Origin of the sequence: Rugamonas brunnea (assembly GCF_014042345.1) — a bacterium.
Taxonomy (GTDB): Bacteria; Pseudomonadota; Gammaproteobacteria; order Burkholderiales; family Burkholderiaceae_D; genus Rugamonas; species Rugamonas brunnea.
The window spans coordinates 113106-158762 of record NZ_JACEZT010000013.1 but is presented as its reverse complement, the minus strand read 5'-3'; the positions used below and the strand labels follow the sequence as shown (position 1 = coordinate 158762).

The 45657-nt window shown below is 67.0% G+C and carries 44 protein-coding genes and 1 tRNA gene (1 of these 45 cut by a window edge); 29 read left to right on the top strand and 16 right to left on the bottom strand.

All coding sequences use genetic code 11. The features are described from left to right. From H3H37_RS19015 to H3H37_RS18990, 6 genes are all read left to right on the top strand, one after another. Positions 1-770 (top strand): flagellin (locus H3H37_RS19015; protein ID WP_255459154.1); only part of this gene is annotated, 770 nt, incomplete at its 5' end. 216 nt (positions 771-986) lie between these two features. Beyond that, positions 987-4262, top strand: coding sequence for a bifunctional diguanylate cyclase/phosphodiesterase (locus tag H3H37_RS19010; protein ID WP_182165434.1), 3276 nt, complete (start codon positions 987-989; stop codon positions 4260-4262). Positions 4263-4497: 235 nt separating this feature from the next. Next, complete coding sequence (locus H3H37_RS19005) at positions 4498-4998, top strand: hemerythrin domain-containing protein (RefSeq protein WP_182165432.1); 501 nt, start codon at positions 4498-4500, stop codon at positions 4996-4998. Positions 4999-5076: 78 nt separating this feature from the next. Continuing rightward, positions 5077-5150: transfer RNA gene (locus H3H37_RS19000), tRNA-Gly, on the top strand. A gap of 85 nt (positions 5151-5235) precedes the next feature. Next, on the top strand, positions 5236-6261 hold the full coding sequence (locus H3H37_RS18995) for an ABC transporter substrate-binding protein (protein ID WP_182165430.1): 1026 nt from the start codon (positions 5236-5238) through the stop codon (positions 6259-6261). Between the two features lie 15 nt (positions 6262-6276). After that, the gene (locus H3H37_RS18990; RefSeq protein WP_182165428.1) at positions 6277-8511 is read left to right on the top strand and encodes a heavy metal translocating P-type ATPase; all 2235 of its coding nucleotides are present in this window, start codon (positions 6277-6279) and stop codon (positions 8509-8511) included. Between the two features lie 41 nt (positions 8512-8552). Here H3H37_RS18990 and H3H37_RS18985 read toward each other — a convergent pair whose 3' ends face one another. Continuing rightward, positions 8553-9437, bottom strand: coding sequence for an anti-sigma factor family protein (locus tag H3H37_RS18985; RefSeq protein WP_182165426.1), 885 nt, complete (start codon positions 9435-9437; stop codon positions 8553-8555). Position 9438: 1 nt separating this feature from the next. Next, a complete protein-coding gene (locus H3H37_RS18980) occupies positions 9439-9996 on the bottom strand; it encodes a sigma-70 family RNA polymerase sigma factor (protein ID WP_182165424.1) in 558 nt (185 codons plus the stop codon). A gap of 183 nt (positions 9997-10179) precedes the next feature. On the opposite strand from H3H37_RS18980, the gene H3H37_RS18975 reads away from it, so the two are divergent. The 3 genes from H3H37_RS18975 (at position 10180) to trmB (ending at position 12338) form a co-directional block, all read left to right on the top strand. After that, the gene (locus tag H3H37_RS18975) at positions 10180-11061 is read left to right on the top strand and encodes a metallophosphoesterase family protein (RefSeq protein ID WP_375540018.1); all 882 of its coding nucleotides are present in this window, start codon (positions 10180-10182) and stop codon (positions 11059-11061) included. A 3-nt stretch (positions 11062-11064) separates the two neighbouring features. Further along, entirely contained in the window at positions 11065-11430 is a 366-nt protein-coding gene (locus H3H37_RS18970) for a cupredoxin domain-containing protein (RefSeq protein ID WP_182165420.1), read from the top strand. A 227-nt stretch (positions 11431-11657) separates the two neighbouring features. Further along, positions 11658-12338 carry a tRNA (guanosine(46)-N7)-methyltransferase TrmB gene (trmB, locus tag H3H37_RS18965; protein WP_182165460.1) on the top strand — a complete coding sequence of 227 codons (681 nt, stop codon included), beginning with the start codon at positions 11658-11660 and terminating at the stop codon, positions 12336-12338. A 73-nt stretch (positions 12339-12411) separates the two neighbouring features. Here the strand turns inward: trmB and H3H37_RS18960 are convergent, their stop codons facing one another. Beyond that, positions 12412-12924 carry a hypothetical protein gene (locus H3H37_RS18960; RefSeq protein WP_182165418.1) on the bottom strand — a complete coding sequence of 171 codons (513 nt, stop codon included), beginning with the start codon at positions 12922-12924 and terminating at the stop codon, positions 12412-12414. A gap of 153 nt (positions 12925-13077) precedes the next feature. Between H3H37_RS18960 and H3H37_RS18955 the strand changes: the two genes are divergently transcribed. After that, on the top strand, positions 13078-13488 hold the full coding sequence (locus H3H37_RS18955; protein ID WP_182165416.1) for a GFA family protein: 411 nt from the start codon (positions 13078-13080) through the stop codon (positions 13486-13488). On the opposite strand, the gene recQ is transcribed toward H3H37_RS18955, so the two are convergent. The 7 genes from recQ to H3H37_RS18920 form a co-directional block, all read right to left on the bottom strand. Further along, positions 13485-15302, bottom strand: a complete 1818-nt coding sequence (recQ, locus tag H3H37_RS18950; RefSeq protein ID WP_182165415.1) for a DNA helicase RecQ — start codon at positions 15300-15302, stop codon at positions 13485-13487. The genes H3H37_RS18955 and recQ overlap by 4 nt on opposite strands. A 20-nt stretch (positions 15303-15322) precedes the next feature. Next, entirely contained in the window at positions 15323-16162 is an 840-nt protein-coding gene (locus tag H3H37_RS18945) for an undecaprenyl-diphosphate phosphatase (RefSeq protein WP_182165413.1), read from the bottom strand. A gap of 216 nt (positions 16163-16378) precedes the next feature. Beyond that, entirely contained in the window at positions 16379-16612 is a 234-nt protein-coding gene (locus H3H37_RS18940; RefSeq protein WP_182165411.1) for a hypothetical protein, read from the bottom strand. Positions 16613-16723: 111 nt separating this feature from the next. Continuing rightward, positions 16724-17002: a YkgJ family cysteine cluster protein gene (locus H3H37_RS18935; protein ID WP_182165409.1), complete on the bottom strand. Its 279-nt coding sequence runs from the start codon at positions 17000-17002 to the stop codon at positions 16724-16726. 45 nt (positions 17003-17047) lie between these two features. After that, on the bottom strand, positions 17048-17929 hold the full coding sequence (locus H3H37_RS18930; RefSeq protein WP_182165407.1) for an alpha/beta fold hydrolase: 882 nt from the start codon (positions 17927-17929) through the stop codon (positions 17048-17050). Continuing rightward, positions 17929-18942 carry a M14 family zinc carboxypeptidase gene (locus H3H37_RS18925; RefSeq protein ID WP_182165405.1) on the bottom strand — a complete coding sequence of 338 codons (1014 nt, stop codon included), beginning with the start codon at positions 18940-18942 and terminating at the stop codon, positions 17929-17931. Before H3H37_RS18925 ends, H3H37_RS18930 begins: the two co-directional genes overlap by 1 nt. 130 nt (positions 18943-19072) lie before the next feature. Then, complete coding sequence (locus H3H37_RS18920; protein ID WP_182165403.1) at positions 19073-19768, bottom strand: TetR/AcrR family transcriptional regulator; 696 nt, start codon at positions 19766-19768, stop codon at positions 19073-19075. A 182-nt stretch (positions 19769-19950) separates the two neighbouring features. Between H3H37_RS18920 and H3H37_RS18915 the strand changes: the two genes are divergently transcribed. The 7 genes from H3H37_RS18915 (at position 19951) to H3H37_RS18885 (ending at position 29150) form a co-directional block, all read left to right on the top strand. Next, positions 19951-21093 carry a VOC family protein gene (locus H3H37_RS18915; RefSeq protein WP_182165401.1) on the top strand — a complete coding sequence of 381 codons (1143 nt, stop codon included), beginning with the start codon at positions 19951-19953 and terminating at the stop codon, positions 21091-21093. 36 nt (positions 21094-21129) lie between these two features. Continuing rightward, a complete protein-coding gene (locus tag H3H37_RS18910) occupies positions 21130-22086 on the top strand; it encodes a fumarylacetoacetate hydrolase family protein (RefSeq protein ID WP_182165399.1) in 957 nt (318 codons plus the stop codon). After that, entirely contained in the window at positions 22083-23162 is a 1080-nt protein-coding gene (locus H3H37_RS18905) for a quinone oxidoreductase family protein (protein ID WP_229218910.1), read from the top strand. Before H3H37_RS18910 ends, H3H37_RS18905 begins: the two co-directional genes overlap by 4 nt. Before the next feature lie 69 nt (positions 23163-23231). Continuing rightward, complete coding sequence (locus tag H3H37_RS18900; RefSeq protein ID WP_182165397.1) at positions 23232-25154, top strand: acyl-CoA synthetase; 1923 nt, start codon at positions 23232-23234, stop codon at positions 25152-25154. A gap of 38 nt (positions 25155-25192) precedes the next feature. After that, positions 25193-26830: a bifunctional 3-(3-hydroxy-phenyl)propionate/3-hydroxycinnamic acid hydroxylase gene (locus tag H3H37_RS18895; protein WP_182165395.1), complete on the top strand. Its 1638-nt coding sequence runs from the start codon at positions 25193-25195 to the stop codon at positions 26828-26830. 68 nt (positions 26831-26898) lie between these two features. After that, entirely contained in the window at positions 26899-28011 is a 1113-nt protein-coding gene (locus tag H3H37_RS18890; protein WP_182165393.1) for a transporter, read from the top strand. A gap of 155 nt (positions 28012-28166) precedes the next feature. Beyond that, on the top strand, positions 28167-29150 hold the full coding sequence (locus H3H37_RS18885) for a fumarylacetoacetate hydrolase family protein (RefSeq protein WP_182165391.1): 984 nt from the start codon (positions 28167-28169) through the stop codon (positions 29148-29150). On the opposite strand, the gene H3H37_RS18880 is transcribed toward H3H37_RS18885, so the two are convergent. Together H3H37_RS18880 and H3H37_RS18875 are read right to left on the bottom strand one after the other, a co-directional pair. After that, complete coding sequence (locus H3H37_RS18880) at positions 29147-29443, bottom strand: Txe/YoeB family addiction module toxin (protein WP_182165456.1); 297 nt, start codon at positions 29441-29443, stop codon at positions 29147-29149. The two genes, H3H37_RS18885 and H3H37_RS18880, sit on opposite strands and share 4 nt — an antisense overlap. Continuing rightward, entirely contained in the window at positions 29421-29693 is a 273-nt protein-coding gene (locus tag H3H37_RS18875; protein WP_182165389.1) for a type II toxin-antitoxin system Phd/YefM family antitoxin, read from the bottom strand. The genes H3H37_RS18880 and H3H37_RS18875 overlap by 23 nt, the downstream gene beginning before the upstream one ends. A gap of 191 nt (positions 29694-29884) precedes the next feature. Here H3H37_RS18875 and H3H37_RS18870 point away from each other — a divergent pair, with 191 nt between their 5' ends. From H3H37_RS18870 to H3H37_RS18855, 4 genes are all read left to right on the top strand, one after another. Beyond that, entirely contained in the window at positions 29885-30535 is a 651-nt protein-coding gene (locus tag H3H37_RS18870; RefSeq protein ID WP_182165387.1) for a TetR/AcrR family transcriptional regulator, read from the top strand. A 164-nt stretch (positions 30536-30699) separates the two neighbouring features. Continuing rightward, a complete protein-coding gene (locus tag H3H37_RS18865; protein WP_182165385.1) occupies positions 30700-31353 on the top strand; it encodes a protein-L-isoaspartate O-methyltransferase family protein in 654 nt (217 codons plus the stop codon). A gap of 10 nt (positions 31354-31363) precedes the next feature. Further along, a complete protein-coding gene (locus H3H37_RS18860) occupies positions 31364-31687 on the top strand; it encodes a rhodanese-like domain-containing protein (protein ID WP_182165383.1) in 324 nt (107 codons plus the stop codon). A 104-nt stretch (positions 31688-31791) separates the two neighbouring features. Next, positions 31792-33096 carry a TolC family outer membrane protein gene (locus H3H37_RS18855; RefSeq protein WP_182165381.1) on the top strand — a complete coding sequence of 435 codons (1305 nt, stop codon included), beginning with the start codon at positions 31792-31794 and terminating at the stop codon, positions 33094-33096. 27 nt (positions 33097-33123) lie between these two features. Here the strand turns inward: H3H37_RS18855 and gloA are convergent, their stop codons facing one another. From gloA to H3H37_RS18835, 4 genes are all read right to left on the bottom strand, one after another. Continuing rightward, positions 33124-33531: a lactoylglutathione lyase gene (gene gloA, locus H3H37_RS18850; RefSeq protein WP_182165379.1), complete on the bottom strand. Its 408-nt coding sequence runs from the start codon at positions 33529-33531 to the stop codon at positions 33124-33126. 102 nt (positions 33532-33633) lie between these two features. Continuing rightward, positions 33634-34059 carry an OsmC family peroxiredoxin gene (locus H3H37_RS18845; RefSeq protein ID WP_182165377.1) on the bottom strand — a complete coding sequence of 142 codons (426 nt, stop codon included), beginning with the start codon at positions 34057-34059 and terminating at the stop codon, positions 33634-33636. A gap of 89 nt (positions 34060-34148) precedes the next feature. Next, positions 34149-35552, bottom strand: coding sequence for a PQQ-dependent sugar dehydrogenase (locus H3H37_RS18840; RefSeq protein WP_182165375.1), 1404 nt, complete (start codon positions 35550-35552; stop codon positions 34149-34151). A 27-nt stretch (positions 35553-35579) separates the two neighbouring features. Further along, on the bottom strand, positions 35580-35819 hold the full coding sequence (locus H3H37_RS18835) for a hypothetical protein (protein ID WP_182165373.1): 240 nt from the start codon (positions 35817-35819) through the stop codon (positions 35580-35582). 181 nt (positions 35820-36000) lie between these two features. Between H3H37_RS18835 and H3H37_RS18830 the strand changes: the two genes are divergently transcribed. The 8 genes from H3H37_RS18830 to can all read left to right on the top strand — a co-directional run. Beyond that, on the top strand, positions 36001-36906 hold the full coding sequence (locus H3H37_RS18830; RefSeq protein ID WP_220456501.1) for a DUF3667 domain-containing protein: 906 nt from the start codon (positions 36001-36003) through the stop codon (positions 36904-36906). A gap of 197 nt (positions 36907-37103) precedes the next feature. Continuing rightward, entirely contained in the window at positions 37104-38006 is a 903-nt protein-coding gene (locus H3H37_RS18825) for an NAD kinase (protein WP_182165371.1), read from the top strand. 44 nt (positions 38007-38050) lie between these two features. Continuing rightward, entirely contained in the window at positions 38051-39736 is a 1686-nt protein-coding gene (gene recN, locus H3H37_RS18820; RefSeq protein ID WP_182165368.1) for a DNA repair protein RecN, read from the top strand. 87 nt (positions 39737-39823) lie between these two features. Then, positions 39824-40930 carry a ferrochelatase gene (gene hemH / locus H3H37_RS18815; protein WP_182165365.1) on the top strand — a complete coding sequence of 369 codons (1107 nt, stop codon included), beginning with the start codon at positions 39824-39826 and terminating at the stop codon, positions 40928-40930. A 441-nt stretch (positions 40931-41371) separates the two neighbouring features. Next, entirely contained in the window at positions 41372-41908 is a 537-nt protein-coding gene (grpE, locus tag H3H37_RS18810) for a nucleotide exchange factor GrpE (protein ID WP_182165362.1), read from the top strand. A 106-nt stretch (positions 41909-42014) separates the two neighbouring features. Then, the gene (dnaK, locus tag H3H37_RS18805; RefSeq protein ID WP_182165359.1) at positions 42015-43958 is read left to right on the top strand and encodes a molecular chaperone DnaK; all 1944 of its coding nucleotides are present in this window, start codon (positions 42015-42017) and stop codon (positions 43956-43958) included. 129 nt (positions 43959-44087) lie between these two features. After that, positions 44088-45212, top strand: coding sequence for a molecular chaperone DnaJ (dnaJ, locus tag H3H37_RS18800; RefSeq protein WP_182165357.1), 1125 nt, complete (start codon positions 44088-44090; stop codon positions 45210-45212). A gap of 109 nt (positions 45213-45321) precedes the next feature. Then, positions 45322-45657, top strand: partial view of a carbonate dehydratase gene (can, locus tag H3H37_RS18795; protein ID WP_182165354.1) — the 5' end (the start) only. It continues 342 nt past the right edge of the window; the window shows 336 of its 678 coding nt (coding positions 1-336); its start codon is at positions 45322-45324; its stop codon lies off the right edge, out of view.

The following is a 45657-nucleotide window of genomic DNA, read 5'->3' as shown; positions in this document are numbered from 1 at the left end:
TGCCCGGCGTGACGGCCAGCGCCGTTACCACCGTCAGCGGCGACGTGGCCGCCAGCGGCGCGATCCCGGCCGGCGGCCTGACCATCAATGGCGTGGCGCTGGGCCCCATCACCGGGCTCACCGGCGCCGCGCTGGCCGCCAGCGCGGCGGCCGCCATCTCGGGCGCAGCGGGCGCCACCGGCGTGTCAGCCAGTGCCAGCGGTTCCACCCTGACGCTGACGGCGGCGGATGGGCGCGACATCAGCATCGGCGTGTCCGGCGGCCCGTATGCCGGGGTGCTGGGGCTGGCGGCCACCACCCAGCGCGGCACCCTGACCGTGCTCGACACGCCCGGCGGCGGCGCGCACAAGCTGCTGGTGGGCGGCGCCAATCCGGGCGCCGTGGGCTTGACGGCGGGCGGCCACGATTCCACCCCCACCGGCAACACGGTCACCATGCTGGAGTCGTCGGGCGCCGGCGGCGACCCGCCGCTCGACCTGAGCAGCTACGCCGGCGCCAGCGCCGCGCTCGATTTTATCGATGGCAAGATCGACAGCGGCAACGCCGTGCGCGCGCAACTGGGCGCACTCCAGAACCGGCTGCAGATGGCCTACGACGGCGACCTGGGCACCAGCTCCAACCTGGCGGCCGCCCGCTCCCGCATCCTCGACACCGACTACGCCAGCGAAACGGCGCAACTGACCCGCAGCCGCATCCTGCAGCAGGCCGCCGCCTCCATGGTGGCCCAGGCCAACGCCACGCCCCAGCAGGCCTTGTTGCTGCTGCGCTGACGGGCGCCGGGCGCTGCCTGTGCCAGCAAACATCGCCCGTTGTTCAACTACTGGAAGCGCGGCGGCGCCACGATGGGCGTGAACGCAACTTTTGGTGAATAAAACCCATGCTCGGGTTGCGGTCTTTGGTATATTGAGCATGGGTCCGGCACGGCCGGCCGCCGCTGCCGTGGGCGCCGCCGCGCGCGCGGCGGCATCGAATTCCATCCTCGTACCATGCGATCACTCGACCTTTTCAACGCGCTGCGTCCGCACCCCATGTACGGCAAGGCCATGACCCGCATGGCCCGGCTGCTGCTGGTGCTGGCGCTGGTGCAGTGGCTGGCCTGGCTGGCGCCCGCCCGGCCGGGAACGCAACCGTTCCCCAACTACCTGCCGCTGCACATGCTGATGGAGACCGCTTCCATCATCGTCAGCATCATGGTATTCATCGTCGGCTGGAACGCGCGCGGCGCGGCCCGCTCGGGCAACGTGGTGGGACTGGCCTGTTGCTTCCTGGCCGTGGGCGCGTTCGATTTCCTGCACATGGTGTCTTACGTGGGCATGCCGGACCTGGTCTCGGCCAACGACGCCCAGAAGCACCTCAATTTCTGGCTGGCCGCGCGTGTGCTGGCTGCCGGCGGCCTGCTGGCCGCGGCCGTGCGCCGCTGGCGCCCGTTCGCGGCCGACGCCACCCGCTATTGGCTGCTGGGCGCGACCGTGGCGGGCGTGCTGGCGCTGGCCTGGGTGGTGCTGTGGCACCAGGACTGGCTGCCCGACACTTTCATCCCCGGCCATGGCCTGACGGCGCTGAAGAAGAACACGGAATACCTGGTTATCGCCATTAATCTGGCCACGGCCGTTTTGTTGCTGGCGCGCATCAGGCGTCCGCAGCCGTTCAAGGCCGTGCTGCTGTTCGGCGCCGTGATGACCATGGCCATGGGGGAATTCTTCTTCACGCTGTACACCACCATGACGGGCAGTTACAACGTGCTGGGCCACCTGTACAAGACCATCTCCTACCTGTTCATCTACCGGGCCGTGGTGGTGGAGGCGATCGACATGCCGTACAACGCGCTGGCCCAGTTGCAGGAGCGGCTGACCTTCTCGCTGCAGGCCTCCAACACCGGCCTGTGGGACTGGGACCTGGCCAGCGACGAGATCTACCTGTCACCGGAGTGGAAGGCGCAGCTCGGGTATGGTCCCGACGCGCTCAGCAACAGCCTGGCCACCTGGGACGCGCTGCTGCATCCCCAGGACCGCGAGGCGGCCTGGCAGACCGTGCGCGACTACCTGGCCTCGGGCCGCCTGCAGTACGAGAATGCGTTCCGCATGCGCCATGCGGACGGCGGCTACCGCTGGATCCTGGCGCGCGGCGAGCGCCACAAGGATGGCGACGGCAACGCCCACCTGCTGGGCTCGCACGTGGACATCACGGCCCAGAAGCAGACTGAGCAGGCGCTGCGCGCCGAGAGCGAGAAGAACCTGGCGCTGCTGCGCAACGCCAGCGACGGCATCCACATCCTCGATGCGCACGGCGACGTGATCGAGGCCAGCGTCGCCTTCTGCGCCATGCTCGGTTACACGCGCGAGGAGCTGATCGGCATGAACGTGGCCCGCTGGGACGCCCGTTTCGGCCAGGCCGAGCTGGACGCGCTGCTGGCGCGCCAGCTCGACGGCGGCGTGCACAACCAGTTCGAGACGCGCCACCGGCGCAAGGATGGCAGCCTGGTCGACGTGGAGATCAGCAACTGTCCATTGGAACTGGCCGGCCAGCCCGTGCTGTTCAATTCCGCGCGCGACATCACGGAACGCAAGCGCGTCGAAGCGCAGCTGCGCATCACGGCCAGCGTGTTCGAGAACAGCCAGGAAGGCATCCTGATCACGGACGACGAGAACGACATCGTCGACGTGAACGCGGCTTTCACCCGCATCACCGGCTATGCCCGCGACGAGGTGGTGGGCCGCAATCCGCGCATGCTGTCCTCGGGGCGCCACGACGGTGGCTTCTACCAGCAGTTGTGGGCGCAGTTGCAGCGCGACGGCTACTGGCGCGGCGAACTGTGGGACCGGCGCAAGTCGGGCGAGGTGTATCCGGAACTGGTGTCGATCTCGGCCGTGCGCGACGAGCGCGGCCAGGTGCAGCGCTACGTGGCCGTGTTCTCCGACATCAGCCAGATCAAGGCCCACGAGGATGAGTTGAACCGGGCGGCCCACTACGACGGCCTGACGGGCGTGCCCAACCGGGTGCTGCTGGCCGACCGCATGAAGCAGGCCATCGCCCGCACGGCGCGCGAGGGCAACATCATGGCCGTGTGCTACCTGGACCTGGATGGCTTCAAGCACATCAACGACAGCCTGGGCCACGACGTCGGCGACCAGGTGCTGATCGAGGCGGCGCGCCGCATCGGCGCGTCGGTCCGGGCCGACGACACCGTGGCGCGGCTCGGCGGCGACGAGTTCGTGGTGCTGCTGCTCGGGCTGCACCAGGCCGGCGAATGGGAGCTGACGCTGCGCCGGCTGCTGGAGGCGATTGCCCAGCCATTCACGATCGGCGACAAGACCGTGACCCTGAGCGCCAGCGCCGGCGTGGCCGTCTATCCGCTCGACCAGGAAGACCCGGACACGCTGCTGCGCCACGCCGACCAGGCCATGTACCTGGCCAAGCAGAGCGGCAAGAACCGCTACCACCTGTATGACACGGCGCTGGACCGCCAGGCCCGCGACCAGCTTGAATTCCTGGCCAGCATACGGCACGGGCTGGAACAGGGGCAGTTCGAGCTGTACTACCAGCCCAAGGTCAACCTGCGCACACGGGCCGTGGTGGGGGCCGAGGCGCTGATCCGCTGGCACCATCCGCAGCGCGGCCTGCTGGCGCCGGGCGCCTTCCTGGCCCAGGTGGCCAACACGGAGCTCGACATCCAGATTGGCGAATGGGTGGCCGCCACCGCGCTGGCCCAGTTGCGGACCTGGCACGAGCAGGGCCTGAAGCTGAGCGTGAGCATCAACATCTCGGGCTACCACCTGGAGTCGCCCGATTTCGTGGACCGCCTGCGCAAGCTGATGGCGCCGTATCCGATGTTGCCGTTCGGCGCCTTGCAGATCGAAGTGCTGGAGACGGTGGCGCTGAACGACATCGCCATCGTGCGCGACATCCTGGCCGCCTGCGGCCGGCTGGGGGTGACGTTCGCCCTCGACGATTTCGGCACCGGCTATTCCTCGCTGTCCTACCTGAGCAGCCTGCCGTTTGATGAGCTCAAGATCGACCAGTCCTTCGTGCGCGACATGCTCGACGACAAGGGCGACCTGGCCATCGTGCAGGGCGTGGTGGCGCTGGCCGCCGCGTTCGAACGCCAGATCGTGGCCGAGGGCATCGAGACCCCGGCCCATTACCAGGCCCTGCTGGACATGGGCTGCGCCCTGGGCCAGGGCTATGGCATCGCCAAGCCCATGCCGGCCGGCGCGCTGCCGGACTGGCGCGGCCAGTGGCTGGAGCGCGAAGTGGCGGCCTGAATCCGGAGCGTGACGTGGCCGGCTGAACCGCGTGGCGGCGTGCTGCGCCCGGGCTGGCTTGGCGCAAGGTGGCACGCCGTCGTCCTACAACCGGCCACGCCGCTATCCCACAAGCGTCGTGCCAGCCCTGTCTATCATGGTTCTCGACGGCGCGCGCGCAGATGTGTGCGAAGGCCGCCGGGATCGCCAGGCGCGCGCGCCGGCGAACGCAACCACCTTTGTTGAGGAGTGCATCATGACATCGACACACAGCGAAACCGCCGCGTCCAGGCGCGGCCGCACCCAGGAACCGGACGACGCGATCGCCGTCCTGAAGGCTGACCATGCCAACGTGAAGGACCTGTTCGAACAATACGAACAACTGGGCGAACGGGCCCACGCCACCAAGAAGAAGCTGGCCACGCGCATCTGCCTGGCGCTGACCCAGCATGCCACGGCCGAGGAGGAATTGTTCTACCCGGCCGTGCGCGACGCCATCGCTGAATGCGCCGACCAGGTTGACGAGGCGCTGGTGGAACACGGCTCGGCCAAGGAACTGATCGCGCAGATCCTGGCCATGGAGGAGGGCGATCAACTGTACGACGCCACGGTGAAAGTGCTGTCCGAGCTGATCGCCCATCACGTGGGCGAGGAGGAGGGCGAGATCTTCCCCCGGGTGCAGGACAGCGAACTCGATCTGGTGGCGCTGGGGACGGCCATCCAGCAGCGCAAGGCGCAGGTGACGCTGCCGGCTTGACGGCAGGGCGCGGGCATGACCTGGCGCGGTGTGAAAAGTTGTCAACCGTATGCAAAGCCGCGTAAAATGCGAGGCAACGCGGGTGTAGTTCAATGGTAGAACGGCAGCTTCCCAAGCTTCATACGAGGGTTCGATTCCCTTCACCCGCTCCAATCGATGTGACAACAAACGAGTTGTTCCGGTTTTCATGCACGCACTCGCCACCGCGTCGGCCCCGCGCCCGATGCCATTTCCCCCATGATGACCGGGCCGGTGCCGGCCCTGCGCACCCCGTGCGTCGTGCGGCGCTGCCTGTGGGCCATGCTGCTGCTGGTGGCCATGACCTTGCCGGCCCGCGCCGCCGACACCATCCTCGTGGTGGAGAGCTACAACGCTGAAATGCAGTGGGACGCCAATTACAAGGAAGCGTTGCAGGAAGCGCTGGGCAAGAAGTACCACCTCGAATATTTTCAGATGGACACCAAGCGCCTGCCGCGCGAGCAGCACGCGGCCATGGCCGACAAGGCGTGGGCGCTATACCAGTCGCTGCACCCGGTGCTGGTGATCCTGGGCGACGACGCGGCCCTCAAGCTGCTGGCGCAGCGCCTGGGCACGACCGCCACGCCCGTGGTCTACCTCGGCATCAATAACAATCCGCGCGAATACTTCGACGCCAAGGTCATCAGGAACATCACGGGCGTGCTGGAACGGCCCATCCTGAAGCGCAATATCGCGCTGGTCTCCGAGCTGGTGCCGCATGTGAAGCGGGCGCTGGTGCTGTTCGATACCGACATCACATCCCAGGTGGTGCGCCAGGAGACGTTCGAAGGCAAGTCGCAGCAACTGATCGGCGGCACGCTGGTGGAGCTGAAACTGGTCGGCCAGTGGGAACAGTGGCAGGCCGAAGTGCTGAAGGCGAAGGACAACTACGACGTGATTTTCCTCGGCCTGTACCAGGCGCTGCACGATGGCGGGGGCAAGAGCGTGAACACAACGGACCAGGTGGCGCGCTGGACGGCCGCCCACGCGCCCGTGCCCATCTTCGGCTTCTGGGACTGGGCCGTTGGCCCGGAGAAGACCATCGGCGGCCTGGTGCTGTATGGCCGCGACCAGGGCAAGGCGGCGGCCGAGATCGCGCTCAAGATCCTGGCCGGCACGCCGCCCGAGCGCATCTATCCGGTCACGGCCGACCGCGGCAAATTCCTCTACAGCCGCAAGCAACTGCAGCGCTTCCATCTCAGGCTGCCGGCCAGCATCGCGGCCGACGCCAGCTACACCGACTGACATGGTGAGGCCGTCATGAGCACCTGCGACTGCAACAGTGGCTGCGGCGCGCCCGCCACACCACCGGCGCCGGCGGCCGGCGCCGGTCCTGAACAAGCCGTTTTCCTGATCCAGAACATGGACTGCCCCACCGAGGAAAAGCTGATCCGCGACCGCCTGCGGCCCATGGCCGGCGTGGATTCGCTCCAGTTCGACCTGATGCGGCGCGAACTGACGGTGGGCCATCACTTGCCCTCCATCGCCCCGCTGGTGGCGGCGCTGACGGCGCTGGACATGGCGCCGGCCGTCGTCTCCAGTACCCAGGATGCGGGCGCCTCGCCGCAAGCGCAGCCGCAGGGACAGGGGCGCGCGGCCGGTACGCTGCCGTTCGGATTGCCGCGCTGGTTGCCGCTGGCCGTGTCCGGCCTGGCCGCGCTGGCGGCCGAGGGCGTGGCGTGGAGCACGGGCCGGGAGCATGGCTGGCCGGTGCTGGCGCTGGCCGTCACGGCCATCGCATGCGGTGGCCTTGGCACGCTGAAGAAGGGGTGGATCGCGCTGCGCAACCTGTCGCTGAACATGAATTTCCTGATGTCGCTGGCCATCCTCGGCGCGCTGGCCGTTGGCCAGTGGCCGGAAGCGGCCATGGTGATCTTCTTGTTTGCGCTGGCCGAACGGATCGAGGCGCGCTCGTTGGACCGCGCGCGCCATGCCATCCGCGGCATGATGGCGCTCACGCCCGACACGGCCACCGTGCAGGCGCCGTCGGGCGCGTGGCAGCGGGTGGCGGCGGCCCAGGTGCAGCCGGGCGCGCTGGTGCGCGTGATGCCGGGCGAACGCATCGCGCTCGATGGGACGGTGGCGGCGGGCGAGAGCGCCGTCAACCAGGCGCCCATCACGGGCGAGAGCATGCCGGTGGCCAAACTGCCGGGTGACCCGGTGTTCGCCGGCACCATCAATGAACAGGGCAGCTTCGATTACACGGTGACGGCGCCGCAAAGCCAGTCCACCTTGTCGCGCATCCTCAGCAGCGTCCAGCAGGCGCAGGGCGAACGGGCGCCGACCCAGCGCTTCGTGGACCGCTTCGCCGCCGTCTACATTCCCGTGGTGGTGGCGCTGGCCGTGCTGGTGGCCGTGGTGCCGCCGCTGGCGATGGGCGCGGACGGCCATGCCTGGTTCTACAAGGCGCTGGTGCTACTGGTGATCGCCTGCCCCTGCGCGCTGGTCATCTCCACCCCGGTGACGGTGGTCAGCGGGCTGGCGGCGGCGGCGCGCCAGGGCATCCTCGTCAAGGGCGGGGTGTACCTGGAACTGGGGCGCAAGCTGAAGGCGGTGGCGCTCGACAAGACCGGCACGCTCACCGTGGGCACGCCGCAAGTGACGGACGTGCTGGTGCCGGACGGCGGCGAGCGCGTGGATTTGCTGCGCCGCGCGGCCAGCCTGGCCGCCTTGTCCACCCATCCCGTGTCGCGCGCGCTGGCCCGGTACTGGCATGGCGAACAGCAGGGCGTGGCGCTGGCGCCGGTGGCGCGCTTCGAGGCGCTGCAAGGACGCGGCACGCGCGGCGAGGTGGAAGGCGAGACGCTTTACCTGGGTAATGCGCGGCTGATGCGCGAGCTGGGTGTGCAGGATGAGGCGTTGGCCGCCGCGCTGGCCGCGCTGGAGCGCGACGGCAAAAGCGTGGTGGTGCTGTGCTCCGCGACGGCGGCGTTGCTGGTGGTGGCCGTGGCCGACGCGGTGCGCGCCACCAGCGCCGACGCGGTGGCGCAACTGCACGCACTGGGCGTGCGGGTGGTGATGCTGTCGGGCGATAACGTGGACACGGCGCGCGCCGTCGGCGCCCGGCTCGGCATCGACGACGTGCGCGCCGGCCTGCTGCCCGACGATAAACTGCGCATCGTCGCGGCGCTGGCAGACGAACATGGCGCGGTCGGCATGGTGGGCGATGGCGTGAACGACGCGCCGGCGCTGGCCAAGGCCGCCATCGGCTTTGCCATGGGCGCGGCCGGCACCGATACGGCGATGGAAACGGCCAACGTGGCGCTGATGGACGACGACTTGCGCAAGGTGGCGTACTTCATGCGCCTGAGCGCGCGCACCCACGCGATCCTGGTACAGAACATCGTGCTGGCGCTGGCCATCAAGGCCGTGTTCCTGGTGCTGGCCGTGGCCGGCTATTCGACTTTATGGATGGCCGTGTTCGCGGACATGGGTGTGAGCCTGATGGTCGTGCTCAACGGCCTGCGGCTGCTGCGCGGGCCGGCGCCAGCGTAAAGGCTGAAAAGGCTGGGAAGGCCGGGCTGGCGCCGCGCGCGCTAATCGGCGGGCGCATTGGCCGGTGCGGTGCTGGCGCTGAACAGTTGGGCGAACTGCGCCAGGTCCGGCGCGCCCATGTCGGAGATGGCGGCGTACTGCATGCCGTTGCGCGTCCAATGCAGCAACTGGTAGCCCTGGCGCGCGCTCGCTTGCGGCGCGGTGGCGCGGGCCGTGGCCACCGGCCAGACGTAGAGGTTGAGCACATGCTTGCGGTGCCGGTAGGCCAGCGCCGCCACCGGACGCTGGCCGATGTAGTCGAGCCGTCCGCCGATCAGGGCGTATCCCTGCGGTGCGAGGTCCGTCACGGGCGGCGCGAAATCGAGCTTGCCCGCGAACCAGGGCTTGACCGTGTGCTGGTCGGTCGAGGCCACGTCCGTCAGGTGGTCCGGCATCAGCGAGCGGAAATGGCTGGCCACCAGTTCCTGATCCAACTGCTCGGTGGGCGACGGCTGCGCCAGGTAAAGCGCCAGCGTGACGGCGAAAGCGGCCGTGCTGGCGACGGCCGCGCCCAGGTTGATCCAGGCCCACGGCCAGCGCGGGAACCTGGCGGTACGGCGCGCTGGAGGCTGCGCTTGCGGCTGCTGCTCCTGCTCCTGCACTTGCACCTGTTCCCGCAGCCGCTGCTCCTGTCGCCGTTGCTGCTCCTGTTCCTGTCGCCGCTCTTGCTGCTGTAAGGCGGCGCTGATGCGTTGGCGCAGGTGGGGCGGCGCCGCGTGGCGCGTCGCTTCCTGCGCGACGGCGCTGCGCAGCGCTTTCAATTGCGCCAGCGCCGCGCGGCAGGCGGCGCAGCCGGCCAGGTGCGATTCCAGCTGCAGGGCGCCGGCCGGGTCCAGTTCACCGTCCAGCCAGGCGGCCATCCAGTGCTGCGATTGCGTGCATTCCATCCTAGTCTCCAGCCGGGTCGCGTTGCAGGTACGACAGCAGCAGCTTGCGCGCGCGCGCCAGGCGCGACATCACCGTGCCGATGGGGATATCGGCCACCTCCGCGATCTGCTTGTATGACAGCTCGTCCATTTCCTTCAGCACCAGCACCTCGCGGAACGCGGGCGGCAGGCGGCGCAGTGCCTGGTCGACGCTGCGCTCCACGTCACGGCTGGCCGCAATGCCGGCCGGGTCGTTTGGCGCATCCTGCACCAGCAGGTCGTCGCCGTCCGCGCCGTGCAGCGCCTCGTCGAAGCTCACGTCGCCCTGTTGCGGCTTGCGGTCGCGCAGCGCCGTGTAGAAGGTGTTGCGCACGATGGTCAGCAGCCACGCGCGCGCGTCGCCGCCCCGGTAGCTGTCGGCGAAACGGTAGGCGCGCAGATAGGCGCTCTGCACCAGATCGTCCGCATCGTGCGGGTCGCGCGTGAGCCAGCGCGCCAAGTTGTAGGCCGCATCCAGGTGCGGCATGGCCAGTTGTTCAAACCGTGCCGCTTTGTCGTCGTCGCCCAAATGCTTGTCCATCGTAGTCGTCCCGTGGATGAAGACTCGGAGTGGTGCGCTTTTATTCCCGCGAAAAAAATAAAGCGTCGGACGGGAATAGGAACGGGGCGCGGCCGGTTTGATCTGGTGTGGCGCGCCGGTTTGAAGTGCCGATTATGACACGGAAGCGGCCGCTGTTTTTCAACCAAGCAGATGGAGGACAGCATGATCGATCGCAGGAGTTTCTTAAGGCTGGGCGCCGTGGGCGGCGGTGCCGTCTTCATGTCCGGCCTGTATGGCAAGGCGTGGGCGCAGCAGGGCGGTGACGATTTTTATTTCGTCCAGTTGTCCGACGCGCACTGGGGTTATCGCGGGCCGGCCAACCCGGAGGCGCAGAACACTTTGCGCCAGGCTGTGGCGGCCGTCAACGCGCTGCCGCAGAAGCCGGAATTCATCGTCTTCACGGGCGACCTCACGCACAGCACGGACGATCCGGCCGAGCGCCGCAAGCGCATGGCGGAATTCAAGCAGATCGTGGCCGGGCTGGAGGTGCAGCAGATCCATTTCCTGCCGGGCGAGCACGACGCCTCGCTCGACCAGGGCGCCGCGTTCCAGGAAATGTTCGGTCCTACGCACTACAGCTTCGACCACAAGGGCGTGCATTTCATCGCGCTCGACAACGTATCCGACCCCGGCGCCCGCATCGGCGAGGCGCAACTGGCATGGCTCAAGGCCGACCTGGCGGCCCAGCGGCCGGACGCGCCCATCGTCGTGCTGACCCACCGGCCGCTGTTCGACCTCGAACCGAAGTGGGACTGGGCCACGCGCGACGGGGCGCAGGCCGTGGCCTTGCTGATGCCGTACGCAAACGTGACCGTGTTCTACGGCCATATCCACCAGGAGCACCACCGGATGACGGGGCACATCGCCCACCACGCGGCCAAGTCGCTGATCTTCCCCTTGCCCGTACCCGGTTCGCAGGCCATGCGCACGCCGCTGCCGTGGGACCCGGCCACGCCGGGCAAGGGGCTGGGCTTCCGCGAGGTGGATGCCGAACCGCGCCAGGCCGCCTATCAGATCACCGAACTGCCCGTGACGAAAGGATAGATCATGCAATCCTCAAAACGACGTTTCCTGATCGGCGTGCCGCTGGCCGCATCGGCGCTGCTGCTGGGCGTGGCCCAGGGCAAGGCGCAACAGGAAAGAGTGATCAAGGTCGAAGCGCGCAAATTCCGCTTCGCGCCCAATGTGATCGAGGTGCGGCAGGGCGAGGCCGTGGTGCTGGAACTGCGGGCGCTGGACTTCGCCCATGGCTTCAACATCCCCGAACTGCAGACCCGGATCGACCTCGTGCCCGGCAAGGCCGTGAAGCTGCGATTGCAGCCGGCGCAGGCTGGCCGCTTCGGCTTCTTGTGCGATAACTTCTGCGGCGCCGGCCATGAGGAGATGGCCGGCACGCTGGTGGTCACGGCCTGACGGTGCCGGCGGCGCGCGGCTCGCCCGGTGCGTTCGCCCGGCGTGGCGGCGAAGTTGGCTGCGGGGTTGACTGCGGGGTTGACTGATATAATGGCGGGTTAATGCAGCCCGGCTGCCGGCCTTCGCGCGCCTGTGCCGTCCTGTGCCCGCGCGCCGGGCATTCCTTTTTACCGTAGAATCCGCACCCCATGTCCACTGATACGCCCAACAATGGCCCAGCACGGCCTATGCTGTACGACCCGACCGAACACCGCATCCGCAGCTTCGTCACCCGCGCCGGCCGCCTGTCGACCGCCCAGGCGCGCGCGCTGGAGGAACTGGGACCGAAATTCCTGATCGAGTACAGCAAGGCGCCGCTCGACTACGAGCAAGCGTTTGGTCGCAAGGCGCCCGTGGTGCTGGAGATCGGCTTCGGCATGGGCGGCACCACGGCCCACATCGCGCAGGCGATGCCGGACAAGGACTTCATCGGTGTGGAAGTGCACACGCCCGGCGTGGGCAGCCTGCTCAAGCTGATCGGCGAGCAGGGCCTGACCAACCTGAAGGCGATCCAGCACGACGCGGTGGAAGTGCTGAACCAGATGATCCCGGACGGCTCGCTGCACGGCGTGCACATCTTCTTCCCCGACCCATGGCACAAGGCGCGCCACAACAAGCGCCGTCTGATCCAGGGCCCGTTCGTGAAGCTGCTGACGCAAAAGCTGGCCCCCGGCGGCTATCTGCACTGCGCCACCGACTGGGAAGACTACGCGGTCCAGATGCTGGAAGTGCTGGGTGCGGAGGAAGGTTTGCAGAACACGGCCGACGGCTATGCGCCGCAACCGGCCTACCGTCCGCTGACCAAGTTTGAAAACCGTGGCCTGAAGCTGGGCCACGGCGTATGGGATCTGGTTTTCACCAAGAAGTAATCCAAAACCGGGGGCAGGTCATGTAGTCACGTAACTTGTGTGATTGCATGACCTGACCCCGGTTTTTCTCTATTCAGTCCAGCGGTTCGATATCGAGCACCAGCACGTAGGCCAGGTGGCGTCCCTGCCACAGGCCGCCGCCGCGCACTTGCGCGTCGCAGGTGGTGGGCTGGCTTTCAATTTCCTTGAATTTCAGGCGCTGGCGAAAGTGCAGCGCTTCCTTTGGCGCCAGGTAGCCGGCCATGCGGCCCTCCACAAACACCGCCACCGCCGTGTTCTCGTAGGCATTCTGATCATCGGGCACCAGCGTGGCCACGCAGGCCACGGCTGCGGCGTGTTCTCCATGCGCGCCCGCCAGTTCCTTCAGCGTGGCCTGGTAGCGCGATTCGTTCACCACTTCGACCAGGAAGCGTCCCTTGTCCGACCAGTGCAGTGCCGGCGCGGTCGCCGGCAATTGCGGCACATATGGCCCTGGTCCGGCCGCACGCGTCGGCAGGGAGGCCGGCTTGGCCGGATTGGTCTTGATGATGGCGTAGACCAGCAGCGCGGTGACGACGACGATCAGCAGGGGGAGGGCGTATTCCATGGCGGGCTTGTGGATGCAAAGGACGTCATCTTAGCGGAACGGCCGGATTTCCACCCGGTTTTCCATCCAGCCCGTAGCATCACGCACATCAACATATTTTGATAATATTAAAATTTTGATACCGAGATGGCCATCCATGAGGAGCGAGCACTGATGATCAAGCAAGTCGGCGACACCCCCATCCTGCCCGTGCACCGGGCCAGCTGCCATTGCGGCGCCGTGGTGCTGGAACTGGACCTGCCCGACGGGATCGTCGATCCGCGCCGCTGCGATTGCTCGATGTGCCGGCGCCGGGGCGCCATCGCCGGCTCCGTGCCGCTGGCCGGGCTGCGCGTGGTGCAGGGCGCGGACGCGCTCACGCTGTACCAGTTCAACACCCGCACGGCCAAGCACTATTTCTGCTCGCGCTGCGGCATCTACACCCACCACCAGCGCCGCTCCAACCCGCACCTGTACGGCTACAACGTGGCGTGCCTGGAAGGCGTCGATCCGTTCGCGCTCGGCCCCGTGCCGACCCTCGATGGCGTCAACCATCCGGCCGACAGGATCGCTGGCAAGGGTTAATCCATCTCCGCGATCATGGCGACGAGCTCGTCGCCATACGAAGCGAGCTTTTTCTCGCCCACGCCCGACACGCCGCGCAGCTCGGCCAGCGAGGTGGGGCGGGCCTTGGCGATCTCGCGCAGCGTGGCGTCCACGAAGATCACCCAGGCCGGCACGTTGTGGGCGCGCGCCGTCTCCACGCGCCACCAGCGCAGCTTGTCGAAGATGGCCTGTTCGCGCGGCGACAAATCGCTCTCCACATAACCCTTGGAGGCCGTGGTGGGGCGCTTCTGCTTGACTGGCTTCTGGTACTGGCGCAGCTGCACCTTCTGCCCGCCCTTGAGCACGGGCCGCGCGGCGTCCGTCAGCTTGAGTGAGCTGTATTGTTCGTGGTCCACCGTCACCAGGCCCAGCGCGATCACCTGGCGCAGGATGGCGCGCCATTCCTGCTCGCTGCGGTCGGCGCCGATGCCGAACACGGACAGCGAATCGTGGTGCCAGGTCTTGATGCGTTCCGTCTCCACGCCGCGCAGCACTTCGATTACGTGGCCGGCCGCGAAGCGCTGGTCGACCCGGTACACGGCTGACAGCAGCTTTTGCACCGGCACCGTGCCGTCGAACGACACGGGCGGAATCAGACAGGTGTCGCAGTTGCCGCACGGGGCCGAGCGTTCGCCGAAATAGTCGAGCAGGCGCACGCGCCGGCAGCTCAGCGTTTCGCACAGGCCCAGCATGGAATCGAGCTTCATGCCCAAGACGCGCTTGAAGGTTTCGTCGGCCTCGGATTCGTCGATCATGCGCCGCTGCAGCACCACGTCCTGCAGGCCGTAGGCCATCCAGGCGCTGGCGGGCAGGCCGTCGCGGCCGGCGCGGCCCGTCTCCTGATAGTAGCCTTCGATGCTCTTGGGCAGGTCGAGGTGGCAGACGAAACGCACGTCCGGCTTGTCGATGCCCATGCCGAAGGCGATGGTGGCCACCATCACGATGTTTTCCTCGCGCAGGAAGCGGGCCTGGTTGGCGGCGCGCTTGGTGTGCTCCATGCCGGCGTGGTAGGCCAGCGCGCGCACCCCGTTCTCGTTGAGGAATTCGGCCGTCTCCTCCACCTTCTTGCGCGACAGGCAGTAGACGATGCCGCTGTCGCCGCCATGCTCGCCGGTGATGAAGTCCAGCAGCTGCTTGCGGCCGTTGCCCTTCTCGACGATCTGGTAGCGGATGTTGGGGCGGTCGAACGAGGACACGAACTGCATCGCGTCCTCCAGCTGCAGCCGGTGCACGATCTCGGCGCGGGTCTGCTGGTCGGCCGTGGCCGTGAGGGCGATGCGCGGCACGTCGGGGAACTGCTCGTGCAGCACCGACAGCTTGATGTACTCGGGCCGGAAGTCATGGCCCCATTGCGACACGCAGTGCGCCTCGTCGATCGCGAACAGGGCGATCTTCGAATCCTGGAACAGGTTCAGGCAGCGCTCGGTCATCAACCGTTCCGGCGCCACGTACACCAGGTCGATCTGGCCGGTGCGCACCAGCCGCTCGATGCGGCTCGCTTCCTCGTAGCTCTGGGTGGAGTTGAGGAAGGCGGCGCGCACGCCCACCTCGGCCAGCGCGTCCACCTGGTCCTGCATCAGCGCGATCAGTGGCGAGATCACCACGCCCACGCCATCGCGCACCAGCGCCGGGATCTGGTAGCACAGCGACTTGCCGCCGCCGGTGGGCATCAGCACCAGCGCGTCGCCGCCGGCGCTCACATGCTCGACGATGTCGGCCTGCTGGCCACGGAAGGCCGGGTAGCCGAAAACGGTTTGCAGCAGGTGCAGGGCGCGGGTACTGGTGTCGCTCATGATACGAATTCCGGTTTAGCTCAGTCCACCCACTGCACCAGGCCGTAATGGGCGGTGGCCAGCACCACCAGGCCGAACACGATGCGATACCAGGCGAAGAAGGTGAAGGTGTGGGTACTGATGTAGCGCAGCAGCCAGCGCACGCACAGGAAAGCCGACACGAAGGCGGCCAGCGAGCCGATGCCGAACAGCGGCAGGTCGGCCGCCGACAGCAGCGCGCGTTCCTTGAACAGCGAATAGACGGTAGCGCCCAGCAGCGTGGGGATGGCGAGGAAGAACGAGAACTCCGTGGCCACCTGGCGCGACAGGCCGAACATCATGCTGCCCATGATGGTGGCGCCGGAGCGGCTGGTGCCGGGGATCAGGGCGAACGCCTGGGCCAGGCCGATCTTGATGGCGTCCACCGGCGTCATGTCGTCCACCGACGTGATGCGGGCCATGCCGGGATTTTTCGCCTCGCTGCGTTCGACCAGCAGGATCACCAGGCCGCCGACGATGAAGGCCAGCGCCACCGGCACGGGCTTGAACAGCACGGCCTTGATGGCCTTGTTGAACGCCACGCCCAGCACGGCGGCCGGCAGGAAGGCGATGATGACGTTGATGGCGAAGCGCTGCTGTTTGCGGTCGCTGAACAGGCCGCTGAGCACGGCCGCGATGCGGGCCCGGTATTCCCAGCACACGGCGAAGATGGCGCCGGCCTGGATCACGATCTCGAACACTTTCATCTTTTCTTCCATGCCGGCGAAATTGAGCAGGCTGTCGGCCAGGATCAGGTGGCCGGTGGAGGAAATGGGCAGGAACTCGGTGAAACCTTCCACCAGGCCCATGATGAGGGCTTTAAGCGCGAGAATGATATCCATGAATAATCGTTAGAGTTCGAATTAGTTTGACGGAGGAAATAGTGTCCGGCGCGGGCGCCAGCGCTGCGCGGGCTCGAAGCTTACCATGCCGGGGCGCCGCCATTCTGAATCGGGCGCAAATCGGCGGAAAAAAGGCGCGCCGTGGGGCGGCGCGAGGGGGAGGGGACGGTGTTTGGTGCGAATTCTGCGCAATTTCAGCGCAATTTCCGCGTAAATTCAGCGCACCGTGCGCATGCCGGGATTGTGGGCGCGGGCGCCAGGCGTGATCACTTCCAGTTGACCCGCCTTGAATACTTGCTGGTGTTCGCCATGGTCGTCGAGCCAGCGGCACAGCACGTCGTCATCGTCGCTCAGGCCCGTGAGGCCCGTTGTCGTCTTAATCACCAGCATGCGGCGATGCCAGCCGATGGGCCGTACCGTATCGCCCGCCTTTGCCCGTTCGCGTTCCATGATGACCTCCATTGCCTGCTGGTCACCATGATACGCTTGCGCGGCGCCCGTGTGCAGCGCGCACGCGCAACGGTTTGATGTCGCGATGCAACTGTGGTGATGCGGCCTAGGTCAGGCCGGCGCCGTGGCCCGCTCCAGCGTGGCCAACCACACCATGGCCTGTTCGCGGGTGCTGCCGCACATCTCCAGCGACGGTTGCAGGCCCGCGCAAAAGGCCGGCCGCTCGGGACGGCCGAAGATCAGGCAGCCGTTATCCTCGCTTAACTGGATGCAACGCACACCGGCAGGCTTGCCGTTGGGCATGCCAGGGATGGGGCTGGTGATCGAGGGCGCCGTGCAGCAGGCACCGCAACCGGGGCGGCAGTCGGGAACGGGGGCGGGCTGGTTCATAGGGGAATCCGTGCATGGGTCCTGCGGCGGGCGTGGACTGGGCCGTTATTTTACCCGGCTTTGCGTTTGGCCAGCTTGGTGGACCGGGCCCGGCGCCGACTGCGCCGACTGCGCGGAGTGTGCGGCGTGCGCGGCGTGTGCTGATTGCGCCGGCTGCGCTGATTGCGCCGACTGTGCCGATTGCATGCCTAGCCACTGTCCCACGGCGTGCGCGACCCACGGCCCGTCGTCAAGCGGCAAGTCGTGGCCCGCGTCCGGATGCACCTGGTGTGGGGCCGCCCACGCCCGCGCCAGCCGCTGCGAGCAGGATGGCGACACCAGCCGGTCGCCCGCGCTCGACAGGATCAGCACCGGCACGTCCGGCCGGCGGGATGGCGCACGGAAGCGCGCCGCCGCCCACAACTGGCGCAGCGCGTTGACGCGGCTGACCGGGTGATCGTGCTGGTAAGCGAGCCAGCGTTGCAGCAAGCCATCGTCCACGTGGGCGTCGCGGCTGGTCAGGCGCAGGATCAGGCTTTCCTGGCGCGCCACGCCGCCGCGCAGCAGCAAGCCGGCGATGGCTGGGTAGTTATGCCAGCGCAGGCGTTGGTGGAAGCGGCTGTAGGGCCGCATGCTGGTGTTGACCAGCACGCACGCCGCGACTTCGTCCGGATAGCGGTCGGCCCATGCCACGGCCGCCATGCCGCCCAGCGACAGCGCCAGCAGTCGGTACGGCGGCGCCACGCCGTCGGCCCGCAATTGCGCCCGGCAGGCCTCGACCATCGCGTCCACAGAGGTGGGGCTGGCCTCGGCATGGCGGCTGCCGTTGCCGGGCAGGTCGGGCGTGATGATGGCCGCGCCCGGCAGCGCCCGCGCCAGCTGGGCGGGGAAGTCGCCCCAGTGACGCTGTTCGCGCATCAGGCCGCGCAGCAGGACCCAGCTGGCCATCAGTCGTACCAGCGCGCCAGCGCGCGCCGCTGCTGGGCCTTGCGGGCCAGTCCCTGCGGCTGCCAGTGGCCGTGGCTGGCGGCGGCCCGCATCAGGAAATCGAACCACACGAGGTGGCGCCGCAGCACCCGTTGCAGCCGGTGCGTGGCAGTGGGGTTGAAGATGCCGAGCCGGTTGAACAACTGGCGCGGATTCTTCTTGACCCAGGCCCACGAGCCCATTTCCAGCGTCAGCGGCAGGAAGGTGCGCTCGCCGGCGCCTTCCACGTTCAGGTACAGGTAGTCCCACAGGTCGCCATGGGTCAGGTACTGGCGGCTTTGCGGTTCGAACACGTAGTTGTGGTTGGGATAGCTCTGGCTGAACAGTTCTTCCAGCGCGCCGATCTCGGCCAGGTGGGGAATCGGCGTGGCCGTGTGGGCATGGGGAAACCAGATGCGGTCGCGCAGGCCGAAGCCGGAGTGGCAGTCGAGCGCCATGCTGAACGGGCGCGACAGCAGCTCCCGCTCCACCAGCTTGCACACGGCGCTGCTTTCCGGCTCCATGGGCGCGTCCGGTGCGCCGCGATACCACGGCAGGCGCGCGCTGTAGCGCTGGCCGCCCAGCAGGAAGGGGACTTTTTCCAGCGCGTTCACGGGTGCGTTGCGCATCAGGTCCACGCCCTGCGGATTGCAGCGCGTGGCGCGCCACATGCCGCCTGGATTGACGAGCGGCATGAATACGAGGCGCATGTGGTCCAGCTGATGGTGCAGCGTGCGGTCCCAGCGCAGCCGCGCCAGCAGGCTTTCCAGGAACGACAGCACGACCTGGGTGCCGATCCGTTCCAGCCCGTGGATGCCGCCGAAAAAGCCCAGCGCCGGCACGTCGGGCGCCGGATTGCCGATGGCCAGCGTGTAGACGGGGAACTGGCGGCCGTCGATGTCCACCGCGCACGGCGTGGCCACCTCGAAGTGCGTCCCGCCTTCGTCGATCAGGCGCTTGAGGGCGATCAGTTCCGGCAGGTTCTTGGCGATCATGGCGGGCGGCGAGGGCTGGCGTACCGGCTAGTGTAGCCCAATTGACGCGCGCCACGCAGCCGATTGGTGCCCCATTTTCCGTGCGCAGCCTTGCCTTGCCGGCGGCAGCCCGGCGCGCCGGTTGCCGTCGTCAGTCGGGCGCTGCGGCCGGGTAGTGGCGCGCGGCGCCGATGATGGAGCTGTCCTCGATGGCGATGGCCGGCAAGGGCAGGGCGGCCACGCGGCGCGCTTCCTCCTGCGGCAGCCCGAGGCCCAGCAGCATGGCCAGGGCCATGTCGTCGGGATAGCTGGCCGGTTGCGTCCCGCGCGACAGGGAGCGGGCTGCGCTGAACAGCACGCCGACCACGAAGTCCAGGGCCACGCGCGCCGGCATGGCCATGAAGCGGCGTTGCGCCAGGCCTTGCTCCAGGTCGCGCGCCAGGAAGGCGATGCCGATCAGCTGGCTTTCCGCGTCCGGCATCGGCAGGCGCGCCAGGAAAGCGCCCAGCAGGGGATAGGCGTGCACCGTCTGCATCAGCAGCCGCGCGCCGCAGGCGATGCGGGCGGCGGGGTCTTCATGCGGTTGCACGACGGGATCGATGATCCGCAGCAGCTCATTGCCGATCTCGCCGGCCACGGCCACCAGCAACTCCTCATTGGTGCGGAAATAGTTGTAGAACGACCCGCGCGACATGCCGGCCAGGGCCAGCACATCGTCGATGACGGCCGCTTGCGGACCCTTGCGGGAAAACACCAGCAATGCGCATTCGAGCAGCTTGGCGCGGGTGCGTTCCCGTCGCTCCGCTGCAACACGCGTCCGCCAGTCCACCTGGACTTCCTCTCCCATCGTCCTTTTCTCCCTCTAAGCCTGCCGTTGCTGCTGCCGCCGGCCGTGCCGGCCAGCGGAATTATACTCAAAAAATAGATTGACATAATCGTCAGGCTAACGATAATGTCAGTTAAATGAGAAAAAAATGACGCCGGTCAAAGCGCAGCCAATTCATCCACCTTGCTTACCCAGGAGACACCATGCCTGCCCCATCCCCCGCCGTCCTGCGCGCGCCGACGGCCTATCCGGAAAGCGCCCGGCCGCCTGGCGTGCAACAGCTGATCCGCCCGGCCGCGCTGCTCAAGGCGCAGGCGCTGGCGTTCCTGATGTTCGAGAAGCCCCGCCTGGACGCCGTGGAAACCTTCCTCACCGATTTCGGCATGCGCACCGTGGCCCGTGGCGCCGAGCGCCTGCTGATGCGTGGCGCCGGCGGCGCGCCGTGCATCTACATGGCGCAGGCGGGCAGCCGTTCCCGTTACCTGGGCGCCGCCTTCGCCGTCGCCGGCGAGGCCGAACTGGCGCTGGCCGAGCGCCACGCCGGCGCGCGCCGCCTGCCGCCCGGCGCCGTACCCGGCGGCGGCAGCGGGGTCGAGCTGGTCGACCCGGCCGGCAACCTGCTGTGGCTGGTCACGGGACAGCAGCTCCTGCCGCCGCTGCCCCTGCGCGCGCCCCTGCATACGCTCACCAACGGCCCCGGCCTGTCGCCGCGTGTGAACGCGACCGTGCGCCCGCCGCTGGAGCCGGCCGCCATCGCCAAGCTGGGCCACGTGGTGTTGCAGACCACCGCCTTCAGCGAGATGGCGGCCTGGTATATGCGCCACCTGGGACTGATCCCCACCGACGTCCAGTACCTGGAGGATGGCTCGCCCAATCTGTGCTTCTTCCGGCTCGACCTGGGCGACACGCCGGCCGACCACCACAGCTTCGTGCTGGCCGGCGGCATCGAGGAGAAATACGAGCACAGCGCCTACGAGGTGGTCGACCTCGACGCGCTCGGCCAGGGCCACAACGTGCTGCGCGCCAACGGCCACCGCCACATGTGGGGCATCGGCCGCCACGTGCTGGGCAGCCAGCTGTTCGATTACTGGTACGACCCGGACGGCATGGAGTTCGAGCACTACGCGGATGGCGACGTGTTCACGGCCGCCTATGAAACCCATTACGTGCCGCTCGACATGGCCGGCATCTGGGCCTGGGGCGACGACGTGCCCAAGTCCATGGGCGCGCCGCGCAATCTGGCCACCGTGTTCAAGGTGCTGGGGCTGCTGCGCAGCGGCCGGCTGAGCATGCAGCGGCTCAAGCTGCTCGGCCGCGCTATGTCGCGGCCGCGTCCTTGGCTGTGAGCCCACAGCCCGATTTCAATCAACCAGGGGAATTTCATGGCAGTTCAAGTCATCCGCTACACGCATGGCGGCAAACCAGGATGGGGCGTGGTGCACGCCGGCCGTATCGCGCCGCTGTCGCGCGACTATGCCAGCACGGCCGATTTCGTGCGCGAGGGCATGGCGGAGGCGCATGCCCTCGGCCCCGACGCGGCGCAGTTGCCGCTGGCGCAGGTCACGCTGCTGTCGCCGGTCACGGACGACCGCCAGTTCATCTGCCAGGGCATCAACTACGCCAGCCACGTGCGCGAGTCCGGCATGGACCCGGACAAGATCGGCTTCAACACCATCTTCACCAAGGCGCCGTCCTGCCTGACCTCGGCCTACGCCGACGTGGTGCGCCCGGCCCATGTGCAACTGCTCGACTATGAAGTCGAACTGGGCCTGGTGATGCGGCGCCCGCTGACGAAGGCGACGGTGGTCGGCCCCGACCAGCTGCACGAGTGGCTGGCCGGCGTGACCATCGTCAACGACCTGTCGGCGCGCGACGTGCAGCTGCCGCAGGCCCAGTTCTACAAGGGCAAGAGCTACCGTGGCTTCGGTCCGACCGGCCCCTGTTTGCTGTTGCTGAGCGCGCAGGAGTGGCGCCTGTGGCCGCAACTGCGCATGCGCCTGCAGGTGAACGGCCAGCTGCGCCAGGACGCCTATTGCGGCGAGATGCTGTTCAAGCCGCACCAGACGCTGACCGAGCTGTCGGCGCTGCACGACCTGCAGCCCGGCGACCTGATCGCCACCGGCACGCCGGCCGGCTGCGCGGCGCGCGCGCCGAACCGGCTGGCCATGTGGGTGGCGCGCCACCTGCTGTCGGAGCAGGGCAAGTGGCGCATGTTCATCCGCAACGGCCTGCGCAACGCGGCCTACCTGCGTCCGGGCGACACGGTCACGGCCTCGATCCGCACCGATGACGGCGCCCTCGACCTGGGCGAGCAGCGCAACCGGATCGTGGCGCCATGAACGCCCCGATGAGCGGCCCCACGAGTGGCCCGATCAGCGGCAGCATGAGCGGCGCCATGAGCGGCGAGATGACCGCCGCCGCTATCGGCCAGTTCGGCCCGCCCTCGGTGTTGCGGCTGCAACGGCTGCCATGCCCGGCGCCGAAGGCGGGCGAGATCCTGGTGCGGGTGCAGGCCGCCGCCGTCCATCCGATCGACGCGCGCCGGCGTGGCGGCTACGCCCGCCGCCTGTTCGCGCTGATGGGCGCGGCGCGCATGCCGCTGGTGCTGGGCAACGGCTTCGCCGGCACCGTGGTCGCCGTGGGCCGTGGCGTCACCAGCCTGCGCGTGGGCGACGCCGTGTTTGGCGCCAAGCCGCCGTCCAGCAGCGGCACCCACGCCAGCCACGTGGTGGTGCGCGCCGAGCACGCGCTGCGTCAGCCGGCCGGCATGGACGCCATGGCGCTGGCCGCCTTGCCCTACAACTTCCTGACGGCGGCGCGCGCGATCACCGACGCCGGCATCACGGCGCAGTCGCTGCAAGGGCGCGCGGTGCTGGTGTACGGCGCTTCCGGTGGACTGGGCTTGCTGGCCATATGGCTGCTGCACAGCATGGGCGCCCAGGTGACGGCGGTGGCGGGCGGCGCTGGCCTGGATGACTGCCGCGCGGCCGGCGCCACGACCGTGGTCGACCGCCACCGCCAGCCCCTGCATGCGCTGCCGCGCCACTTCGCGGCCACGCTCAATTTCGCCAACTGGGACGACGAGGCCGCGTTGCTGCACCTGTTGGCGCCCGATGCGCTGGGCCATGCCACCACGGTCCATCCCATGCTCGGCAACATCGACCGGCATGGCTTGCTGGGCGGCGCCCTGGCCACGCTGCGCCAGCGCCGGCGCATGCGCGCGCAGGTGCCGAAGGGCGCGCGCTACGCCTGGACCGTGTTCCGTCCCGAGCCGGCGCTGTTCGCCCTGCTGGCGCAGTGTGCGCACCGGCTGCCGGCGCCGGCCTGCACCGGCTACCCATTGAGCGCGGCCGCGCAGGCCCACCGCCACGTCGAGCAACGCCTGCCCGGGCGCGCCGTGCTGCTGCCGGCCTGAACCGTACCGCACCACGCTACACCGCATTGCATCGCACCGCACCGCCATCACAACATCAAGGAGACCATCATGCCCGATACCACCCGGACCGCACCGCGCCATGGCGGCGGCGTCCACAACCTGGACGACATCCTGGCGTTCGAACAGACGCCATGGCAGCAGCAACTGCCGGCCCATAACACCTACGACCTGCTGTGCCAGGCCTGCGAGCGCCAGCCCGGCAAGACGGCGCTGCGCTTCGTCCTGACGGGCGACGTGGACGCGGCCGAATTCACGGTTGATTACCGCACCCTCAAGCGGCGCGTGACGCAGGCGGCGAACGCCTTCCACCGGGCCGGCATCGACAAGGGCAAGGCCGTCACGCTGTTGCTGCCCAACCTGCCGCAAACCCATTTCGCGCTGCTTGGCGCGCAGGCGGCCGGCATCGCCAGCCCCGTCAACCCGATGCTGGAGGTGGACTACCTCGCGGCCATCGTCAACGAGACCGGCGCCGAGGCGCTGGTCGCCTTCGCGCCCGTGCCCGACAGCGACCTGTGGGACAAGGCGATGGAGGTGGTGGACCGTTGCCCCGCCATCTGCACCGTGTTCGTGGTCAGCGCCGCGCCCTACGTCGGCACCGCCAAGGGGCTGATGCTGAAGGCCATGTACGCCACGGCCCGGCGCCCGGCCCGGCGCGACGTCGCCGTGATCGGCTTCGACGCCGCGCTCGAGCGCGAGCGGCACGACATGCTGGCCTCGGGCCGGCACATCGGCGCGTCCGACATCTGCTCCTATTTCCACACCGGCGGCACCACCGGCTTGCCCAAGGTGGCCATGCACACCCACCTGAACGAGACCTTCGTGGCGTGCATGCTCAACGTGCTGGAACCGCGTCCCAGCGTGGTGCTGTGCGGCCTGCCCCTGTTCCACGTGAACGGCGCGATGGTGACCGGACTGGCCGCCTTCTGCGGCGGCTGGGAGGTGGTCATGCTGACGCCGGCCGGCTATCGCGGCAAGAACGTGATGAGCAATTTCTGGCGGCTGGTCGAGCGCTTCCGCGCCTCCAGCTTCAGCGGCGTGCCCACCATCTTCGCCGCGCTGGCCAACCTGCCGCTGGCCGGCGCCGACATCCGCTCGCTGCGCTATGCGTTCTGCGGCGCCGCGCCCCTGCCGGGCGAGGTGGCGCGCCGTTTCGAGGCGGTGGCCGGCATCCAGTTGTGCGAAGGCTATGGCTTGACGGAGGGCGCCTGCGTGTCCTCGGTCAATCCGGTGCAGGGCGGGCGCCGCCTGGGCACGGTCGGCCTGCGGCTGCCGCACCAGCAACTGGCGGCGTGGCGCATCGACAGCGCTGGCAATGCCACCGGGGCCTGCGGCATCGGCGAGATCGGCGTCATCGGCGTGTGCGGCCCCAACATCTTCCCCGGCTACCTGCGCGAGCAGGACAACCGCGGCATCTGGCTCAAGCCGGGCTGGCTCAACACGGGCGACCTCGGTTATGTGGACCAGGACGGCTACCTGCATCTGACGGGCCGGGCCAAGGAGCTGATCATCCGGGGCGGCCACAACATCGACCCGGCCATGATCGAGGACGCCTTGCTGCGCCATCCGGCCGTGGCCATGGTGGCCGCCGTTGGCCAGCCCGACGCCCACGCCGGCGAACTGCCGGTGGCCTATGTCACGCTCAAGACGGGCGCCGCGGCGACGGCCGAAGAGCTGGTGGCCGCCGCCGCCGCGCTGGTGCCCGAGCGCGCCGCCGTGCCGGTGCGGGTCGCCATCCTGCCGCAGATGGCGCTGACGGCCGTGGGCAAGGTGGCCAAGGCGGAACTGCGCATGCGTGCGGCCGAACACGTGTTCGAGCGCATCCTCGGCGACAGCGGCATCGCGGCCCGCGTGTGCGTGCGCGCCGACGTCAAGCGCGGCACGGTGGCGCTGGTCTCCTGCGCCGCGTCGCAGCAGGGCCGCGTGCTCGAGCTGCTGGGCCGCTACAGCATGCCGGTCGATTTTGCGGCCTGAAGCGTGGCCCCCTCCCTCCCGAACCGAAGGACACAATCATGAAACAGACTATCCCGGCCACCGTCGACGTGCTGCTGGTCGGCATGGGCCCGGTGGGCGCCGCCGCCGCCAACCTGCTGGGCCGCTACGGCATCCGCACGCTGGCGATCGACAAGAGCAGCGACATCTTCATGGCGCCGCGCGCCATCGCGCTGGACAACGAGGCGCTGCGCATCCTGCAGTTGGCCGGCCTGGAGGAGGGCGACTTCGCCACCCACGCGATCGCCAAGGTGCAGATGCGCTCGCCCCTGTTCGGCAACTACGCGCGCGCCAACACGGCCGGCCACATCGACGGCCATCCCCGGCTGGTGACGTTCTACCAGCCGGAGCTGGAGCGGGCCTTGCGCGCGCGGCTGGCCGGCTACCCGCACGTGCAGGTGGCGCTGGGCACGGAACTGATCGATTTCAACGAGCAGGAGCAGGGCGTGCAGGCGCGGCTGCGCCTGGCCGACGGCAGCATCCACGGCGTGCGGGCCAGCTACCTGGTGGGCGTGGACGGCGCCAGCTCCTTCGTGCGGCGCCACGCCGGCATGGACTTCCACGGCAAGACCTTCGCCCAGGACTGGCTGGTGGTGGACGCGCAGGACGTGCCGGACCCGATCGACCACATCGAATTCATGTGCGATCCGCGGCGGCCCACGCCGCACATGGTGGCGCCGGGCGGCCGCCAGCGCTGGGAATTCATGCTGCGCCCGGACGAGACGCGCGAGCAGATGGAGCGCCCGGAGAAGATCCGCGAACTGCTGCAGCCATGGTGCCGGCCGGAGGACATCACGATCGAGCGCACGGCCGTCTACCGCTTCCATGCGCGGGTGGTGGAGCGCTTCTCGCGCGGCCGCATCTTCCTGGCCGGCGACGCGGCCCACATCACGCCGCCATTCGTGGGCCAGGGGCTGGTGGCCGGGCTGCGCGACGTGGCCAACCTGTGCTGGAAGCTGGCCTGGGTGGTGCAGGGCCGCGCCGCCCCCGCCATCCTCGACAGCTACGACATGGAGCGCCGTCCGCACGCCAAGTCCATCGTCAACCTGGCGTTGCTGATGGGACGGCTGGTCATGCCGCGCAACCGCCTGACGGCGCTGGGCGTGCACGGGCTGATGTCGCTGTTGCAGCTGCTGCCGGCCACGCGGGCCCTGTTCCAGGACTTGAAGATCAAGCCGCCCAGCCGCTTCGGGCGCGGCCTGTTCAAGGCCTGCGGGCGCGGCGCGCGGCTGGTGCGCGGGGGCCTGTTCCCGCAGGGACTGGTGCGGCGTGGCGCCGGCCAGCCGTTCGTGCTCAGCGACGACGCGCTGGGCCAGCGGCTGGCGCTGGTGGGCTTCGGCTGCGACCCGAAATCGGCGCTGGCGCCCGGCCTGCAGGCCGCGTGGGCGCAGGCCGGCGGCACCACGCTGCAACTGCGCCACCGGGGCCAGGTGGACACGGGCGGCGAGCCATCGTGGGAAGACATGAGCGACAGCCTGGTGCCCGGCGCGGCGCCGGTGGGCTGGCTGGCCGTGGTGCGGCCGGATCGCACGGTATTGCACGACGGCCCGCTGGCGCAGGCGGACGCGATTGTCAGCGAGGCACTGGCCTTGCTCGGAGTGGCGCGGCCGGCGCCCGGCGGGCAGGCGGCGCAGCTGCGCGCGTCCCGCACGGGCTGACTGCGTGGCAGACAGGATAAGTGGCAACAGGTAGCACCAGTACAAACCATAACAACGAGGAGACCAACATGATCGATTTTAAGACCGGCGCACTGCGCGCCATTCCGGCCGCCGCCGCCCTGTGCGTGGGCCTGGCCGGGACCACCCCGGCCCACGCGGCCGAAGCGTTCGAACCGCGCTACAACATGGCCGGCAGCCTTGGCGGCGAGATGTTCGTGCCGCCCGACCAGGCAGGGTGGGCGGGCGGCGTCGCCGTCACCCACATCAGCGTCAGCAAGGTGACCGGCAACGATGGCCAGGCCATCTCCACCACGCTGCCCGGCGGCGTGGTGCCGCTGCCGGCGCCCACGCCTGCCGCGTTGTATCCCACCTACGGCACCAGCACCGCCCATTTCGACGCCACCGGCCCGATGACGCGGGTCGATCTCGCCATCGGCTACATCACGCCCGAACGCTATGCCGGCGGCCAGTTCGCGTTCGTGGTCGACGTGCCTTATGGGCGCAAGAAACAGGACGTCAACATCACCGCCAGCACGCCGGGCTTGAACTGGAATCCCGCCATCCCGGCGCCGGTGCAATCCGCGGTGCAGGCGCAGTTCGGCGCGCAGTACCAGGCGCAGGTGGACGCCCAGTCGGCCGACTTCAGCGGCGAAGTGACCGGTATCGGCGACGTCGAGTTGCAAGCCGGCTGGCTGTACACGGGGACGCAGGTGCATGTGCTGGCCGGCGCGAGCGTGGTGCTGCCGACCGGGAAGTACGACACCAGCCCCGGACCGCATATCAGCACCGGCAATTACTATACCTTGCGGCCCGCGCTGCAACTGGCCTGGCTGCCGACCCCGGAGATCGGACTGGCCACCAAAATGTCGGTGGGGCTGAATACCCGCAACAAGGACAATGAACTGCGCAGCGGTAACTGGGTCAGCGTCGAGGCGGCGGCGGGCTACAAGACGGCGGTCGGTGTCGTCGGTGTGCACGGCGTCTATCTGCGCCAGTACCAGGATGACGACAACAACCCGTTCGGCGCCAGCCGCTTCCGCTCGAACAGCGCGGGCATGTTCTTCACCACCAAGGTGCCGGGCATCGACGCCGCGCTGACACTGCAATACATGACCACCACGTCTTCGCGCAACGCCAAGCACGGCGACTTTACCCAGTTGCGCCTGGTCAAAGTGTTCTGATGCGCCATGCCCGCCCGTCCCTGCACGCCGGGCGGCGGGCATGGGGCGGCGGGTGTGCGGTGTCGGTATGTCCGTGCTGGTTCGGGATGGGCGATCCGACCCGTGGCGCGCGTAGCGTGACCGCGCTGTGTCAATGTTGTCCGTTTGGAGATGCGATGCGATATGGTTTAAGTGGCGCCGGCGTTGTTGCCTGGGATGAGGCTACCCAGCAATGGTTGTGCGTTGCGCCTCATGGCGGCGCCCCCCTGCTTGAGATCCTGGCGCTGACGTCGGATCAGCAGCTTGCTCTGCTTGAGCACGCCCGGCGTCGTCAGGCGACCGGCGTTGCGCCGTCCGGGCTACCGTTCCCGCTGCAATCTTTGCGCGCCTATGCCTTGTGGGAATCACACATGGTCAACGGCGCCAAAGGCATGGTGCGGCGCTTTGCCCCCCCTTTGCTGCGCCATATCGCGAAGGGCTACGAGTTGGTGACGGGCCAAGTTTTCCCAGCCCTGAAGCCTCGGGCAAATTTCTATCGCTATCCGCAGTTCTACATGTCCAACCATCGCTCCGTGATCCCCGATGGCGCCGCCTTGTCGTGGCCAGCCTTCGCAGGGGTGCTGGACTTCGAGTTGGAGATCGGCGTCGTCATAGCAAGGGAGACCCGCAACCCGAGTCCGGAACGTGCCGTCGATGCGATCGGCGGTTTTGTGGTGATGAACGACTGGAGCGCGCGCGATATGCAGTGGGACGATACGCGCAAAGGCACGTTCGGCGGTCTGGTCAAGGCCAAGACCTTTGCCGGCGCGATGAGCGCCATCGTCGTGACACCAGACGAAGTCCTGCCTCGTTGGGGGGACATCCGCGGCCGTGTCCGCGTCAACGGCGATGTTTGGTGCGAGGGCAGCACCGCCAACAGCATGTATGGCCTTGGCGACATGGTCGCCTATGCGGCGTGGGGCGAATCATTGCGAGCCGGGGATGTCCTGTCAACTGGCACCTTGCCAGGATGCTGCGGCCTGGAGTTGGGACGTTTCCCCCAGGCGGGCGATGCCGTGCGACTGGAAATTGACGGGATCGGAACGTTGACCAACACCATTGAGAAAAAACATCAGTTAAATATGGAGACGGACCTACACCGGGGGACGTTCTGCCGCTAATAGTGGTAGCGGCACGCGACCACATACACCGTGCCGCTTTCCACCATGTACACCAGGCGGTGCTCGCGGTCGATCCGACGCGACCACAGTCCTGTTAAATTGCCTCTAAGCGGCTCCGGCTTGCCCGGGCCCTTGAAGGGATCCGCAATGATGGCATCGATCAGTTCGTTGATCTTTTCCGAAAGCTTGGGGCTGGCCTCCTGCCAGTGCTGGTAGTCCTCCCAGCCAATGTCGGTGAAGGCGACGGCCGCGTGCCTGGCTTGCTCCTTGTTACTTGCCTTGTGATTCTTCATCGCGGACAAGCTCCCGTTTCCTGGCCTTGCCGGCTTTCAATTGCTCGAACGATGCAAGCAGGCGGCTGGCGTTTTTCGGGGATTCGAGCAGATACAGCGTTTCCTCGATGCTATTGAAATCGGACAGCGACAGCATGACGACGGCTTCCCCGTTTTGGCGCGTGATGACGGCCGGACTGTGGTCGTTGCAGACTTCGTCCATCACCGCCTTCAGTCCGGCGCGTGCCTCGCTGAAAGTGAAAATGTTCATGGGATTGGTCCTTTGTGTTCCGGCAGGTGGTCTGCGTAGGTTCATGGTACAGAGTTTTGTACAATGCGTAAATATTGTGCAGATGCTTGTGCCTGGACCGTTCCGCCATGCCGGTTGTTCAGCCCCCGGCTTGACGCTGGCGGCAGGCCCGTCTATATTAATGACTTGAAAGTAAGTTAAACTGGAACCCTATGCAAGCCCCACCCGAATCCAAGCCCCGCTGGGAGCGGCGCAAAGATGCGCGGCCGCAGGAATTGCTGGCCGCCGCGCTGGGCCAGTTCGTTGAACGTGGCTTCGCGGCCACCCGGCTGGAAGATGTGGCGCGCCGCGCCGGCGTGTCCAAGGGCACGCTCTACCTCTATTTCGAGAACAAGGAAGAACTGTTCAAGGCCGTGGTGCGCGAGCACATCGTGAACGCCATCGGCGAGGCCGAGCAGAGCGTGGCCGAATTCGACGGCCACAGCGGCGAATTGCTGCGCGCCATCCTGATGCGGTGGTGGGACCAGATCGGCGCCACCCAGCTGGCCGGCATCACCAAGCTGATGATGGCGGAAGCCAATAATTTCCCCGACCTGGCCCAGTTCTACAACGAGGAAGTGATCGAGCGCGGCAACCGCCTGATCTCCAGTGTGCTGGTGCGCGGCGTGGCGCGCGGCGAATTCCGCCCGCTGGACCCGGACGTGATGACCCCCGTGCTGACGGCCCCGGTGCTGATGCTGATGATGTGGACCCACTCCTTCCTGCCCTGCGACATGTCGGCGCTGGACCCGCAAGCCTATATGGCGGCGTTCATCGACATGGCCCTGAACGGCTTGCTGCCGCCGGGCGCCAACGTCGCCTGATGCCCGTGCGCACCACCATGGCGGGGCGATTTGGCCACTTCAACCCCCTCAAACTGCAGACTGTCGCAATTTCCCGCGTCCCGTCAGGTTTCTCGTTAACATGTGCCTTCCTTGCCAGATCAACGATAAAATGACGGATTATTCTTTTTCCACCGAGTCATAAGATGAATATCGAACAAGCCCGCTTCAACATGATCGAACAGCAAATCCGTCCTTGGGATGTGCTGGACCAAGACGTCCTGGACCTGCTGGTGGTGGTCAAGCGCGAGAATTTCGTGCCGGCCGCGCACAAAAACCTGGCCTTCGTCGACACGGAAATCCCGCTGCCAGGCGGCCAGAGCATGTTCAGCCCCAAGCTGGAAGCGCGCTTGTTGCAGGAAGTTAAACTGAAGAAGCACGAAAATGTGCTGGAAATCGGCAGCGGCAGCGGCTACATGGCCGCCCTGCTGGCGCACAAGGGTCGTCACGTGACGACCGTGGAAATCGATCCGGAACTGAAGGCGCTGGCCGAGAAGAACCTGGCCGACAACGGCGTGACCAACGCCACGGTGGAACTGGGCGACGGCGCCCACGGCTGGTCGCAGGGCGCACCGTATGACGTGATCGTCATCTCCGGCGGCCTGCCCACCCTGCCTGAAGCGTTCCTGCAACAGTTGAAGGTCGGCGGCCGCCTGGTGGCCATCATCGGTGAAGCGCCGCTGATGAAGGCGCAGCTGGTCACCCGCACGGGCGAGGCCGGCTACGACACCCGGACTTTGTTTGAAACCAATGTGAAGCTGCTGAGCAAAGCCTCGGCACCGTCGCATTTCACGTTCTGAGCGGGGCGCCATGCAGCATCTGACCGCGCTGGAGCTGGCGGACTGGCTGGCCGACGAGGCCCGCCCCAGCCCCTTCCTGATGGACGTGCGTGAACCATGGGAATTCGAGACGTGCCGCATCGCCGGTTCGACCCTGATCCCCATGCATACCATTCCGGCCCGCATCGACGACCTCGATGAGGATGCTGCCATCGTGTGCATCTGCCACCACGGCGCCCGCAGCCTGCAGGTGGCCGCCTTCCTGGAGCGTCACGGCTTCGGCAAGGTGAGCAACCTGACCGGCGGCGTGCACGCGTGGGCCGTGCAGGTCGACCACGCGATGCCCAAGTACTGATCAGGCAAGCCCAGGCCGCGGCGACGCGGCGCTGGCTTCGGCGGCAATGAATGGTGTCTTTTTGATATGATTAACTTTTTTTGATGACTCCCACGGAGAACGCAATGCAGAGACCCCTTATCGCCGTGCTGATCGCCAGCGCTTTCATGACGTTCAACGCACAGGCGGCCGATCTGGTCCAGGTGTACCAGCAGGCGCTGGCCAATGACGCGACCTTCGCCAGCGCCCGCGCCAGCCTGACGGCGGGGGAGGAGCGCATCACCCAAGGCCGGGCCGGCCTGCTGCCGTTCATCTCGGCCAGCGGCTCCAACAGCCGCAACACGGGCGACGCCCAGGTCAATCCGGCGCCCAAGGTGGACACCAATTATCACGTCAACAATTACCAGGTCACGCTGACCCAGCCCCTGTTCAACTGGGCCAGCTGGCAGCAATACCAGCAAAGCAAACTGGTGCAGGCGGCCGCCGAGGCCAGCTATGCCCAGGCCCAGCAGGATCTGATCGTGCGCGTGGCGCAGGCTTACTTCGATGTGCTGACGGCGCAGGATTTCCTGACCTCGACCCGGGCCCAGAAAGTGGCCACCACCGAGCAGCTGGCCTCGGCCAAGCGCAACTTTGAGGTCGGCACCCAGACCATCACCGACACCCACGAGGCGCAGGCCGCCTATGACTTGGTGGTGGCGCAGGAATTCGCCGCGATCAACGACCTCGACAACAAGCGCACGGCGCTGCAGGTAATCGTCGGCCAGGCGCCGGCCGAACTGGCGCCGCTGCGCGCCGGCGTGACCATCGCCGCTCCCCAGCCGGCCGCGATGGAGCCGTGGGTCAGCTCGGCCGAAGGCCAGAACTACGCGGTGGTGGGCGCCCAGCTGCAACTGGAGATCGCCAAGCGCGACATCGAGCGCAACCGTTCCGGCCACTATCCGACCGTCAACCTGGTGGCCAGCAACCAGCACAACATGCAGACCGGCACCAACATCGTCAATAACAATTCTATCGGCGTGCAGTGGAACGTGCCGCTGTTCAGCGGTTTCGCCGTGACCAGCAAGGTGCGCGAATCGATCGCGCTGGAAGACAAGGCCCGCAACGACCTGGAGGCGACCAAGCGCGCCGCCGCGCAGGGCGCGCGCCAAGCTTACCTGGGCGTCAACAGCGGGCTGGCGCAGGTGAAGGCGCTGGAGGCGGCGGAAGTGTCGAGCAAATCCTCGCTCGATTCGAACAAGCTCGGCTACCAGGTCGGCGTGCGCATCAACATCGACGTGCTGAACGCCCAGAAGCTGCTGTACTCGACCCAGCAGAGCCTGTCCAAGGCCCGTTACGACACCATCATGGCCGGCCTGCGCCTGAAGGCGGCGGCCGGTTCGCTCAAGCCGGAAGACCTGGACACGGTCAACGCCCTGCTGGCGCATTAACACCAGCCAGGGCGGGCCGGCGCGGTATTACAGGCCGGCGCCGGCGCCGTCGAACTGGCGCTCGATCAGTTCGATCTTGTAGCCGTCCGGGTCGGTCACGAAGGCGATCACGGTCGAGCCACCTTTCACCGGGCCCGGCTCGCGCGTGACGTTGCCGCCGTTGGCCTTGACGGCCTCGCATGCCCGCACGATATCGTCGGCCGAAATGGCCAAATGGCCGTAGGCCGTGCCCATCTCATAGCTGCTCACGCCATAGTTGTAGGTCAGTTCCAGTTCCGCGTGCTCGGGATTGGCGCCGTAGCCGAGGAAGGCCAGCGTGTACTTGTATTCCGGGTTGTCGCTGGTGCGCAGCAATTTCATGCCCAGCACCTTGGTGTAGAAATCGATCGAACGTTGCAGGTCGCCTACCCGCAGCATGGTGTGCAAAATACGCATGGTGGTCTTTCATGTCGGTGGAGAGTAAGCCGCATTCTATGCGTTTTGACGCAACCATGCCGGGACCGGCGCGGGCGCCGGCCACGCCGCCCCGCAAGCGCTTCAGTGATCGAGCCGCACGTCCAGCGTGATGTGGGTGTTCAGCACGCGCGACAACGGACACTCCAGCTTGGCCTTGAGCGCCGCCTGTTCGAACGCGGCCTGGCTGGCGCCGGGAATGCAGGCGATCAGGTTCAGGTGCACCGAACCGATCTGGAAATCATCGCCCACCTTGCCCAGCGAGACGGTGGCCGTGGTGATCAGGCTGCGCGGCTTCAGGCCGGCGGCCGCCAGTTCGCCCGCCACCGTCATCGTGAAGCAGGCCGCGTGGGCCGCGCCCAGCAGTTCTTCGGGATTGGTGCCGGCGTCATGCTCGAAGCGGCTGTGGTAGCCGTACGAGACGTTGTCGAGAATGCCGCTCTCGGTCGCCACCTTGCCGCTGCCGCCTTTCAGGTCACCGCTCCAGACGGCCGTTCCAGTGCGTTTCATGATGTGCTCCTGTGTCACTTGCGATGCGCCATCATGACGCGGCCGTGCGCCCGGCTCCGTTCGGAGACGCACATAAGGCCAGCCCGGCCTCAGCGCGCCTTGGGTGTGATGCGCCACACCGTGTTGCCGACGTCGTCGGCCACCAGCAGCGCGCCGTCGCGCGCCACGGCCACGCCCACCGGGCGGCCATGGGCCGTGCCCTTGCGGTCCAGGAAACCGATCAGGAAATCCCGCGGCGGGCCGGACGGCGTGCCGTTGGCGAACGGCACGAAGATCACCTTGTAGCCGCTGGGCGGGCGCCGGTTCCACGAGCCGTGCTGGCCGATGAAGACGCCTTCGCGGTAGCTGGGCGGGAACAACTGGCCCCGGTAGAAGGCCAGCCCCAGCGATGCCGTATGCGCGCCCAGCGCATAGTCGGGCGCGACGGCGCGCGCCACCAGGTCGGGGCGCGCGGGCGATACGCGCGCGTCCACGTGGGCGCCGAAATAGCTGTACGGCCAGCCGTAGAAGGCGCCGTCGCGCACGGCCGTCATGTAGTCCGGCACCAGCTCGTCGCCCAGTTCGTCGCGTTCATTGACGGCGGTCCACAACTGGCCGCTGTGCGGTTCGCTGTCCATGCCGACCGGATTGCGCAAGCCGGTGGCATAGGGACGCGCCTTGCCGCTGGCGATGTCGAATTGCCAGATGGCGGCGCGGCCCGTTTCCGCCTGCGGTCCGTTCTCGCCCACGTTGCTGCTGGAGCCGACGCTCACGTACAGCGTGCGGCCATCGGGCGCGGCCAGCAGGTTGCGGGCCCAGTGCTGGTTCTGCGGGCCCGCCGGCAAGTCGAGTACCTTGGCGCCGGGTGTGGCGATGCTGGTCTGGCCTTCCTGGTAGTCGAAGCGCAGCACGGCGTCGGTGTTGGCCACGTATAGTTTGTTGCCGGCCAGCGCCATGCCGAATGGCGATGTAAGCTGGTCGAGGAACACCGTGCGCTCGGCCGCCGTGCCGTCGGCGCCCAGGCCGCGCAGCAAGGTGATGCGGTCGGCGGAGGCGACCCCGGCGCCCGCTTTTTTCATCAGGTGGCGCGTGATCATGCCGCGCACGCCGTGGCCGGCGTTGGCCTTCGCGGGGGCGTTGGTTTCGGCCACCAGCACGTCGCCATTGGGCAGCACGTAGAGCCAGCGCGGATGATCGAGGCCGCGCGCGTAGGCTTGCACCTGGAAGCCGGCGGCGGGCACCGGATGTTCATCGTCCTTCCAGCGCGCCACCGGCGCGACCGCGACCGTGGGGATCAGCGCACGCACCGGTTCCGGCAGGTCCGGGTGCGGGCCGAAGCCGGGCGGGTACTGCGGCTGGGCCTGCGTGGACGTGCCGGCCAGCGCGAGGGCCAGCGCCAAGGGCAGGGCCCGGGCCAGCGACGTGGGCAGTGAAGGGGCCAATGCCGGGGCCGATGCCGGTGCCAATGCCGGGGCCGGGGCCGGCAAGGCCGGGCACGCCAGCAGCTTCGTCATGCGTATGCGCCGCATGGCCGTCCGCCCTCAGTCGCGCCGCACATCGGGCTTGGGGGCGGCGCCGCCGGGTTTGGGGGCCGTGGGTTTGACTTGCTCCACGCCGCGCACGCCATGCAGGTCGGTGTCGACCAGCCCGCGTTCAAGGTCGTTGCTGGCCTGTTCGATGATGGTGCGCGGGCGCCGCGCAGGCTGTTCCGTCGTTTCGTCGCGCTCGTGCGGCAAATGGCCTCCGCCGGGGCCAGTGCCGGGCTTGCTTGTTGTCGCCATGATCTGCCTTTCCGGTTAAGGCGTGAAGTGGCTATCTTAGCGCGCGCGGTGGACGGTGGTCGCGCAATTGGGAGCATTTGCCGGCCCGTGCTGGCGTTGTCTTTTTGGATGGAAATTCGGTTACTATTTCGCCATTATTAATGTTGCGACCACGCCGGTCCCCGTTTGTGAAGGATGCGCCTTGAAGCTTGAATCGTCCGCTGCCCATGCCGCGCCGTCGCGTTGCGCCAACTGCCAGGCCACCGTCAGCGGCAATTACTGCCACCAGTGCGGGCAGGAGACGGTGCTCCATCCGCCCAGCACGCGCGAATTCCTGCACGAGTTCATCGGCCATTATGTGGCGCTGGAAGGCAAGTTGTGGGGCACGCTGGGACGGCTGCTGTTCCGCCCCGGCGCGCTGACCAATGAGTACCTGCGGGGCCGGCGCGTGCGCTTCGTCCAGCCGCTGCGCCTGTACCTGACCTTGAGCGTGCTGTTCTTCGCGCTGATCAAGCTGGCGGTCCCGATCAACCTGGCGGAGCGGGAACCGGTCGCGGCCAGCGCGGCGCACGCGCCGGCCAGCCAGCAACGGCGCGACGTGGTGCTGATCGATGCCGACGATGGCGGCGATTTGCTCGTCACCGGCCTGAAGGACATCTGGCCGGCCGGTGCGGCCAAGCTGGCGCACCAGGAACGATACCTGTCCGGCCTGACGGACGCCGAGCGCGTCGATGTGTTCAAGGAAGGCTTTTACCATTTCGCGCCGTATGCGATGTTCCTGCTGCTGCCGATGTTCGCGCTGTACCTGAAGGTGCTGTACCTGGGCTCCGGCAAGCGCTACGGTGAGCACTTGCTGTTCGCGCTGCATGTGAACGCCTTCGCATTCGCCATGTTCATGTGCCTGATGTTGCCCCTGCCCGGCATCGGCAAGTTCGCGCTGTGGATCTGGCTGCTGGCCTATCTGCCGTGGGCCATGCGGCGCGTCTACCAGGGCGGCAAGTTCGCCACGGCCTGGCGCTGGCTGGCGCTGATGGCCGCATATTCCGTGACCATGGCCGTCGGCTTCATGCTGACCATCGGCGCCGGCGTGCTGACGGCCGGCCACTGACGGCCACGGACGGCGGCCTCGCCGCTTGCCAGCGCTCGGCCGCCACACTATACTGTTCACCCATACAGTATTTCATGGTTGCGCCGTGCGGGCGCGCGACCGGGTATCCGGCCAGCGCGCAGCGGCCGCGATGGCAGAAGCCGGCGTTATCGGTTACCCTGCTGCGTGTCGCTACCCCTCACTTCGCCGAGATTCCTATGCCTGACTTGCATGTCCCGTTCCACACCATCGCGCTCGTCGTCCGCCAGAACACGGACAACATCGAGGAATCGGTGGGCCGCATCGTCGCGTTCCTGGAGCGCCGGGGCCACGCGGTGGTGTTCGAGGAGGAGACGGCGGCCCACCTGGGCCTGACGGGCGCCCGGGCCATGAGCCCCATCGACATCGGCGCCCATGCCGACCTGGCCATCGTGATGGGCGGCGACGGCACCATGCTGGGCATCGCGCGCCAGCTGGCGCCATACGACGTGCCGCTGATCGGCATCAACCAGGGCCGGCTCGGTTTCATGACCGACATCCCGCTCGACGGCATGCTCGACGTGCTGGCCAAGATGCTGACCGGCAGCTTCCAGGCCGAGCGCCGCACGCTGCTCGAAGGCCAGGTGCTGCGCGACGGCGACGTGATCCACGTGGGCATGGCCGTCAACGACGTGGTGGTGTCGCGCGGCGCGGGCGCCGGCATGGCCGAGCTGCGCGTGGACGTCGATGGCCACTTCATGTACAACCAGCGTTCCGATGGCCTGATCATCGCCACCCCCACCGGTTCCACGGCCTACGCCCTGTCGGCCGGCGGGCCGTTGCTGCACCCCAGCCTGGGCGGCATCGGCCTGGTGCCGATCGCGCCGCACGCGCTGTCGAACCGGCCCATCGTGTTGCCCGAATCGAGCCTGATCGAAATCGAGATCATGCGCGGGCGCGACATCAGCGTCAATTTCGATATGCAGACCTTCGCCAGCCTGATGGCGCACGACCGCATCCTGATCAAGCGTTCGCCCCACACCATCACCTTCCTGCACCCGGAAGGCTGGAGCTACTACCACACGCTGCGCGAAAAACTGCACTGGAACGAATACCCGTCCGGCGAAGGCAAGCTCAGCTAATCCGGCCCACCGACCACCCAACCAGCGACCACCTTTAGCCCACCATGCTGCGTACCCTGACCATCCGCGACTTCGTCATCGTCGATACGATAGAACTGGAATTTTCCGCCGGCTTTTCCGTCTTCACGGGCGAGACCGGCGCTGGCAAGTCCATCCTGATCGACGCGCTGACGCTGGCGCTGGGCGGGCGCGGCGACGCCAGCGTGGTGCGCGAGGGTGCGGCCAAGGCCGACATCACGGCCGACTTCGCCGTCACGCCGCAGGCCGCCGCGTGGCTGCAGGCCAATGAATACGCGGCCGACGAGGGCGGCGCCCTGCTGCGGCGCGTGATCGACAACGCGGGCCGCTCCAAGGCCTACATCAACGGGATCGCGGCCACGGCGGCCCAGTTGCGCGAACTCGGTGATTTGCTGGTGGATATCCACGGCCAGCACGCGCACCAGTCGCTGCTCAAGGCGGACGCCCAGCGCCTGCTGCTGGATCACCAGGCCTTGCAATCGTCCGCCGACGGCGGCGCGCGCGCCACGGCGGCCGACGACGGCAAGGCCGTGGCCGCCGCCTACAAGGCCTGGCGCGCATTGGCCCGCCAGCGTGAGGAATACGAAACCAACGCGGCCAACGTGCTGTACGAGCGCGAGCGGCTGGAATGGCAGGTGGGCGAGCTGGACAAGCTGGCCGTGCGGCCCGGCGAGTGGACCGAGATCAGCAACGAGCACAGCCGCCTGTCGCACGCGGCCAGCCTGCTGGAAGGCGCGCAGGAAGCGCTGGCCGTTATTTCCGAGGCGGACGACCATCCGGTGCTGTCGCAACTGTCGGCCCTGAACCAGAAGCTGGGCAAGCTGGCCGGCATCGACACGGAATTGCAGGCCATCGTCGACCTGATCGAGCCGGCCCGCATCCAATTGCAGGAAGCGGCGTATGCGCTCAACAGCTACCTGGACCGGGTCGAGCTGGACCCGGACCGGCTGCGCCAGGTCGATGCGCGGCTGGAAGCGATCCACTCCACGGCGCGCAAGTTCCGCGTGATGGAGGAGCAGCTGCCCGAGGAGCACGCGGCGCTGGCGGCCAAGCTGCGCCAGCTGGCCGACGCCACCGACCTGGACGGCTTGCGCCAGCAGGAGGAAAAACTCAAGGCGGCCTACCTGGCGGTGGCGCAGCGCCTGTCGGCCACGCGCGCGCAGGCGGCGCGCCAGCTGGGCGAGGCCGTCACGCGCGCGATGCAGGACCTGAACATGACGGGCGGCCGCTTCGAGGTCGCGCTCAACGCCTGCGAGCCGGCCAGCCACGGCCTGGAGCAGGTGGAATTCCTCGTCGCCGGCCACGCGGGCGTGGCGCCACGGCCATTGGCCAAGGTGGCCTCGGGCGGCGAACTGGCGCGCATCGCGCTGGCCATCTCCGTCATCACCTCCAACGCCACCACCACGCCGACCCTGATCTTCGACGAGGTCGACAGCGGCATCGGCGGCGGCGTGGCCGAGGTGGTGGGGCGCTTGCTGCGCCGGCTGGGGCAGGAACGGCAGGTGCTGTGCGTGACCCACTTGCCGCAGGTGGCCAGCCAGGCAGGCCAGCACTTCCAGGTGGCCAAGAGCACGCTGGAGAACGGCAAGACGGCCTCGCGCATCGACGTGCTCGACGCCAAGGCGCGCGTGGAGGAAGTGGCGCGCATGCTGGGCGGGCTGGAAATCACGGCCACCACGCGCAAGCACGCGCGCGAGTTGCTGGCCTCGTGAAGGGCGTGACGGCGCGCGGGGACAGGCATCCCCCCGCGCCCGCCAACTTAACTATAATGGCAAGCTCCGTCCACCACCCCGCTCGCCATGACCTTTCTTCCGGAACCACCCCACACCCATGGCAAAGTGCCACGCAGCGCCGTCGTCCTGGTCAACCTGGGCACGCCCGATGAGGCCACCCGGCCCGCCGTGCGGCGCTATCTGAAGGAATTCCTGTCCGACCCGCGCGTGGTGGAAATCCCGCGCGCCGTCTGGTGGTTCATCCTGAACCTGATCATCCTGCCGTTCCGTTCCGGCAAATCGGCGGCCAAGTACGCTTCGATCTGGACCCGCGAAGGCTCGCCGCTGAAGGTGTACACGCAGCAGCAGGCGCAGTACCTGCAAGGCTTGCTGGGCGAGCGCGGCCACGACGTCAAGGTAGTGATGGCGATGCGCTACGGCAGCCCGTCGTTGCCCGAGGTGCTGGGCCAGTTGCAGGCCGACGGTTGCGAACGCATCGCCGTGCTGCCTGCCTATCCGCAATATTCGGGCACCACCACCGGCTCCATCTACGATGCCGTGTTCAGCCACTACGCGCGGGTGCGCAACGTGCCCGAGTTGCGCTTCGTTAAGCATTACCACGACCACGAGGGCTATATCCAAGCACTGGAACAGTCGGTGCAGGCCCACTGGGAGGCCAACGGCCGTCCCGACAAACTGGTCATCAGTTTCCACGGCGTGCCCAAGCGCACGCTGCTGCTGGGCGATCCCTACCACTGCGAATGCCTGAAGACGGCCCGCCTGCTGGCGGCCCGCCTCAAGCTCACGCCCGAGCAATACGTGGTCACCTTCCAGTCCCGTTTCGGCAAGGCCGAATGGCTGCAGCCGTACACGGCGCCCACGGTCCAGCAACTGGCGCGCGACGGCGTGCGGCGCGTCGACGTGCTGTGCCCCGGCTTCACCAGCGATTGCCTGGAGACGCTGGAGGAAATCTCGATGGAGGTGCGGCACGACTTCGAGGCGGCCGGCGGCCGCGAATTCCACTACATCCCTTGCCTGAACGCCAACCCCGGCTGGATCGCGGCGCTGGCCGATATTGCCGAGCAGCATCTGGTCGGCTGGCCCACGCTGACCACGCCGTCGCAGCGCGCGCTGCTGAAAAAAGAGGCGGAACTGGGGCGCGACGCGGCCCTCAAACGCGGCGCGGCCGCGTAAAAAAGCGACAACCTGATGCGAGGGGTGGAACTCCGCGCGCCGGCGCGGCATAATCAGCACTTGGCAGTGACGAGTGCCAGCCTGTTAAAATAGCCGGCCCAGGGGATCGGCCGAGTAGCACAGCCAGGCGGTCGCCAGGATGATGTAGGCGAGGATGGATGCTGCGATCAATGGCAACTTCATGATGAGGCACTCCCGGGGAAACGGCCTGCTGAGCCGTCTGCTGAGCTGGCTGCTGAGCTGTCTGTTTACATACTAGCCGGTTCTTAGCAAAAAGGAATCTGCGCGTATCAGAAGTTTTGTAACCGTTGTTACATGACACAGGCGGCGCCGGCCGGGACGGTGGGAAATCCCCTTGAAACGACAGGGAAAAGCCCCATCTGCCTGCACAGCGCAGTTGTCTATGCTTAGTCAAACAATATGAATGTAGGAGTCTTTTAGATGCAAGATCAGGAAAACCAAGCTGTACCTAATCCCGAGGCGGATCAGGCGTCGGCCCAAGCTTCGACTCCCGCTGAGCCCACTCTGGAAGAGCAACTGGCCGCCACCGAGGCGCGTCTGGCTGAAATGCACGACGCCTTCATGCGCGCCAAGGCCGAAGGCGAGAACATCCGCCGCCGTGCCCAGGAGGACGTGGCCAAGGCGCATAAATTCGCCGTGGAAAGCTTCGCCGAGGCCATGGTGCCCGTCAAGGACAGCCTGGAAATGGCCCTGAAGGTCGAGTCGCCTTCGCTCGAATCGCTGAAAGAAGGCGTCGAGATGACCTTGAAGCAACTGAATTCGGCGTTCGAGAAGAACCGCCTGCTGGAAATCATGCCGGCCCAGGGCGACAAGCTCGACCCGAACAAGCACCAGGCCGTGGCTGTGGTGCCGGCCGAGCAGGAAGCCAACACGGTCGTGTCCGTCCTGCAAAAAGGCTACATGATCGCCGACCGCCTGCTGCGCCCGGCCATCGTGACGGCGGCCCAGGCCAAATAAACGGCGACCGCTGACATCGTGGGAAATTTTGCGGTAAGCACTTGAAAACGTACAGCATTTCCACACATTAGAACCATCTGAACTTTAGCAAATAAGGAAAACAATCATGGGTAGAATTATCGGTATCGATCTGGGAACCACAAATTCCTGCGTTTCCATCATGGAAAATGGTCAGCCAAAGGTAATCGAAAACGCCGAAGGCGCGCGCACGACGCCGTCGATCATTGCTTACCAGGAAGATGGTGAAATCCTCGTCGGCGCGCCTGCCAAACGCCAGGCCGTCACCAACCCGAAGAACACGCTGTTCGCCGTCAAGCGTCTGATCGGCCGCAAGTTCGAGGAAAAGGAAGTGCAGAAGGACATCGGCCTGATGCCTTACTCGATCATCAAGGCTGACAACGGCGACGCCTGGATCGGCGTGCGCGACAAGAAGCTGGCGCCGCCGCAGATCTCCGCAGAAGTGCTGCGCAAGATGAAGAAGACGGCCGAAGACTACCTGGGTGAAGAAGTCACCGAGGCCGTCATCACCGTGCCCGCTTACTTCAACGACTCGCAGCGCCAGGCCACCAAGGACGCCGGCCGCATCGCCGGCCTGGACGTCAAGCGCATCATCAACGAACCGACCGCGGCCGCGCTGGCTTTCGGCCTGGACAAGACCGAAAAGGGCGACCGCAAGATCGCCGTGTATGACCTCGGCGGCGGCACGTTCGACGTGTCCATCATCGAGATCGCGGACGTGGACGGCGAGAAGCAGTTTGAAGTGCTGTCGACCAACGGTGACACCTTCCTGGGCGGCGAAGACTTCGACCAGCGCGTGATCGACTACATCATCGACGAGTTCAAGAAGATCAACGGCCTGGACCTGAAGAAGGACCCGATCGCCCTGCAGCGCATCAAGGCTTCGGCCGAGCGCGCCAAGATCGAACTGTCGTCGTCGCAGCAGACCGAGATCAACGAGCCGTACATCGCCATGGCGAACGGCGCGCCGGTCCACCTGAACCTGAAGATGACCCGCGCCAAGCTGGAATCGCTGGTGGAAGAGCTGATCAACGCCACCATCGAGCCATGCCGCACCGCCATCAAGGATGCCGGCGTGAAAGTGTCGGACATCGATGACATCATCCTGGTCGGCGGTATGACCCGTATGCCCAAGGTGCAGGAAAAGGTCAAGGAATTCTTCGGCAAGGATCCACGCAAGGACGTGAACCCGGACGAAGCCGTGGCCGTGGGCGCCGCCATCCAGGGTTCCGTGCTGTCGGGCGACCGCAAGGACCTGCTGCTGCTGGACGTGACCCCGCTGTCGCTGGGTATCGAAACGCTGGGCGGCGTGATGACCAAGATGATCCACAAGAACACGACGATCCCGACCAAGTTCTCGCAAGTGTTCTCGACCGCCGACGACAACCAGCCTGCTGTGACCATCAAGGTCTACCAAGGCGAGCGTGAAATCGCGGCCGGCAACAAGGGCCTGGGCGAATTCAACCTGGAAGGCATCCCGCCGGCAGCACGCGGCACGCCGCAGATTGAAGTGACCTTCGACATCGACGCCAACGGCATCCTGCACGTGGGCGCCAAGGACAAGGCCACCGGCAAGGAAAACAAGATCACCATCAAGGCCAACTCCGGCCTGACGGAAGCGGAAATCCAGAAGATGGTGAAGGACGCCGAAGTCAACGCGGAAGAGGACAAGAAGATCAAGGAACTGGCCGAATCGCGCAACCAGGCCGACGCCCTCGTGCACTCGACCCGCAAGTCGCTGACCGAATACGGCGACAAGCTGGAAGCGGGCGAGAAGGAGAAGATCGAAGCGGCCATCACCGAGCTGGAAGGCTCGATCAAGTCCGGCGACAAGGCCGAGATCGACGCCAAGGTGGCGGCGCTGTCGACCGCGTCCCAGAAGCTGGGTGAGAAGATGTACGCTGACATGCAGGCGCAGCAGGCTGCGGCCGGCGGCGAAGGCGCCCAGCAGCACGCTGGCGCGCAAGAGCAGGCCAAGCCGCAGGACGACGTGGTCGATGCCGACTTCAAGGAAGTCAAGGACAGCAAGTAATCCAGGCATCCGCGCGGCGTGGGGCTCCCCTGCGCCGCGCTCTCCTGCCGAGCCGGGCGAGCCTGATGGTGGTCGCTCGGCTTTTTCGCATAATCAGTACATCAGTAAATACAGCAAGGTGCCGACAACATGGCAAAGCGTGATTTCTACGAGACACTCGGTGTCGCAAAAAATGCCACGGAAGACGAGATCAAGAAGTCTTATCGCAAACTGGCGATGAAATACCATCCGGACCGCAATCCGGACAGCAAAGAGTCGGAAGAAAAATTCAAGGAAGTCAAAGAAGCGTACGAGATGCTGACCAACCCGGAGAAGCGCGAAGCGTATGACCGCTATGGTCACGCCGGCGTTGATCCCAACATGGGTGGCGGCGGCGGTTTCGGCGGCGGCGGCTTCGGCGATGCGTTTGGCGACATCTTCGGCGACATCTTCGGTGGCGGCGGCCGCGGCCGCAACGCCGGCCCGCAGGTGTACCGCGGCGCCGACTTGCGCTATAACCTCGAAATCACGCTGGAACAGGCTGCGCACGGCTTCGACACGACGATCCGCGTGCCGTCGTGGGACAAGTGCGACACCTGCCATGGCTCCGGCGCCAAGCCCGGCACCTCGCCGTCGACCTGCTCGACTTGCGGCGGCCACGGCCAGGTGCGCATGCAGCAAGGCTTCTTCAGCATCCAGCAGACCTGCCCCAAGTGCCACGGCACGGGCAAGATCATCACCGACCCCTGCTCGCCTTGCGGCGGCGCGGGCCGCATCAAGCGCAACAAGACGCTGGAAGTGAAGATCCCGGTCGGTATCGACAACGGCATGCGCATCCGTTCGTCCGGCAACGGCGAACCGGGCACCAATGGCGGCCCGTCGGGCGACTTGTACGTGGAGATCCACATCAAGCCGCACCCAGTGTTCCAGCGCGAAGGCGACGACCTGCATTGCGAAATGCCGATCTCGTTCGCCAAGGCGGCCCTGGGCGGCGACATCGAAGTGCCCACGCTGTCGGGCAAGGTGTCGTTCACAATTCCCGAAGGCACCCAGTCGGGCAAGACCTTCCGCCTGAAGGGCAAGGGCATCAAGGGCGTGCGCTCCGGTTACGCCGGCGATCTGTTCTGCCACGTGGCCGTGGAAACCCCGGTCAAGTTGACGGAAAAGCAAAAGGACATGCTGCGCGAGTTCGAGAAGGCCACCACCGAGGGCGGCGCCAAGCACAGCCCGCAGAGCAAAACCTGGAAAGACAAGGTCAAAGACTTCTTTGAGTAATTTCAGGTAGAATTCGCTCCACACATCCAGGACGCTTCGGCGTCCACAGACAGACCGCCGCCATGCCCTCCGGGACAGAACGGCGGTTTTATTATGTAGAGAGGACGAAATGAGCGAGCAAGTGATCGGTAATTCCCCCCTGCAAGACCTGCTGCGTAACAATCGCCAGTGGGCCCAATCGGAGGTCAATCGCGATCCCGAGTTTTTCAAACGCCTGGAGCAACTGGCTTCGCCCGAATATCTGTGGATCGGTTGTTCCGACAGCCGGGTGCCCGCGAACGAACTGCTGGGCCTGGCGCCGGGCGACGTGTTCGTGCACCGTAACATCGCCAACGTGGTGGTACACTCGGACCTGAACTGCCTGTCCGTGCTGCAGTTTGCCATCGACGTGCTGAAGGTCAAGCATGTGATCATCGTGGGCCACTATGGCTGCAAGGGCGTGCAC

What these genes read in the sequence shown, in the direction of transcription:
- H3H37_RS18925 (WP_182165405.1), bottom strand. Translation starts at nt 18,942, where the DNA reads ATGATCGCCAAGAACCTGCCGGAACTGATCGCCCTCAAGCGCCTGATC.
- H3H37_RS18835 (WP_182165373.1), bottom strand. Translation starts at nt 35,819, where the DNA reads ATGGCGACAACAAGCAAGCCCGGCACTGGCCCCGGCGGAGGCCATTTG.
- H3H37_RS18870 (WP_182165387.1), top strand. Translation starts at nt 29,885, where the DNA reads ATGCAAGCCCCACCCGAATCCAAGCCCCGCTGGGAGCGGCGCAAAGAT.
- H3H37_RS18955 (WP_182165416.1), top strand. Translation starts at nt 13,078, where the DNA reads ATGATCAAGCAAGTCGGCGACACCCCCATCCTGCCCGTGCACCGGGCC.
- H3H37_RS18945 (WP_182165413.1), bottom strand. Translation starts at nt 16,162, where the DNA reads ATGGATATCATTCTCGCGCTTAAAGCCCTCATCATGGGCCTGGTGGAA.
- trmB (WP_182165460.1), top strand. Translation starts at nt 11,658, where the DNA reads ATGCTGTACGACCCGACCGAACACCGCATCCGCAGCTTCGTCACCCGC.
- H3H37_RS19005 (WP_182165432.1), top strand. Translation starts at nt 4,498, where the DNA reads ATGACATCGACACACAGCGAAACCGCCGCGTCCAGGCGCGGCCGCACC.
- H3H37_RS18900 (WP_182165397.1), top strand. Translation starts at nt 23,232, where the DNA reads ATGCCCGATACCACCCGGACCGCACCGCGCCATGGCGGCGGCGTCCAC.
- H3H37_RS18960 (WP_182165418.1), bottom strand. Translation starts at nt 12,924, where the DNA reads ATGGAATACGCCCTCCCCCTGCTGATCGTCGTCGTCACCGCGCTGCTG.
- H3H37_RS18970 (WP_182165420.1), top strand. Translation starts at nt 11,065, where the DNA reads ATGCAATCCTCAAAACGACGTTTCCTGATCGGCGTGCCGCTGGCCGCA.
- dnaJ (WP_182165357.1), top strand. Translation starts at nt 44,088, where the DNA reads ATGGCAAAGCGTGATTTCTACGAGACACTCGGTGTCGCAAAAAATGCC.
- H3H37_RS18910 (WP_182165399.1), top strand. Translation starts at nt 21,130, where the DNA reads ATGGCAGTTCAAGTCATCCGCTACACGCATGGCGGCAAACCAGGATGG.
- H3H37_RS18940 (WP_182165411.1), bottom strand. Translation starts at nt 16,612, where the DNA reads ATGGAACGCGAACGGGCAAAGGCGGGCGATACGGTACGGCCCATCGGC.
- H3H37_RS18935 (WP_182165409.1), bottom strand. Translation starts at nt 17,002, where the DNA reads ATGAACCAGCCCGCCCCCGTTCCCGACTGCCGCCCCGGTTGCGGTGCC.
- H3H37_RS19010 (WP_182165434.1), top strand. Translation starts at nt 987, where the DNA reads ATGCGATCACTCGACCTTTTCAACGCGCTGCGTCCGCACCCCATGTAC.
- recN (WP_182165368.1), top strand. Translation starts at nt 38,051, where the DNA reads ATGCTGCGTACCCTGACCATCCGCGACTTCGTCATCGTCGATACGATA.
- H3H37_RS18890 (WP_182165393.1), top strand. Translation starts at nt 26,899, where the DNA reads ATGATCGATTTTAAGACCGGCGCACTGCGCGCCATTCCGGCCGCCGCC.
- H3H37_RS18980 (WP_182165424.1), bottom strand. Translation starts at nt 9,996, where the DNA reads ATGGACAAGCATTTGGGCGACGACGACAAAGCGGCACGGTTTGAACAA.
- hemH (WP_182165365.1), top strand. Translation starts at nt 39,824, where the DNA reads ATGACCTTTCTTCCGGAACCACCCCACACCCATGGCAAAGTGCCACGC.
- H3H37_RS18915 (WP_182165401.1), top strand. Translation starts at nt 19,951, where the DNA reads ATGCCTGCCCCATCCCCCGCCGTCCTGCGCGCGCCGACGGCCTATCCG.
- H3H37_RS18825 (WP_182165371.1), top strand. Translation starts at nt 37,104, where the DNA reads ATGCCTGACTTGCATGTCCCGTTCCACACCATCGCGCTCGTCGTCCGC.
- H3H37_RS18895 (WP_182165395.1), top strand. Translation starts at nt 25,193, where the DNA reads ATGAAACAGACTATCCCGGCCACCGTCGACGTGCTGCTGGTCGGCATG.
- gloA (WP_182165379.1), bottom strand. Translation starts at nt 33,531, where the DNA reads ATGCGTATTTTGCACACCATGCTGCGGGTAGGCGACCTGCAACGTTCG.
- dnaK (WP_182165359.1), top strand. Translation starts at nt 42,015, where the DNA reads ATGGGTAGAATTATCGGTATCGATCTGGGAACCACAAATTCCTGCGTT.
- H3H37_RS18995 (WP_182165430.1), top strand. Translation starts at nt 5,236, where the DNA reads ATGATGACCGGGCCGGTGCCGGCCCTGCGCACCCCGTGCGTCGTGCGG.
- H3H37_RS18875 (WP_182165389.1), bottom strand. Translation starts at nt 29,693, where the DNA reads ATGAACATTTTCACTTTCAGCGAGGCACGCGCCGGACTGAAGGCGGTG.
- H3H37_RS18845 (WP_182165377.1), bottom strand. Translation starts at nt 34,059, where the DNA reads ATGAAACGCACTGGAACGGCCGTCTGGAGCGGTGACCTGAAAGGCGGC.
- H3H37_RS18880 (WP_182165456.1), bottom strand. Translation starts at nt 29,443, where the DNA reads ATGAAGAATCACAAGGCAAGTAACAAGGAGCAAGCCAGGCACGCGGCC.
- H3H37_RS18840 (WP_182165375.1), bottom strand. Translation starts at nt 35,552, where the DNA reads ATGACGAAGCTGCTGGCGTGCCCGGCCTTGCCGGCCCCGGCCCCGGCA.
- H3H37_RS18920 (WP_182165403.1), bottom strand. Translation starts at nt 19,768, where the DNA reads ATGGGAGAGGAAGTCCAGGTGGACTGGCGGACGCGTGTTGCAGCGGAG.
- H3H37_RS18975 (WP_375540018.1), top strand. Translation starts at nt 10,180, where the DNA reads ATGATCGATCGCAGGAGTTTCTTAAGGCTGGGCGCCGTGGGCGGCGGT.
- H3H37_RS18885 (WP_182165391.1), top strand. Translation starts at nt 28,167, where the DNA reads ATGCGATATGGTTTAAGTGGCGCCGGCGTTGTTGCCTGGGATGAGGCT.
- H3H37_RS18855 (WP_182165381.1), top strand. Translation starts at nt 31,792, where the DNA reads ATGCAGAGACCCCTTATCGCCGTGCTGATCGCCAGCGCTTTCATGACG.
- recQ (WP_182165415.1), bottom strand. Translation starts at nt 15,302, where the DNA reads ATGAGCGACACCAGTACCCGCGCCCTGCACCTGCTGCAAACCGTTTTC.
- H3H37_RS18985 (WP_182165426.1), bottom strand. Translation starts at nt 9,437, where the DNA reads ATGGAATGCACGCAATCGCAGCACTGGATGGCCGCCTGGCTGGACGGT.
- H3H37_RS18860 (WP_182165383.1), top strand. Translation starts at nt 31,364, where the DNA reads ATGCAGCATCTGACCGCGCTGGAGCTGGCGGACTGGCTGGCCGACGAG.
- H3H37_RS18930 (WP_182165407.1), bottom strand. Translation starts at nt 17,929, where the DNA reads ATGGCCAGCTGGGTCCTGCTGCGCGGCCTGATGCGCGAACAGCGTCAC.
- grpE (WP_182165362.1), top strand. Translation starts at nt 41,372, where the DNA reads ATGCAAGATCAGGAAAACCAAGCTGTACCTAATCCCGAGGCGGATCAG.
- H3H37_RS18865 (WP_182165385.1), top strand. Translation starts at nt 30,700, where the DNA reads ATGAATATCGAACAAGCCCGCTTCAACATGATCGAACAGCAAATCCGT.
- H3H37_RS18990 (WP_182165428.1), top strand. Translation starts at nt 6,277, where the DNA reads ATGAGCACCTGCGACTGCAACAGTGGCTGCGGCGCGCCCGCCACACCA.
- H3H37_RS18905 (WP_229218910.1), top strand. Translation starts at nt 22,083, where the DNA reads ATGAACGCCCCGATGAGCGGCCCCACGAGTGGCCCGATCAGCGGCAGC.